Source organism: Paenibacillus sp. NMA1017, assembly GCF_058895805.1.
Genome location: NZ_JBZXYR010000009.1, coordinates 115,343 through 173,013, shown reverse-complemented (window position 1 = coordinate 173,013; position 57,671 = coordinate 115,343). Strand labels below are relative to the sequence as shown.

The 57,671-nt window shown below is 47.9% G+C and carries 47 protein-coding genes and 1 riboswitch (2 of these 48 running past the window's edge); of the genes, 11 read left to right on the top strand and 36 right to left on the bottom strand.

Annotation, left to right across the window (positions count from 1 at the left end; translation table 11 throughout):
• Positions 1-740, bottom strand: the 5' portion of a protein-coding gene (locus AC5ELV_RS20240) for a cytochrome ubiquinol oxidase subunit I (RefSeq protein ID WP_493431601.1). The gene continues 607 nt to the left of window position 1, outside the view; 740 of the gene's 1,347 nt are visible here — the first part of the coding sequence; the start codon lies at positions 738-740; its stop codon lies off the left edge, out of view.
• 351 nt (positions 741-1,091) lie between these two features.
• On the opposite strand from AC5ELV_RS20240, the gene AC5ELV_RS20235 reads away from it, so the two are divergent.
• The 4 genes from AC5ELV_RS20235 (at position 1,092) to AC5ELV_RS20220 (ending at position 6,268) form a co-directional block, all read left to right on the top strand.
• Positions 1,092-1,646, top strand: a complete 555-nt coding sequence (locus tag AC5ELV_RS20235; protein WP_493431600.1) for a MarR family winged helix-turn-helix transcriptional regulator — start codon at positions 1,092-1,094, stop codon at positions 1,644-1,646.
• Positions 1,647-1,736: 90 nt separating this feature from the next.
• Entirely contained in the window at positions 1,737-2,969 is a 1,233-nt protein-coding gene (locus tag AC5ELV_RS20230; protein ID WP_493431599.1) for an MFS transporter, read from the top strand.
• Positions 2,970-3,209: 240 nt separating this feature from the next.
• On the top strand, positions 3,210-4,343 hold the full coding sequence (locus AC5ELV_RS20225; RefSeq protein ID WP_493431598.1) for a virulence factor: 1,134 nt from the start codon (positions 3,210-3,212) through the stop codon (positions 4,341-4,343).
• Positions 4,344-4,464: 121 nt separating this feature from the next.
• A riboswitch (Lysine riboswitch) is annotated at positions 4,465-4,667 on the top strand.
• Positions 4,668-4,801: 134 nt separating this feature from the next.
• A complete protein-coding gene (locus AC5ELV_RS20220) occupies positions 4,802-6,268 on the top strand; it encodes an amino acid permease (RefSeq protein ID WP_348620600.1) in 1,467 nt (488 codons plus the stop codon).
• A gap of 116 nt (positions 6,269-6,384) precedes the next feature.
• Here AC5ELV_RS20220 and AC5ELV_RS20215 read toward each other — a convergent pair whose 3' ends face one another.
• Positions 6,385-7,761, bottom strand: a complete 1,377-nt coding sequence (locus AC5ELV_RS20215; RefSeq protein ID WP_493431597.1) for an MFS transporter — start codon at positions 7,759-7,761, stop codon at positions 6,385-6,387.
• 47 nt (positions 7,762-7,808) lie between these two features.
• A complete protein-coding gene (locus AC5ELV_RS20210) occupies positions 7,809-8,936 on the bottom strand; it encodes a transglutaminase domain-containing protein (RefSeq protein ID WP_493431596.1) in 1,128 nt (375 codons plus the stop codon).
• A gap of 281 nt (positions 8,937-9,217) precedes the next feature.
• On the opposite strand from AC5ELV_RS20210, the gene AC5ELV_RS20205 reads away from it, so the two are divergent.
• From AC5ELV_RS20205 to AC5ELV_RS20195, 3 genes are read left to right on the top strand one after another with little or no spacing between them, the layout of a single operon-like run.
• A complete protein-coding gene (locus AC5ELV_RS20205; protein ID WP_493431595.1) occupies positions 9,218-9,463 on the top strand; it encodes a FeoA family protein in 246 nt (81 codons plus the stop codon).
• Entirely contained in the window at positions 9,454-11,463 is a 2,010-nt protein-coding gene (feoB, locus tag AC5ELV_RS20200) for a ferrous iron transport protein B (protein ID WP_493431594.1), read from the top strand. The genes AC5ELV_RS20205 and feoB overlap by 10 nt, the downstream gene beginning before the upstream one ends.
• A gap of 36 nt (positions 11,464-11,499) precedes the next feature.
• Entirely contained in the window at positions 11,500-11,676 is a 177-nt protein-coding gene (locus tag AC5ELV_RS20195) for a FeoB-associated Cys-rich membrane protein (RefSeq protein ID WP_080658679.1), read from the top strand.
• An 86-nt stretch (positions 11,677-11,762) separates the two neighbouring features.
• Here the strand turns inward: AC5ELV_RS20195 and xylB are convergent, their stop codons facing one another.
• Both xylB and xylA read right to left on the bottom strand, forming a co-directional pair.
• A complete protein-coding gene (xylB, locus tag AC5ELV_RS20190) occupies positions 11,763-13,286 on the bottom strand; it encodes a xylulokinase (protein WP_493431593.1) in 1,524 nt (507 codons plus the stop codon).
• A 55-nt stretch (positions 13,287-13,341) separates the two neighbouring features.
• A complete protein-coding gene (gene xylA / locus AC5ELV_RS20185; protein ID WP_493431592.1) occupies positions 13,342-14,658 on the bottom strand; it encodes a xylose isomerase in 1,317 nt (438 codons plus the stop codon).
• A 134-nt stretch (positions 14,659-14,792) separates the two neighbouring features.
• Here xylA and AC5ELV_RS20180 point away from each other — a divergent pair, with 134 nt between their 5' ends.
• Positions 14,793-15,965 carry an ROK family protein gene (locus AC5ELV_RS20180; RefSeq protein ID WP_493431591.1) on the top strand — a complete coding sequence of 391 codons (1,173 nt, stop codon included), beginning with the start codon at positions 14,793-14,795 and terminating at the stop codon, positions 15,963-15,965.
• A 93-nt stretch (positions 15,966-16,058) separates the two neighbouring features.
• Here the strand turns inward: AC5ELV_RS20180 and AC5ELV_RS20175 are convergent, their stop codons facing one another.
• Positions 16,059-16,289, bottom strand: a complete 231-nt coding sequence (locus tag AC5ELV_RS20175) for a glutaredoxin family protein (RefSeq protein ID WP_007432162.1) — start codon at positions 16,287-16,289, stop codon at positions 16,059-16,061.
• A gap of 58 nt (positions 16,290-16,347) precedes the next feature.
• Positions 16,348-17,289, bottom strand: a complete 942-nt coding sequence (gene trxB, locus AC5ELV_RS20170; RefSeq protein ID WP_023990316.1) for a thioredoxin-disulfide reductase — start codon at positions 17,287-17,289, stop codon at positions 16,348-16,350.
• Positions 17,290-17,571: 282 nt separating this feature from the next.
• Between trxB and AC5ELV_RS20165 the strand changes: the two genes are divergently transcribed.
• The gene (locus tag AC5ELV_RS20165) at positions 17,572-18,303 is read left to right on the top strand and encodes a ZIP family metal transporter (RefSeq protein WP_103050339.1); all 732 of its coding nucleotides are present in this window, start codon (positions 17,572-17,574) and stop codon (positions 18,301-18,303) included.
• An 81-nt stretch (positions 18,304-18,384) separates the two neighbouring features.
• Here AC5ELV_RS20165 and AC5ELV_RS20160 read toward each other — a convergent pair whose 3' ends face one another.
• Complete coding sequence (locus AC5ELV_RS20160) at positions 18,385-18,846, bottom strand: hypothetical protein (protein ID WP_493431590.1); 462 nt, start codon at positions 18,844-18,846, stop codon at positions 18,385-18,387.
• Between the two features lie 10 nt (positions 18,847-18,856).
• Entirely contained in the window at positions 18,857-19,411 is a 555-nt protein-coding gene (locus AC5ELV_RS20155; RefSeq protein WP_430179824.1) for an NAD(P)H-dependent oxidoreductase, read from the bottom strand.
• 133 nt (positions 19,412-19,544) lie between these two features.
• On the opposite strand from AC5ELV_RS20155, the gene AC5ELV_RS20150 reads away from it, so the two are divergent.
• Together AC5ELV_RS20150 and AC5ELV_RS20145 are read left to right on the top strand one after the other, a co-directional pair.
• A complete protein-coding gene (locus AC5ELV_RS20150; RefSeq protein ID WP_025724158.1) occupies positions 19,545-20,180 on the top strand; it encodes an HlyD family secretion protein in 636 nt (211 codons plus the stop codon).
• A gap of 9 nt (positions 20,181-20,189) precedes the next feature.
• The gene (locus AC5ELV_RS20145) at positions 20,190-21,713 is read left to right on the top strand and encodes a DHA2 family efflux MFS transporter permease subunit (protein WP_493431589.1); all 1,524 of its coding nucleotides are present in this window, start codon (positions 20,190-20,192) and stop codon (positions 21,711-21,713) included.
• 100 nt (positions 21,714-21,813) lie between these two features.
• On the opposite strand, the gene AC5ELV_RS20140 is transcribed toward AC5ELV_RS20145, so the two are convergent.
• The 27 genes from AC5ELV_RS20140 to AC5ELV_RS20010 all read right to left on the bottom strand — a co-directional run.
• Positions 21,814-23,796: a heavy metal translocating P-type ATPase gene (locus tag AC5ELV_RS20140; protein WP_493431642.1), complete on the bottom strand. Its 1,983-nt coding sequence runs from the start codon at positions 23,794-23,796 to the stop codon at positions 21,814-21,816.
• A 74-nt stretch (positions 23,797-23,870) separates the two neighbouring features.
• Positions 23,871-24,068 carry a hypothetical protein gene (locus AC5ELV_RS20135; RefSeq protein ID WP_493431588.1) on the bottom strand — a complete coding sequence of 66 codons (198 nt, stop codon included), beginning with the start codon at positions 24,066-24,068 and terminating at the stop codon, positions 23,871-23,873.
• A gap of 35 nt (positions 24,069-24,103) precedes the next feature.
• The gene (locus AC5ELV_RS20130) at positions 24,104-25,555 is read right to left on the bottom strand and encodes a PEP-utilizing protein (RefSeq protein ID WP_493431587.1); all 1,452 of its coding nucleotides are present in this window, start codon (positions 25,553-25,555) and stop codon (positions 24,104-24,106) included.
• 301 nt (positions 25,556-25,856) lie between these two features.
• Entirely contained in the window at positions 25,857-28,247 is a 2,391-nt protein-coding gene (locus AC5ELV_RS20125) for a heavy metal translocating P-type ATPase (protein ID WP_493431586.1), read from the bottom strand.
• Positions 28,248-28,434: 187 nt separating this feature from the next.
• The gene (locus AC5ELV_RS20120; RefSeq protein WP_007432172.1) at positions 28,435-28,803 is read right to left on the bottom strand and encodes an ArsR/SmtB family transcription factor; all 369 of its coding nucleotides are present in this window, start codon (positions 28,801-28,803) and stop codon (positions 28,435-28,437) included.
• Between the two features lie 148 nt (positions 28,804-28,951).
• Entirely contained in the window at positions 28,952-30,076 is a 1,125-nt protein-coding gene (locus tag AC5ELV_RS20115) for an NADH:flavin oxidoreductase (protein ID WP_493431585.1), read from the bottom strand.
• Positions 30,077-30,279: 203 nt separating this feature from the next.
• A complete protein-coding gene (gene cyoD, locus AC5ELV_RS20110; protein WP_023990326.1) occupies positions 30,280-30,615 on the bottom strand; it encodes a cytochrome o ubiquinol oxidase subunit IV in 336 nt (111 codons plus the stop codon).
• Positions 30,616-31,224, bottom strand: coding sequence for a cytochrome o ubiquinol oxidase subunit III (gene cyoC / locus AC5ELV_RS20105; protein ID WP_023990327.1), 609 nt, complete (start codon positions 31,222-31,224; stop codon positions 30,616-30,618).
• Positions 31,224-33,200: a cbb3-type cytochrome c oxidase subunit I gene (locus tag AC5ELV_RS20100; RefSeq protein WP_013311982.1), complete on the bottom strand. Its 1,977-nt coding sequence runs from the start codon at positions 33,198-33,200 to the stop codon at positions 31,224-31,226. The genes cyoC and AC5ELV_RS20100 overlap by 1 nt, the downstream gene beginning before the upstream one ends.
• 25 nt (positions 33,201-33,225) lie before the next feature.
• A complete protein-coding gene (gene cyoA / locus AC5ELV_RS20095; protein ID WP_029519232.1) occupies positions 33,226-34,209 on the bottom strand; it encodes a ubiquinol oxidase subunit II in 984 nt (327 codons plus the stop codon).
• Between the two features lie 345 nt (positions 34,210-34,554).
• Entirely contained in the window at positions 34,555-34,803 is a 249-nt protein-coding gene (locus tag AC5ELV_RS20090; protein ID WP_493431584.1) for a hypothetical protein, read from the bottom strand.
• A gap of 213 nt (positions 34,804-35,016) precedes the next feature.
• On the bottom strand, positions 35,017-36,363 hold the full coding sequence (locus AC5ELV_RS20085) for a GH1 family beta-glucosidase (protein ID WP_493431583.1): 1,347 nt from the start codon (positions 36,361-36,363) through the stop codon (positions 35,017-35,019).
• A 5-nt stretch (positions 36,364-36,368) separates the two neighbouring features.
• Positions 36,369-38,840 (bottom strand): glycoside hydrolase family 95 protein, encoded by a 2,472-nt coding sequence (locus tag AC5ELV_RS20080; RefSeq protein WP_493431582.1) that lies wholly within the window; start codon positions 38,838-38,840, stop codon positions 36,369-36,371.
• Positions 38,841-38,946: 106 nt separating this feature from the next.
• Positions 38,947-40,641, bottom strand: a complete 1,695-nt coding sequence (locus AC5ELV_RS20075) for an ABC transporter substrate-binding protein (RefSeq protein ID WP_493431581.1) — start codon at positions 40,639-40,641, stop codon at positions 38,947-38,949.
• 74 nt (positions 40,642-40,715) lie between these two features.
• Entirely contained in the window at positions 40,716-41,618 is a 903-nt protein-coding gene (locus tag AC5ELV_RS20070) for a carbohydrate ABC transporter permease (RefSeq protein ID WP_023990333.1), read from the bottom strand.
• Between the two features lie 15 nt (positions 41,619-41,633).
• Positions 41,634-42,647 carry an ABC transporter permease gene (locus AC5ELV_RS20065; protein WP_493431580.1) on the bottom strand — a complete coding sequence of 338 codons (1,014 nt, stop codon included), beginning with the start codon at positions 42,645-42,647 and terminating at the stop codon, positions 41,634-41,636.
• Between the two features lie 447 nt (positions 42,648-43,094).
• Complete coding sequence (locus AC5ELV_RS20060) at positions 43,095-43,511, bottom strand: cupredoxin domain-containing protein (RefSeq protein WP_322156455.1); 417 nt, start codon at positions 43,509-43,511, stop codon at positions 43,095-43,097.
• Between the two features lie 91 nt (positions 43,512-43,602).
• Entirely contained in the window at positions 43,603-45,411 is a 1,809-nt protein-coding gene (cydC, locus tag AC5ELV_RS20055) for a thiol reductant ABC exporter subunit CydC (protein WP_493431579.1), read from the bottom strand.
• The gene (gene cydD, locus AC5ELV_RS20050; protein ID WP_493431578.1) at positions 45,392-47,152 is read right to left on the bottom strand and encodes a thiol reductant ABC exporter subunit CydD; all 1,761 of its coding nucleotides are present in this window, start codon (positions 47,150-47,152) and stop codon (positions 45,392-45,394) included. Before cydD ends, cydC begins: the two co-directional genes overlap by 20 nt.
• A complete protein-coding gene (cydB, locus tag AC5ELV_RS20045; RefSeq protein ID WP_493431577.1) occupies positions 47,152-48,165 on the bottom strand; it encodes a cytochrome d ubiquinol oxidase subunit II in 1,014 nt (337 codons plus the stop codon). Before cydB ends, cydD begins: the two co-directional genes overlap by 1 nt.
• Positions 48,152-49,558 (bottom strand): cytochrome ubiquinol oxidase subunit I, encoded by a 1,407-nt coding sequence (locus tag AC5ELV_RS20040; RefSeq protein ID WP_493431576.1) that lies wholly within the window; start codon positions 49,556-49,558, stop codon positions 48,152-48,154. Before AC5ELV_RS20040 ends, cydB begins: the two co-directional genes overlap by 14 nt.
• Before the next feature lie 402 nt (positions 49,559-49,960).
• A complete protein-coding gene (locus AC5ELV_RS20035; RefSeq protein WP_493431575.1) occupies positions 49,961-51,619 on the bottom strand; it encodes a response regulator in 1,659 nt (552 codons plus the stop codon).
• Positions 51,612-53,402: a cache domain-containing sensor histidine kinase gene (locus AC5ELV_RS20030; RefSeq protein WP_493431574.1), complete on the bottom strand. Its 1,791-nt coding sequence runs from the start codon at positions 53,400-53,402 to the stop codon at positions 51,612-51,614. Before AC5ELV_RS20030 ends, AC5ELV_RS20035 begins: the two co-directional genes overlap by 8 nt.
• Positions 53,403-53,566: 164 nt before the next feature.
• A complete protein-coding gene (gene def, locus AC5ELV_RS20025) occupies positions 53,567-54,148 on the bottom strand; it encodes a peptide deformylase (RefSeq protein WP_493431573.1) in 582 nt (193 codons plus the stop codon).
• 301 nt (positions 54,149-54,449) lie between these two features.
• Entirely contained in the window at positions 54,450-55,424 is a 975-nt protein-coding gene (locus AC5ELV_RS20020; RefSeq protein WP_493431572.1) for a polysaccharide pyruvyl transferase family protein, read from the bottom strand.
• The gene (locus AC5ELV_RS20015; RefSeq protein WP_028541812.1) at positions 55,399-56,778 is read right to left on the bottom strand and encodes a lipopolysaccharide biosynthesis protein; all 1,380 of its coding nucleotides are present in this window, start codon (positions 56,776-56,778) and stop codon (positions 55,399-55,401) included. The genes AC5ELV_RS20020 and AC5ELV_RS20015 overlap by 26 nt, the downstream gene beginning before the upstream one ends.
• Before the next feature lie 73 nt (positions 56,779-56,851).
• A protein-coding gene (locus tag AC5ELV_RS20010; protein ID WP_053326118.1) for a glycosyltransferase family 2 protein crosses the window boundary here: on the bottom strand, positions 56,852-57,671 show its 3' portion. The gene runs 134 nt beyond the window's last position; 820 of the gene's 954 nt are visible here — the last part of the coding sequence; the start codon falls outside the window, past its right edge — the gene reads right to left on this strand; it ends in the stop codon at positions 56,852-56,854.

Below are 57,671 nucleotides of genomic sequence, written 5' to 3'. Positions count from 1 at the left end.
TTGGCCAGAAATTTACCGGATGCATCTCCAATCATCACTGTACTGATGGCAAACACAATGGTACAGGTGGCAGTCAGCTTCAGCGCCTTTTTGAAATAAGGGTGATTACGCCCCCGCAGCATACTGTAAGCAGCCAGTCCCATCAGCACCCCAGCGCTCAATGTATACGAAGAAGCCAGTACATGAGAAACTTTGGTCGGGGTGGCCGGATTTAGCATGGCCTGAATGGGATGAATATCAGTCATGACTCCATTTCTGAGTGTAAAGCCTTGAGGTTGGTTCATGAACGAGTTCACAGTCGTAATAAAAACCGCTGATGCAGATGAGGCAATCGCTACCGGGATGAGCAGCATCAGGTGAAAATATTTACTTTTAAACCGATCCCAGGTATACAAATAGATGCCCAGGAATATAGCTTCGATGAAAAAAGCAAACGTCTCCAAAAACAGGGGCAGCGCAATCGCTTGTCCAGCCACCCGCATAAAGGTGGGCCAAAGCAAACTGAGCTGCAAACCAATGGCGGTGCCTGTAACGACACCCACGGCAACGGTAATAACAAAACCTCGCGCCCACCGTCGGGCCAGCAGGGTATAATGCGGATCACCGGTTCGCAGTCCTCGCCATTCTGCTAGTGCAATCATTAAGGGGACGCCAACGCCGATAGATGCAAATACGATATGAACAAACAGGGTAATTCCGGTCAGCATCCGGCTTAGCAATACAGGGTCCAGTGAAGACAAATGGGTTTCACTCCTTCATTTCACATTTTAAACTTCGTGGATCACTCTGGATTACCAACTAAGGAGTCAAGCGAGCTATGCTTTTAATTACGGCATATAGCATAATGGCCGCAATTACTATACATACAATAATGAGCGTTCTTTCCTGCTTGCGGAACATAGGAACGCCTCCTTCACTTATCTATTGGCGCATTTTGGTAACCTATTCACAGTTTGGTTCATTCTACCGAGTTTTAACCCTGCTTCTACATTGAATGTAGCAGTATTTCTTTTTAGATATTGTTTTATGCATTTCAATACGCTATATTGATATATAGTTAGATAACCTAATTATATGAAAAGAGTGAACGTATGCCGCCAAAACAAAGTAAGCGGGACACCGTCCAGCAACCTCTTCCCCGTCTGGGTCCAGAACCTTATCTGGAGTTAATGGATCAAACCGCCCTTGCAGGAACGGACCGACAACTTGCCCGCATGGGTCTCTTCTTGCTATGGACGAGCGATAACGTGCTCGACGCGATCGATCTAGATCTATCTGCTTACGGCCTCACAGAGAGTAAGCTAGATCTGTTGTTGCTGTTGACACTGCACCAATCTCAGGCTCAGATGAGCCCCTCTATGATTGCCGACCGTCTAGGAATCCGGCGTGCATCTGTTACATCCCTCCTGGACTGGACAGAGCAACGAGGATGGATTATCAGAGAACATAATTCTACAGATCGACGCAAAATTCATGTACGCATTACAGAAGCGGGTTCTCATCTTGTACAGCAGGTGCTCCCTGTTTTTTGGTCTTCCTGTGCTTCCCTAGCGAGTATTTTGGAGCCTGAGGAGCAGGTCGTTTTTTCGCGGATTATAGAAAAAATCCATCATCATATGGAAGGCAGACTGGGGGTGGGTAGATAATTTTTTTTAAGCATATAATTAGGTTATCTAATATATTTAATTGTTTGTATTAACAAGTTGCTTACTTTATGATTAAGGAGTGTTTAATTGATGAGTAAATTACGAACCCGTCATACCGTTATACAGAAAGGAAATGTGGCTCTCCCTTATGCATGGATGACTGTAATCCTATGCTGGTCAGCGGTTGCCATTATGTCCAGCCTGTATGTAACGATCCCTTTGGTCCCTCTTTTTGCTAAAGTGTTTGGAAAAACGCTTGCTGAAGCAGCCCTACCGGGCAGTATCTTTTCCTTAGGCTTTGCGGCGGGATGTCTTGTTTATGGCGGATTGTCTGACCGCTTTGGACGAAAGCAGGTTATCGTCATCGGACTGCTCGCATTAACGATTATTTCGTTATCCATCAGCTTAACCAGTCAATATTCTGTATTAGTTATACTACGCTTGCTTCAAGGCTTTGCGGCAGCCACCTTTTCCCCCGTTGCTCTCGCATACGCCGTCGATATGTTTCCGGCCGAAAAACGGGTAACAGCTATCGGCTTTATCAGCACCGGTTTTCTAGTAGCGGGTATTGCTGGACAGGTATTTAGTATTGTCATCAGCGAACAAATGGGATGGAATATGGTATTTCGGATGCTAGGCGTTTTGTATGCAATTACCTTCCTAATCGTCCTTTTTTTCCTACCTAAAACCCCTTCCCCTCAACGAGGTGTTCGCATTTGGGCAGCTTTCAGTCAATTAGGGACCGTCCTGCGCTCGTATCCTTTATGGTTAACCTACACGGTCGCTTTTGTTCTCCTGATGTCCTTTGTGAGCATGTATACGGTTTTGGGTAGCTATCTTGGCGGCCCTGAATTTGGCCTAAATAGCCGACAGATGCTTTATGTCAGATCCGCTGGTATCATCGGCATGCTCCTTTCACCATTCGCCGGAAAGCTAGCCCAGAAATACGGTGTGCACCTTATATTACGTACAGCTCTTATTCTTTCCATTCTGAGTTTGGCGCTGATGGGAATGACGCATTCTCTGATAGCTATCGTAGTATGGAGTGTATGTTTTGTCAGCGGCATTGCCCTGAGTGTTCCTTCACTTATAGCAATCGTCGGCCAGCTCGGCGGTGCAGCCAGGGCTATAGCCGTCTCACTGTATACCTTCGTCCTGTTTGCCGGTACGAGTCTAGCCCCTACGCTTTCCATTCGTTTGATGGGAAATGGCGGCAATCAGACAACTACATTTATGCTGCTGGCAGCTGTTCTGTCTCTAGGCTTTATCGCCTCCCTGCTCATTCGCCGACAGCAGAACGATCCGCTAAAGCGGAATGCATAGTACAGCACCATTCTGCCTACTCCGTTTTCATGTTAATTTTTCGATTTCGGCTTATATAGCATCCTTTTTTTAATAAAAAAACCTCCATATTCATCAGACATGTTTACATGAATTAGTGTGAGATATGTCATTGTGTTTTTCTCACAAATGCGAACTTCTCTTTGGAGACATTCGCAGAATGAGTTACAATACAGATAAGCTATATATGGAGAACTTTTGAACAGGAGGCTGTACTGAGCTATGAAAATAACATCTATCGAGCCTACTCCCAGTCCGAACACCATGATGCTACATCTGGATGAGCAACTGGAAGCGGGTATCCGCAGAACATATACACGAGACAATGAGCGTTCCGCTCCCCCATTTATCCGGCGCATGCTGGGCATTGAAGGGGTCAAAAGCGTGTTTCACACGACCGACTTTGTAGCCCTTGACCGCAAAGGGAATGCAGATTGGTCCACCATTCTGGGTCAAGTCCGTGATCGGCTAGGCGAGGAAGGTGCTGACGCCAATTGGGATTTGCCAGAGGAAACCTCTGGAGAAGCATTTGGCGAAGCACAGGTTTTTGTGCAATTTTTTCGCGGCCTTCCTATGCAAATTCGAGTCAAGGCGGGGCAGCAGGAGGAACGAATTTCCTTGTCCGATCGCTTTGTGCAAGCCGTTACCCGTGTAGCGAGTGCAACGCTGATTAAGGAACGCAAGCTGAGTGATTACGGCGTCCGCTACGGTGAGCTGCCGGACATTGCGCGCGAGGTTGAGCAGGAACTGGAGGCAGCCTTTCCGCAAGAGCGGCTGGAGCAGATTATCCAACAGGCGATTGCCCATGGCGCAAACAACAGCGAATTCGTGGAGGAACGCCGCGAGTGGAGCGATGCCGAGCTGGAGCAGGCCCTGCAGCACGAGGATTGGCGCACACGCTACGCTGCGCTGGATCGGCTGGAGCCGACGCCTGAGCATTTGCCGCTTATCCGGCAAGCGCTGCATGACGACAAAATGCAGCTGCGGCGGCTGGGCGTCGTCTATCTGGGCGATATTCGCTCACCAGAGGCGATGGATCTACTTGCCGAGGCGCTGCGCGATCCTTCAGCGGCAGTACGCCGCACTGCAGGCGACACGTTGTCGGACATCGGCGACCCGGTCGCTACCAGCGCAATGATCGGAGCCCTGTCGGATAGCAGCAAGTTAGTGCGCTGGCGGGCGGCACGTTTTTTATACGAGGTAGGGACCGAGGATGCTCGTGATGCGCTGGAGAAGGCGGTCGATGATCCCGAATTCGAGGTCAGTCTGCAGGCTAAAATGGCGCTGGAACGCATCGAATCAGGCGAACAAGCCGCGGGCACAGTTTGGCAGCAGATGGCCAAGCGGAACTCTTAATTTAAGATTCTACGAGTGATTTTCAAAAAATTGTCGATTGTCATAAGATGTACAGGTACGATATACTGTAGTTCGCTATACAATAAAATATCATGTCATACACCTCATCAACCCTGTTTTATGATGAGGTAGAGGTCGCGGATGTAATCAGTACACCGGAGGAGACGCCAAGAGCCGTCTGAGATTCCAGTAGAAAGGTACACCCGCCGAAGTATGCGGAGCTGACTCTTTGTAAATACTCCGAATGCTGGGGCTGCTAACCGAAAGGAGCAGAACTGTCACACGCTGTCCTAACACAGACACGTGTGTTGAGCTATCTTGTTATAGAAGAAGGTATGGTGCGGAATGCATAGACAAAACCGCAGGCGTATTCCCTGCGGTTTTTTGATTTATATACTCCCCCTCCTTCTGGCTCTTGCCCTGACATGAAATACAATTTCATGAAGGAGTGTTTGAACGTGCAACACAAAGCAACACCTGACGCAACCTTGCGTAAAAGTCTCAAAGCCCGCCATATGACGATGATCGCCCTCGGCGGCTCTATCGGAACAGGCCTGTTCCTCGCCAGTGGAGGCGCGGTTGCCGAAGCTGGACCCGGTGGTGCCCTGCTGGCTTATGCAGCAGTTGGCCTCATGGTCTACTTCCTTATGACCAGCCTCGGTGAGTTGGCTACATTTATGCCTGAATCCGGCTCTTTTAACACCTATGCAGGTCGCTTCGTCGATCCAGCTTTTGGTTTCGCCATGGGCTGGAACTTCTGGTACAACTGGGCGGTGACGATTGCTGCCGAATTAGCAGCAGCGACCGTGCTCATCAAATATTGGTTCCCGGAAAGCCACTCTGCCTGGTGGAGTCTGTTATTCCTAGCCGTAATCTTCGCGCTGAACGCGTTGACAGTCAAAGGCTACGGTGAGTCTGAATACTGGTTCGCCATGATTAAAATTGTGACCGTGGTCATCTTTTTGACCGTAGGTGTGCTGATGATCTTCGGCATTATGGGTGGCCCTGCGGTCGGCTTTGCCAACTTCACGGTAGGAGACGCCCCGTTCCATGGCGGATTCTTTGCTGTATTGGGCGTATTCATGGCAGCGGGCTTTTCCTTTCAGGGAACGGAGCTGATTGGGGTAGCCGCTGGTGAGAGCGAAAATCCGCGTGAAAATGTGCCGCGCGCCATCCGTCAAATCTTTTGGCGCATCCTGTTCTTTTATATTCTCGCGATTCTCGTGATTGGATTGATCATTCCGTACACCAATCCGAATCTGCTGCGGGGAGATATCAGTGACATCGGGGTCAGCCCGTTCACGCTCGTATTTGAAAAAGCAGGGCTTGCGATTGCTGCTTCTGTTATGAACGCCGTTATTTTGACTTCCGTATTGTCGGCAGGTAACTCAGGTATGTACGCGGCCACTCGGGTACTGTACGCTTTGGCACGCGAAGGTAAAGCCCCACGTTTCCTCGGACGTATCAATAGACGTGGCATTCCTATGAACGCGCTGCTGATCACGACCGCTGTCGGTATGCTAGCCTTTCTCGCCTCCCTGTATGGAGACGGTGTAGTCTATAACTGGCTGCTGAATGCTTCTGGAATGTGCGGATTTATTACGTGGGTCGGGATTGCAGTCAGCCATTATCGTTTCCGCCGTGCCTTTACTGCACAGGGTCACAGTCTGAGTGAGCTTCCATACAAAGCCCGTTGGTTCCCATTTGGCCCGTTGTTCGCCTTCGCTCTGTGTATCATTGTCATTATCGGGCAAGGGGCGGATGCCTTCACCGGACAGGAGATTGACTGGAAAACGATGATCGCTACGTACATGAGTGTGCCGCTGTTCCTTCTGCTGTGGCTCGGCTACAAATGGACCAAACGTACTAAAATCGTTCCATTAAAAGAATGTGATTTGAGCCCGGATGCTTCTTCGGATAAATAATAGAAAACAGTAAAAAAGCCCGTCGCCACATATCAGGGAAAACACGCTGGTAAACCTGGTTCAAGACCGTTTATCCGCATTTCACCTGTATATGCCCGGAGACGGGCTTTTTCTGTTTATTTGGAGGAAGGTTCCAATGAAGCTGACAAAGACATGGATAAGGCACGACGACTAAAAATGCCGTATATAACAGCAATCAGCGTCAGCACTGCAGAAAACAAGTACAAATTAACGATGCCCAGATGATCTGCAATCCAGCCCATTAACAGGAGTGAAATACAAAAGGTCAAACTTGTCAGTGTGGCCTGGGCAGACAGCACCTTAGGCAAATCATGTACGGACACACTCATTTGCATCATCGTGCGGCGGGATACGACGGACATTTCCGCAGGTAGTCCCATCAACAACACGATAAGCAGCGTCAGCGGCGGTAATGTGTTCAGTGCATACCATGCTGTCAGCAGCCCATAACCTGCCATCCCCGCCAACATGGCGGGCAGCAGTCTGCGCTGCAAATGCTTGACGCAGGCGAGGACAACGATGCCGCCGCCAATCGCTCCTGCAAAATACGCTGCATTGATGTATCCCCACCATGCCTCGCTCTTGTGCAAGACCTGCTGAGCGAAAGCAAGCGTGAACGCGCCTACCCAAACCGAACCCCCTAGAAGGTCAATCATATCCATAAAAATAAGAGCTTTCAGTCTGCGACTGGCTCCGATGAGGCTCCAGCCTTCACGGAGTATTTCCTTTTTACGTTTGGGAGGTAGTGCGGGGCTCTCTGATTCCGGGCCATAGAGTGGATCTTCCAACTGTGCAGGAGGCAAGTCATGATGCCCTTGCCCGGGCTCAGTACCAGCTTCGGAAACCGAAACATCTCCACCTCGCACCCTTGTTCCAGGTTGCAGCAAATAATGGGCTTTGCCCTCTAGTGGATCTCGAATCAAGCTGGTGAAGATCATTGCTACCATATAGAGTCCGCCAGCCACCAGCAGTGTTTTTTCCGAGCCTAGCATGGCTACGAGCACACCACTAAGCCCCCACCCTGCTAATTGCACCGTCTGATCGCTGACCGATACCAGACTGTTTGCCCGCATGAGTCCTTCCCCGGACGCAAGGCGGGGAATCAGCGCATTACGCGCAGGCGTGGTCCATCCGTCCAGAAAGGACATGGCTGCCACCAACGTAAACACAATCACCCATGTCGGCTCCGAGCCCGCTGACCACAAGTGGCCCAGCAGAACAGCGAAGAAAGCCAGTTGTCCGAACTGGGAAACGAATAAAATAAAAGGAAGCTGGAATCGGGCCAAAATGAGCGGTGCTAAAAAGCCGCTGATCATCTGTGCTCCCATTCGCAGCAACGGAACGAGCACCGAAGAGAAAATGGAGTCCGTTTCATGAAAAACCAGAGACACAAGTGCCATAATGTAAAGAATGTCGGCCGCATTAGACATAGTCTGCGTGCCAAGCAAATAGGTAAAGGAACGCTTGTGCATATAAATAAAATACTCCTTTGTTAATGTAGCTTTTTACAGCAAGATGATTAGGTCCATTTCAGGGTTACACGAAGATTACCGGTACTTCCCAGATCCGTAATCTGATAGGAAATGGATTTCAAACCGAGTTGATATAAGGATTGTAAATCCTCCTTGAGACTTCGCTCCGTTCCCTGATAGGCAAAGGTAAGTGTCGTCCCTCCCTTATTTACAATCTTACGCACCTGTTCCTTAATGTCGGCGGATGTTTTAACCAGACCCTTGCCGTCTTGCAGCGGATATTCGAGGATATTGTACAGTTTTTGATACACAGTAGCCTTGGATCCTCCGGCAGCTACCAGTGCTGATAAGGTTTCCCGATACGATGTATTCGCCTGAGGATACGGCTTAACCCATGAGTGATCCCGCCGCATTTCGGTATCCGTCAGCAGATAATATGAAGTGCTTACCTCGTTCGCGCGATCCGGGGTTGGATCATCCCATGTCGTATCCATGTGATACCATCGACCATCTAATAAAACCAGATTCCATGCATGCAGCTGGCCCCCTGCTCTTCCTTCCACAATCCGGTTCGTAATGCCTGCACGTTCCAGCATTTTATAGGCCAGCAGTGAATAACCCTGACAGACCGTGCTTCCCGTTTTCAGACCATCATAGGCTGTGTACTTTTGCTGTGTTTCATCATACTTCAGGCGAACGACGATCCAATCATGAATGGCCTTTACCTTCTCATGATCCGTCATTCCCTTCGTAATAATATCCCCCAGCACCGCTTTAACTGTGCTATCCACATATGCTGTCTGTTCCTTCGTCTCCCGGTAGCTTAAACGAATCGTAACCTGAGCGGAGGTCGTTGTGCCTGTATAGCTGAATGCGTAGCTTTTGATCGTATAATTCACATACGGATCGCTCTCCATAGCCTGTTGGATGGCCGTCTGTAATTGCTGCTTGAGACCGTTCACTCGCCCTTGATATGTAAAGGTCAGCGTTTCACTCCGCGTAGCCATTGCCTGTAAAAGCTTGTTCTGAAGCTGCTGCGATGATACGGATGAAGCCGGCTTGATCGACGCCGCATACACATTGCTGCCCCACTCCACAGCTTGCGGCAGCAACACAGCCAGCGCTGCACCCGCAACCAGACATTTTACAAGCCTAACCCCGATTTTTCTGTTCATACAGAGCGTTCCTGCCCTTCTTAGCATAGTTGTAAACAGCTATATCTTACCATAAAAACAGTTGCCCCAAACGCTCTAGTTTTGTCGGTTGCAGACGATTAAGGGGACAGTTCAAGACAGGTTGTGACACCATACTCGGCTATATAACAGATGGGAGCAAGAGGTAAACATGTCGTTCACAGAGAATTTTATCACAGCAATCTAAGTATCCTCATGATATGGTACTGGCATCGGAAGTAAATGATATTGATTCTCATTCTAGATCAGAAAGGCTGAACACCATGCCAGAATGTATCTCACTCCTTCGTACGCCACTAGGTCAGACTGTGCGTTTGCAATCCCTTGACTCTCTTCATCCCTCATTGCGCCGCCGCTTAACAGACATGGGCATCCACGAAGGTTCCATCATACGGTTAAAGAAAATTAGTTTATTGGGCGGTCCTATCGTCATTGAATGCAACGGCCAGCTGGTCGGCCTCCGCCAAAATCAGGTGAAACAACTGGAGGTTGTTCCGACATGGACATGATCGCTCTATTTGGCAATCCCAATACAGGAAAAACCTCATTATTCAACAAGCTGACTCGTACGTATGCAGAAGTAGGAAACTGGTCCGGCGTCACAGTGGAAAAGAAAACAGGAATCCTGCGTGACAAGTCTGCCGTATTGGTGGATTTGCCGGGCGCCTATTCTTTACTCCCTCTTTCGCTGGATGAAGGTGTCGCAACCCGATATTTGCTGGAAGAACCTCCTGCGGCCCTGATCAATATCGTGGATGCCTCCCAGCTCCAGCGTAATCTCTATCTGACCATACAACTACTGGAATATGGCCGTCCCCTTGTACTTGGCTTAAATATGACTGACGTAGCTGATGCCACAGGTCTTCGCGTAAACAAGGAATTGTTGGCTGATCAATTGAACGTTCCCATCATTCCTATGGTGGCGCGCACAGGTAGTGGAAGTAAGCAAATGCTCGCTTCTCTTCGAGAAGTAAGACATGCATCCAATACTTTTCAACTGGATTACGGCCCTGCCGTCGAAGCGGCTATTCATGATATTTGCAACTTACTGCCGAATGCATCTGTACCGCAACTCCGGTGGGCCGCACTGCAATGTCTGGAAAACAATCCTGTCGTCATGAAATGGATGACGAATGAGGTACAGCGTGAACAAGTAACTGCACGCATCCACCGTTGCGAGGAAGAACTTCTAGGTGAAGGCCATGCCGTCACCCCTGCTCAGCATATTCGTTCTGTACGAACAACATGGATTGCTGATCTGTGCACCAAGGCACTCGACACCTCCAAACTCAGACCGCACAGCCTGACGGATAGGCTGGATGCCCTATTAACTCACCGGTATCTTGGGATTCCGATCTTTTTGCTGCTGATGTACGCTACCTTCAAGTTCACCTTCGATTGGGCGGGTACGATCCTTTCAGATATGCTGGATGGATTTTTTTCAGGGACACTCAGCAGTTGGATTTCTGAGTTGCTCGTTCACTTGAACGCGTCCGCTTTTACGCAAAGTCTAGTCGTAGACGGCATCGTGGCTGGAGTCGGGGGTGTGCTTGTTTTTCTGCCTCAAATTGCTATTTTATTTCTGATTATTTCAGTGATTGAAGACTCCGGGTATATGGCACGGGTCACGATACTAATGGATCGCCTGATGCAAGCCGTGGGCTTGAACGGGAAAAGCTTCATTCCCTTCATCATCGGATTTGGCTGCAATGTCCCTGCGATTATGGCGGCACGCACCATTGAACAGCCCAGAGAACGTCTCATTACAACATTGCTGGTACCCTTCATGTCGTGTTCGGCCCGCCTGCCGGTATATGCGTTGTTTGCGGGTGTGTTTTTCCCAACACATGCGGCAAGCATCATCATGCTGATGTATGTGTTAGGAATCGTCGTTTCACTTATACTTGCCAAAATTTTTTCCAAAGTATCCATTTTGTCGGGTGAGCCCTCCCTCTTTATCGTGGAACTTCCTCCTTATCGAGTGCCGCAGGCTCTTACACTATTCCGCAGCACATGGGAGAAGGTCAAAGGCTTCGTCCGTAAAGCCGGAACCATTATTCTTGCAGGTTCCGTTGGCATCTGGCTCTTGTCCAATTTCGGTCCGCAGGGCTTCGGGGCAGAAATGGATGACAGCCTGCTTGCAACCGTTGGAGGTTGGTTCGCTCCATTACTGGCCCCTCTCGGCTTTGGCACCTGGCAAGCAGGTGCTTCCCTGCTCACAGGCTTTATGGCCAAGGAAGTTGTTGTATCAACGATGAATATTATTTACCACGTTCCTGATATGCAGGGACTTGAACTACAAGTCAGACAGGCCTTTACACCGCTTGCCTCTTTTAGCTTTATGGTGTTCATTCTGTTGTATGTTCCGTGTCTGGCTACGGTGGCGGTCATTCGTAAAGAAACTCTTTCGTGGCGTTGGACCGCATTTTCTGTGATCTATCCTTTGACCGTTGCATATATCATTGCCGTCTTGATCTATCAATGTGGCAGATTATTAGGTTGGGGTTAAGTCAGGCCCTATAGTAAATAAAAGGAAGTGAATTCCATGATCAATATCATCATTTTATTGGCGATCCTCGGTTATAGTGCATGGGTGCTGGTACGATTTTTGCGAAAAAGCCGTCAAGGCGCCTGTGCCGGGTGTTCGTCGAGCAAGTCATGTCCGGGTTGTGCGGCGAGCTCTATGCATGAAGATTATGCGAAAATCAAGAAAAGTATTTAATTCCAACTCATCATCACATAAAAAGCGGCTTCGGGGGTTTCTTACACCCGAAGCCGCTTCTTATTTACGCTTAAGGCTCACCGTGTTCAGCGATATACTGCCAAATGCTCATTTAGCTCTCGCGTGTGCAAGTAAACTTCACGATACAGCTCATATAGGCCTTCATACTGTGCCACACGTTCCGGGCTCGGCGAATATCTCGCTGCTTCACGCAGAAAAGCTTCAGCACACGCTTGCAGAGATTCGAACCAGCCACTACCATAAGCAGCCAACATGGCCGCCCCCAAAGCAGGTCCCTGCTCGCTTTCCAGCTTGATGATATCCGCGTTAAAAATATCTGCCTGCATTTGCAGCCATGCCTCATTACGTGCACCGCCGCCGATAGAAATGACTTCATTCACCGTTTTGCCCGTTCCTCTGAGAATATCAATGGATTCCTTGAGCGAAAACGTTATTCCTTCCAGCACCGCTCGTGTAAAATGCACAAGCTTATGCCCCGCATCCATTCCGATAAAGCTGCCTCGAATGGTTGCATCCGGATGAGGTGTACGTTCGCCAACGATATAAGGCGTGAACAGCAGCCCTTGGCTGCCCGGCTCAATAGAGTTCACATCTGCCAACAATGCATCAAAAGAATGCTCTGGTGCAAAGGTATCCTTAAACCAGGTCAAGCTGTATCCGGCCGCGAGCGTAACCCCCATAATATAATAAGCATCCTGCTCACTATGATTAAAAAAATGCGCCCGCCCCTGCACATCAATATCCTTGCGTTCCTCATAGGAAAGGACGACCCCTGAGGTGCCGATGCTGCACAGGGTGCGGCCTTCACTCAAAATGCCGGCACCAATCGCGCCACATGCGTTGTCCGCACCACCTGCAAAGACCTTCGTTTCAGGCGAAAGCCCACTCTGCTCCGCAATCTCCGGCAATAGCGTACCCGTCTGATCAAAGGATTCCACCAGCGGCGGGAACAGCGACAACGGTAGATCAAACGCGGCAGCGATCTCTTCGCTCCACTGCTTGTTCGCAATATCCAGCAGCAGCGTGCCCGCCGCATCCGAATACTCCGTCGCCAGCTCTCCTGTCAGACAGTAGCGCACATAATCCTTGGGTAGCATAAAATGTGCCGCACGTGCCAGCACGTCTGGCTCATGCTCCTGCACCCATAGCAGCTTGGGCAGCGTGAAGCCTTCCAGCGCGCGATTACGTGCGATGTTCAGCAGCTCCGACCCGAGCTGTTCTTCAATACGACGGCATTGTGCTGTTGTGCGCGTGTCATTCCACAGAATAGCCGGACGCAGCACTTGGCCTTCCTTGTCAGTCAGCACAAGCCCGTGCATCTGTCCCGAAAAGCTAATACCGTCTACGGCATCTGTGCCGCCGATTCCGGCCTTCTCCATAAGCTGTTTCAGTGATGCTAACGTGCCACTGACCCAGTCCTCAGGGTGCTGTTCGCTGTACCCTGCCTTCGGCTGATGTAGCGGATAAGACTGAGAGGTTTCATAAGCCACCTGCCCTTTGCGGTTAACCAGCACCGTTTTGACCGCGCTGGTACCCAAGTCTACGCCGATGACATAGCGCTCCTGCTCCTGATTTAGCTTCTCCTGCATTGGAATTCCTCCTTCCCTGTTATCGTGTATCCCTTATTTTTTATATAAGCTGCTATTAGTCAGCCAAAATGTATTGATTTAATGTTGCTTTCAGATATTCCTGGCGACCGGATATGTTTTTGCGTGGTGTTTCGTTCGCCAGAGCATATTCAGCCAGAGAAGCAAGCGTTGCTTTTCCGGATACGATGTCTGCTCCAATACCCTCTTTAAAGCTGCTGTAGCGCTTCTCAATAAAGTCCTCAAACACACGATCCTCGATCAGTTTGGCCGCTACCTTCAGCCCCTTCGCATACGTATCCATACCTGCGATGTGCGCAAGGAACAAGTCTTCTGGCTCAAACGATGCTCTGCGTACCTTGGCATCAAAGTTGATACCGCCACGACCCAAGCCTTCATTTTGCAGCACTTCATACATGGTCAGTGTGGCATCATACAGATCAACCGGGAATTCGTCCGTATCCCAGCCCAGCAGTAAATCTCCCTGATTTGCATCCAGTGATCCCAGCATGCCGTTAATCCGTGCTACACGTACTTCATGGTCAAAAGTATGTCCCGCCAAAGTTGCATGATTAGCTTCCAGATTAAGCTTGAAATGCTGATCCAGATCATATTTTTGCAGGAAGGCAATCGTCGTTGCCGCATCAAAATCATACTGATGCTTAGTTGGCTCCTTCGGTTTTGGCTCAATCAGGAACTGAGCGTCAAAGCCAATTTCACGCGCATAGTCTACGGCCATATGGAACATACGTCCCAAATTGTCCTGCTCCAGCTTCAAATCCGTGTTCAGCAGTGTTTCGTAGCCTTCACGGCCTCCCCAGAAAACATAGTTATCTGCGCCCAGACGTTTGCCCACTTCCAGTCCTTTTTTAATCTGAGCAGCTGCGTGTGCGTATACATCTGCATTGCAAGTCGAGGCAGCTCCATGCAAATAACGTGGATGGCTAAACATGTTCGCCGTGTTCCACAGCAGTTTTTTCCCTGTAGCTTTCATATGTTCCTCAATCAGATCCACGATGGTATCCAGATTGCTGTAAAATTCCTTCAATGACGCGCCTTCTGGTGCAATATCCACATCGTGGAAAGCAAAATAAGGTAAATTCAGCTTATCCAGCAGTTCAAAGGCAGCTTCCACCCGTGCCTTCGCCAAATCCAGCCCGGTAAACTTGGACCATGGACGTTCCGCTGTTTCTACACCAAAAGGATCAGAGCCGCCTGCAACCAGTGTATGCCAATAGGCCATGCTAAAACGCAAATGCTCCTCCATCGTTTTTCCCGCTACAATTTCCTGTGGATTATAAAATTTGAACGCAAAAGGATTGTCGGATTGCTTGCCCTCAAAGTTAATTTTAGATACCTGTTCGAAATAAGCCATTATAAGTTCCTCCTTTATAGTAAACGTTTACAAAAACGATTCTAGCACAGCCAAAAGACTTTGTCTATTGCTTAAACTAAGTTTACTTTTATGATATAATATTAGGAATTACACCAACAGGAAGTGAATTAACCATGAATGTCACTGGCGATCAGGCGCTTGTCAAAAAGCTGAATAAATCCATTGTGCTGGAGCGTATTCGCCTTCATGCTCCGCTATCCCGGGCACAGTTATCCAGTCAAACTGGATTAAACAAGGCTACCGTTTCCAATCTGGTGGCAGAGCTCATTACCGATGGATTGGTGTATGAGACAGGATTAGGAGAATCCAGCGGTGGGCGTAAGCCTTTAATGCTGCTGTTCAACAGCCGTGCAGGCTTTGTACTCGGTATCGAGGTGAGTGTACAGTACATCAAGGGCGCTCTGACCGATCTGGCAGGTACCATTGAAACTGAGCTTACCTTTTCTCTAACCCAGCATGATCCTGCCTTTATCATGGAACAGATTCGAAAGCTCGTTCAGAAACTCATGCAGGTCACTCCTCCCTCCCCTCATGGTATCGTCGGCATTGGGCTGGGGGTACCAGGTATGGTGGATGAAACCGGAACCGTTTTGTTCGCACCCAATCTGGGCTGGGAAGAGGTCCCGCTGCGGCAGCAGCTTGAGGCTGAGCTAGGTTTGCCCGTTGTAGTGGATAACGAAGCCAACGTCGGCGCGCAGGGCGAATTGTACTATGGTATGGACGGCGATCACCGACAGCAGGTGCGAGATCTGGTCTACATCAGTGCAGGGTCCGGGATCGGGGCCGGGATTATCATTGACGGCAAACCGTATCAAGGAGCTTGGGGGTACGCCGGAGAGACGGGTCATATGACCATTGACTGGAACGGACGGCTCTGCTCCTGCGGTAGTCGCGGTTGCTGGGAGCTGTATGCTTCGGAGAAGGCGTATGTAGCATCCACATTGAAACTTCCTGCACATAATACAGCGGAATTACTGCCGTTTGCTCAGCAAGGTGAGGCGAGTACATTAAGCGTCCTTGATGATATTGGGCGATATTTGGGTGTGGGTATTACCAACATTGTGAATAGCCTCAACCCCGGAATGCTTATCATTGGCGGTCCACTGGCGGAAGCCAGACCGTGGTTGGAGCAAAGTATGCGTGATGTGATTGACGAACGTGCCCTGCCCTATCACCGTCGGCAACTACAGATTCGTTTCTCCACGCTTGGCAGCCGTTCGACGATGCTAGGCGCCGCCTATGCAGCAACCGCTCCTTTTCTCGGGCGTGTACGCGTGTCCTTATAAGTAAAAAGGCCCCCATTGCAGTATGTAGCTGCGATAGGAGCCTTTTCTTAACCATATAACGATCATAGGACCGTCGTCTGCTGTTAGGTTGGATTAAGCGTTCAACACTTTTTCAAACTTGGTTTTGTTCATACCGGAAATACGTTCTTCCCCGATCAAAGTCAATGGAACGGCACGAATGCCCATATCCCAAACCTCTTGAGCAAAAGCTTCATTGGTTTCAATGTTGCGTTCTTCGTACTCCACGCCTTTTTCACTCAAATAGCTTTTTACTTGACGGCAATGCGGGCAGTTTGTAGATGTGTAAACTATTGCTTTTTCCATGAATATCACCTCATCATTTATTTTGTTACATCATATTTATTCATGTTTCCAAGGATCATTACAGGGCCAGTGCGCTGTGCTCCAGGCTTTCGATGTATTTCTCGCTGTCCATAGCGGCCATGCAGCCACTACCTGCTGCGGTAATTGCTTGTCTGTAGCGTGTATCCTGTACGTCGCCACAAGCGAATACGCCAGGCACGTTTGTTTCGGAAGTACCCGGATTTACGACGATATAACCGTTCGCATCCGTTGTAATTTGTCCTTCGAGGAAGCCCGTATTCGGATGATGACCAATCGCCACGAATACGCCGCTAACTGTAATGATCTCCTCTTCGCCTGTTGCATTATTCAGTACTTTCAAGCCAGTTACTCCGTTCTCGTCCGCAATCACTTCTACAGGAGTACGATTAAGCGCCCATTCAATTTTGTTGTTCGCACGAGCACGATCCTGCATAATTTTGGAGGCGCGCATTTCTTCACGACGATGCACCAACGTTACTTTGGAAGCAAAACGAGTCAGGAAATTTGCTTCTTCCAAGGCAGAGTCTCCACCGCCGATGACAACAATTTCTTTGCCACGGAAAAAGAAGCCGTCGCATGTTGCGCAAGTGCTTACGCCACGTCCGATATTATCCTGTTCACCGGGAATACCCAGATATTTGGCAGTCGCCCCTGTGGAAATAATAAGTGTATCGGTAACCAGTTCACCCAAACCTTCTACATCCAATGTAAATGGACGAGCAGTTGTGTCTACCTTGTTTACCCAGCCTGTGCGGAATTCAGCGCCAAAACGCTCCGCTTGCTTACGCATATTATCCATCAAATCGGGTCCCATGATTCCTTCAGGAAAACCTGGGAAATTTTCGACTTCCGTAGTCGTAGTTAATTGTCCGCCTGGCTGTGGTCCTTCGATCACCAGTGGGCTCATGTTAGCGCGTGCCAGATAAATTGCAGCGGTCAAACCGGCAGGACCGGTACCTATAATAATGGACTTGTACATATCTTGATTCCTCCTAAAATAACATAAGTATTATATAACGAGTTTTCGGAACCGGGCGCTGGGCAGCTGCATATACTTCTAAAAGTAATTCTGCCAGAAGCTTATCCCAAAATGTGGACACCCGGATATTACAAAAACGAATCACTTGTTTTGTAGCTTCTTATGACTTAGACTGATTCTAAATCCTAATTTCATTATGCGGAAAGAGCTGTAAACAGTCAAATGAAGTTTTCATGAAGCGAAGCTTAAAGATAAATCAGGTATGGAGGGATTATCCCGATTATGAATGACGTTTTTGTAGGTAGCTTTATTTCTGCCCTGTCCACTGGACTCGGTGCCGTGCCCATACTGTTTATGCGCAATATCACGCATCGGCTTCGCGATGTTCTGTTGGCTTATGCTGCAGGAATTATGACCTCTGCATCCGTGTATAACCTCATTCCCGAAGCAATCCAGCATTCCAATTGGTTCGTGCTGACTGCCGGAATCCTGCTCGGCTGTCTCGTATTACTGGTGATGGAAATGTACATTCCCCATGCGGATTTGGAGGACCCGGATTCCAAGACTTTTCAACTGGAGTCCAAATCTTTTCTCATTATCGCAGCTATTACATTGCACAATTTGCCGGAAGGACTCTCTGTTGGAGTCAGCTATGCAAGTGAAACTCAAAATCTCGGCAATCTGATCGCCTTCTCTATCGGCCTGCAAAATGCCCCAGAAGGCTTTATCGTAGCGTTGTTCCTTGTGAATCAAAATATCGGCCGTTTCAAGGCCTTGGGCATTGCCACCCTCACCGGAGCTGTAGAAATCATTACGAGTCTGATCGGCTTTTATTTGAGTAGCTGGGTGAACGGACTGGTACCTTACGGCCTTGCTTTTGCCGCCGGAGCCATGATGTTTATCGTCTACAAGGAACTGATTCCCGAGAGTCACGGGGATGGCAACCAGCGGATCGCCACATTCTCCTTTATTCTCGGCTTGATTACCATGATTGGCCTAACCGAATGGCTATAGCCGTGCAACACAAAAAGGCTGCCTTCTGCCTGTAATCCAGACAGATAAGCAGCCTTTTTGGCATGTTCACATAGAGATACCTCATTTTTTTTGGTTCATGGAGCGCAGTGCTTCACGGTACTGCTCGTCCTCACTTTTGTGAGTCTCCTTCTCTCCATTGGATATTTGGGACCGTCCATCCATTTCTTCGTCCTTTTTGGCAAAACCACGTAAAGCCGCACGATAATCCTGATCTCCATAAGCATCTTTGATATTCTCGTGATCCTTTTCCACCTTCTTATCCGTCTGGATATCAGACGCCTTATGTTGTTCCTCCGCATGATGTTCTTTGACGTCGATATCCTTAGGAGGCATCTCTTGCGTAGGATCTTTCCATTCACGCGCCTCGGGCTCCACCTGCACAGGATAAGGACGTTTGCTTCTTTGCCGTGAGTCCTCTTCGGTAGAGCGAGTCTTGGGAGAGGATTTGCGCGTCATCTTCGTATTAAATACGAGCAAAAAAATAAAGGCAACCGCAGCTACTACGATAAAAGCAATGGTCATCGGCGGCCTCCTATTCTCTTTCAGCGCTACGGTACCGTCCCGCTATCTCAGCGACTCGTTTGCCCAAAGAGCGACCTAGTGCAAGATCATCACCCGTTGGAAGATTAGGTGGTCCATTGGGGTCTGTCTCCACCGGACATGTTATCCCTACGCCGTAATAGGAGCCGTATAGCGCATTTTCCGTAATATTGGCGGGCAGTCCTACAATAATCATGCCTTGATGAAGCATCGGAGTAATCAAATTCAGAAGCGTGGATTCCAATCCACCATGAACGGTAGCGGTTGTGCAAAACACAGCGCCGATTTTATCCACTAGTTTGCCCTGCGCCCACAGATATCCCAACTTATCAATCCAGCTTTTCAGACCGCTGCTGATCGTACCAAAATGCCCCGGGCAACCCCATATGATCGCGTCCACACTTACTAGCTCATTCACATCGGCCTCATTCACATGCTTTAACAACACTTCCGTGTGCTCAAGGTGTGCTCCTTCTGCAATCGAGCGTGCGAGACGTTCGGTATGCCCATTTTCACTGTCATATACAATCATGATTCTGGTCGTCATTATGCGCATCATCCTTTGTCAGCAAAATCATCCTTTTCGCATGCGCTCTTAACCTTGCCCAAAATCCATCTGAATATTATGAATCGTTTGACGCATACTTTGAAAATCCAAGAACTAGGGAGGCATGTTACACATGAATTCACGCGCCATATTAGTCAACCTGCTAGTTATTATCATTATTCTGGCAGGAGGTGGAGCCGCCGCCTACTACTACAATCAATCCGCTAACTACATAAAAACCGATAACGCCCAAGTGAGTGGACAAGCGGTTACCGTTGCCTCTCCAGGCGCTGGCAAGCTCACAGGCTGGAATGCTGAAGTTGGTAAAACCTACACCGCTGGAAGCACGCTTGGTAATGTAGAAGGAGGCGGAAGCCGAATTAGCGTTACGATTCCAACCGATGGTACCATCGTGCAGCAATCTGCGGTCAACAACTCAATTGTTGGGGCAGGCACGCCTTTAGCGAAGGCTTTTGATCTAAACAATTTATGGATTACCGCTAATATAGACGAAACGGCTGTACAGGATCTTCAAGTAGGACAGACCGTAGATGTATATATTGATGCTTACCCGGATACGTCCCTGAGCGGTAAACTCGAAAAGATCGGCCTGGCGACCGCATCGACTTTTTCACTACTGCCCACTTCCAATACCACTGCCAACTATACCAAGGTGACGCAGGTCGTGCCTGTCAATATTTCCATTCAAGGTTACAAGGGGCTGGGCATTATTCCGGGAATGAGTGCGACTATCAGAGTTCACAAGTAGGAGGCTGTCATGGATCAAAAAATGTCCGTCGGACGTATTCTGTCCGTGCTGCTGCTAGGCGCCTTCATTTCGATTTTGAATCAAACGCTGCTTAACGTGGCCATTCCACACTTGATGAATGATTTCAATGTGTCTGCAACGACCGTTCAATGGCTATCTACCGGATATATGCTAACCAACGGGATTTTGATTCCTATCACCGCTTTTCTGATTGAGTCCTTCGGAACACGTGCGCTGTTCATCTCCGCGATGGGGTTATTTACTGCCGGGTCTGTCGTCTGTGCTGCCAGTACCGGCTTTGCGCCTATGCTGGTTGGACGCGTTATCCAGGCCAGCGGAGCGGGCATCATCATGCCTGTGGTCATGAACGTGTTCCTGACTGTGTTTCCTCCGGAAAAACGGGGCGCTGCCATGGGTACTATGGGAATCGCCATGATGTTTGCCCCGGCGATTGGACCGACTTTATCCGGCTATATTGTGGAGCATTACAGCTGGCGGCTGCTATTTTTACTCGTTATTCCGCTGGCGATCATTGATATTCTGTTTGCCATACGCTGGCTCAAAAATGTATCTAAGCTAACAAAACCGAACTTTGACCTGTTGGGAACCATCTTTTCCACCCTTGGTTTTGGCTTCCTGCTGTATGGCTTTAGTTCAGCTGGAGACAAAGGCTGGAGTAGCAATACGGTAATCCTTACACTCGCTGCCGGGGTGGTGTTTATTGTATTGTTTATCGTGCGCGAGCTAAACATGATACAGCCGATGCTGGAGTTCCGTGTGTTTAAATATGATATTTTCACCGTATCGACCTTAGTCGGGGCTACCGTCAACATGACGATGTTCGGCGGGATGCTGCTGCTGCCGATCTATTTGCAAAATATACGCGGCTTTACACCGCTGCAATCCGGTCTGCTGCTGTTGCCGGGTGCACTGCTGATGGGTGTGATGTCACCGATATCAGGGGCAGTATTTGACCGTATAGGCGCAAGGCCGTTGGCGATCATTGGGCTGATCATTACGGCAGTCACGACCTGGGAATTCAGTCTGCTGACCGACGCCACCACCTACGGACATATTATGATCATCTATACGATTCGCAGCTTCGGAATGTCATTGCTGATGATGTCCGTTCAGACGGAAGGGCTAAACCAGCTGCCTCCCCATCTCGGTAGCCATGGTACAGCCATGTCCAATACAGTACGGCAAATTGCTGGGTCTATCGGTACCGCTTGGCTCATTACTGTAATGAGCAGCCGAACCACGATTCATGTAGCGGATTATGCGAATGTCGCTACCACCGCCAATGTTCCTTTAACCGAAGGGGTAGCACAGTTGGGACAAACCCTCACGCAAACGGCGGGTATTTCAACAGAAAGTGGTTCATCGTTGGCGCTACAACAGGTGTACCGAAATGCTGTTACGGAATCGACGATCCATGGCATTAATGATGCCTTCATCATTGCTACAGGGATTGCACTGGCAGGGCTATTGTTTTCCTTGTTCTTACGACGGTCTACGCCACGCCGAAGATAGACGTACAGCGTTGTGAGGCCGCAAAAGAAGGAGCATTCATCCCTTGGATTTTAAGAGGTATGAATGCTCCTTCCTGTTTGTCATCTTGTAATTATTAGCCCTATGACCGCAATAAGCGCAGGCCATTCAAAATAACCAGTAATGTGCTGCCTTCATGCCCAATAACCCCAAATGGTAGGGCTATATCTTGCACAAAGTTGCTGATCACAAGCAGCAAAATGACACTTACCGCAAAGATCATATTTTGTTTGACCACCCGCTGCGCCTTGCGCGCCAGTGCTATCGTCGGAGCAATCTCCTCGATTCCATCGTTCATCAGTACCACGTCTGCGACCTCTAGCGCTGCTCCGCTACCATGCATCCCCATGCCTAGTCCTACGGTTGCTGCTGTCAACGCAGGAGCGTCGTTCACGCCGTCGCCGACCATGACGACATGCCCGTACTGCTCCCGCAGCATGCGAATATGGCCGACTTTGTCCTCCGGCATTAAGCCAGCATATACGGCGTCGACTCCTGCCTGCTCCGCGATCACAGCGGCCGTTTCTGGACGATCTCCGGTCAGCATGACGACGCGGATACCCTGTGCTTGCAGGCGTTTCACGGACTCTTGGGCCTGCGGACGCAGTTCGTCGCGTAGTGCCAGCATTCCGGCAATCCGATCATCCGCGAGGATGATGGATACGGTTTTGCCCTCAGCTTCCAGCCGGGCCCGACTCTCCATCCACTCTGGCTCTGCCAGAGGACCAGGCCCATCCAGTACATTGGTACGTCCAATTTTCCACTTCACCCCACCTATAATGCCTTCCATCCCCCAGCCGGTGAGTGCCTGCACTTGCTCGGCTGTGAGAAGCTCTCTCTGTCCCAATTCAGCTTCGGCTTTGGCTACAATCGCTCGCGCCAGCGGATGCAAAGAATAACTTTCAATTGTGGCGACCATGTGCAATAGCTCATCGGCATCGTATTCTGCGGCGGTAATCCAATCCGTGACGATAGGTGACCCCATCGTTAACGTACCTGTTTTGTCAAAAGCAACAACAGAAGTCAATGCCATATTCTCCACATGTGCACCACCTTTGAACAGGATGCCCCGTCGGGCACGGTTGGAAATGGCCGATAGCATCACTGGCATAATGGACGACACGAGCGCACAGGGTGAGGCCACGACGAGGAACACCATAGCCTTGTAAAACGCTGCTGCCCACGTCCAGCCTAATACTATGGGTGCACCGGCAATGACGATCAGCGTGACAGCAACAACAATTCGAGCATACACCGATTCGAACGTTTTAATAAACCGCTGGGAATCAGGAACTTCGATCTGAGCCTCTTCCACCATACGAATGATTTTTGAAAATAAAGTGTCCTCTGAGGACTGACTAACCTCTACATATAGCACGCCTTCTCCATTAATGGTGCCCGCATATACTTCGTCACCTTCCACCTTATTTACCGGAACAGATTCACCGGTAATAGATGCCTGATTCACTGCTGAAACGCCCTTGGAGATTCGGCCGTCTGCCGGAATCAGTTCACCCGGCTTCACCAGCAGCAGATCGCCTGGCAATAGCTGCTCAATGCCGACCGTTTCCGTCCCCTCGCGAGACAAGCGCAAAGCCGTTTCTGGCTTCAACGCCATAAGCTCAGAAATATCCTTACTACTACGCTCGGTGGTATAACTCTCCAGCGCACCGCTGAGTGCAAAAATAAAGATCAGCATGGCTCCTTCATTCCAATAGCCAATGGCCGCAGCTCCTAGGGAGGCAGCAATCATGAGCAGGTTAACATCCAGATCATGTTCTCGGACCAGTGTTTCGATCCCTTCTCTGGCTTTGGACCAGCCCCCAAGGGCATAGGACACCACATACAAAATGACCGATAGCCACTGCCACCAATGTGAGACTCCCCATGCCATCAGCATCAATAATCCACTACCTAGAGCAGCTTGCATCTCCTTGTTTTTCAGCATGCTTTTAAGCTGAAATTGCGGCTTGCGATTCGGACCGGGCCGTCCGCTGCCACTGTTTTTTGAAAGGGTTCGGTTAGAGGGAGACAATGTATCTTGTAATCGTTGAACAGCTTGCATCATGTCACGTTCCTTTCCATATTTCGTTCCTTGTACTAGCATCTCATTGAGAATGATATCCATTGTTAAGTGCCCTAAAATAGCACATGCTGCTTCGGGAAGCCCGAAGCAGCATGTTTGGCAATGAGAATGATAATCATTTTTGCATCTATACAATTATTTTGGTTTAGTGAAACTTTTGTTTTATTATATACCTTTTCTTTTACACTTGTAAACCACCAATGGCCTAAATAAAAAAAGATACCCGCGCAAACAACACAGGTATCCTCCATATTTAAAGCATCCTATTCATGCATCCCGGTTATCTTCAGGCTAAAGGAAACTTCCACGCATGGTTGTGTACAGTTCCTGAAGTGTGCTGACGATCTGCGGGCTGTTGCAGTCCCAGACGCGCAGCCGCAAGGCGTGCAACGGGAACTACTGTGTCCGGGCAAATGACCCCCGTCAGCTCGTTCTCCCAGATCAAAATCTCATTCAGAGACTGGTTAATTTCATCTACTGCTACCCATAAAGGAAGCTCGGGCTTTACACGCCGAACAGCTTCCATTATGCATTTTATCGTATCCCTAGTATTCTCATGACCATTGACACCGGGTGGAATCAACTGATCTTCAGTCCTAATATCATCGGATGGAGTTGGTATGACTTCTAAAATGACCGTATCGGCAAAACGTGCCAGATCTGCAGCTTGAACCACCTGCTTGATCTGTCGTACATCCACTTCGGACATGTTATTGGAGTTGGCTGACTCCCCCGACCGTGCGGCTTGCCTGTTCCATGTTGGGCTTACGTTAGGCACCAAAGACGGGTCAACTGTCAAAAGCACGCCTACCCGATATGGAATGCACCGAAGACGTCCGCATAAGGTCTGCTCCGCAACGCCGTCAATCCAGTCTCGGGTTGCCCGAAATTCGTCCACGTCAGCCGGATTGCGTACCATAATCTCCAGCTTGGGTTCTCCCCCCTGCCGCACGCTCCGCAACGCCGCACGCAGTAATGCCTCCAACTGCATATCTTGCAAGCTGCCAATACCCACTGCATTGTTCTGCTCAATTAGGGCTATAGTGAGTGGCGATCCGTTCAGAGACTCGAATAAGCCTTCATATTCCGTTTCCAGCAAACTGATAATCCGGCGGGACAAATGCTCACACAATCCAGGCAGGCCAGATGCCTGGTTAAAGGTTTTGTACGTGTCAGATGCACGAGAGCCGGGAATAAGGATAGGATCGGGCTCCCCGTCAGAGGCATGAATCGTCTGTCCAGACTCAGCTACGTCCAGATAGGCATAGCATAATTCCCCCACGCGGCCAGAGGCCTGTGACAAGGGGCCATGCAGAAGACTATAACCGTCATAACTGCCTATTTCTGATGCTGTCTCTGTACTTAAACGACTCATACTTGCAGGAGCATCGGCATAAATCCGTATGAAGGTACGTCTGTATTCATCGCTCCATTTTAGGAGTGTACCCATTGCTTGCCCAATATCGTTGCCGCTATTCAGCATCGTTTCCCCCAGTAATTCGGGATTCGCAGCCATCAAAGCCTCCGCTCGACTGATTACGCCCTGCTCAGCTAAACCAACCAGCCAGCCCAACGGATCTTCCTCCTGCGTAGCAGATACTTCATGGCTGCCTGCCCTTAGCGTCTCCATAGCCAACCTCTGTGCAGCAGTCTCCATACCCGACTCTGGATCTTTGAGATCCCGGCTGTTTTTGCCGCCCAACAGCTCTGCGAATACATGCATCAGTTTAGCCTCCATGCTATTAATCCATCCTTTCTTCCGTCAGCAAGTTGGCACACACGAATTCGAGTACCCCTCCAAATAAAGAAAACGCTTACTCATCATGAGCAACCGAATCTTACATGGGTCTTACTTCTAAAGCCCCTACCTTAACGTATTAGGTACGCCTCACATTTATACATCTCAGCACAACTACCATACAACGCAAAATAAATCTCTATAATGATGCATGACCTCATTGCAAAAGGAATCTAATAAGAAACACCCCCGGTTTCCACTGGATGCCTACATCCAATGTTAACCCGGGGGTGTTCACTTTTTACTCGTAAGAACGAACCTTCAATACACGCATCACATTCAATACAGCTAGCAATGTTACACCTACATCGGAAAATACAGCCTCCCACATCGTAGCAATACCGAATGCTCCCAGCGTAAGAAACACAGCTTTGACACCTAGTGCAAATATGATGTTTTGCCATACGATACGACGTGTGCGCTTGGCGATATGGATGGCCGTAACCAGCCTTGAAGGCTCGTCGTTCATGATTACGATATCTGCCGCCTCAATCGCAGCGTCCGATCCCAAGCCGCCCATCGCTACACCGACATCTGCCAGCGCCAGTACGGGTGTATCATTGATTCCATCGCCTACGAACAAAATTTTGTCGCTCGTTTTTTTACTTGCAGACAACTGCTCGATGGCTTCGGCTTTGTGCTGAGGTAGCAGCTCTGCCCGTACTTCATCTAAACCTAGCTGTCGTCCTACAGCCTCAGCAACTGTCCGATTGTCACCCGTCAGCATGATGGTTTTCACCACACCCAACTTTTTCAGTGAAGCAACCGTTTTGGCTGCGTCTTCCTTAACCTCATCTGAAATCAGAATGCACCCGGCATACGTTCCGTCTACAGCCACATGTACAACCGTTCCTTCATCCAGCGTCCCTGCTTGCTGCGCCATGTTAGGAGCAACATGCTCCCGCTCCATCAGCTTGGCGTTCCCGGCCGATACCAGACGACCATCTATTTGTGCCTGAATCCCGTGACCGGATATTTCACTATACTGTTGTACCCGTTCTGCTCTGAGTTCTTTACCGTAGGATTCACGCAGAGACGCAGCAATAGGATGTGTGGAATGCAGCTCCGCCAAAGCGGCGGTTTCGAGCAGGGTTTCGTTTGTAAAATCTCCGGCAGGATAAATCCCTGTTACACGGAAAACACCTTTGGTGAGTGTGCCTGTTTTATCAAAAACAGCGTATTTTACATGATTCAGAGCTTCAAGATAGTTCCCGCCCTTGATCAGAACGCCTGAACGGGAGGCTGCCCCGATTCCGCCAAAGAAGCCCAGTGGAATGGATACTACCAGCGCACATGGACAAGAAATAACGAGGAAAACAAGCGCACGGTATACCCAATCTGCAAATTGTGCATCCGGCACAACAAGCGGTGGAACAACCGCCAACAATAGCGCTACAATAACCACTACCGGAGTATAGTATCTGGAAAATTTCGTAATAAACTTTTCAGTCGGCGCTTTTTTGGCACTCGCATTCTGCACTAATTCCAAAATTTTAGAGACCGCAGATTCACTAAATTCTTTGCTAACCTCTACGGTTAGAAGTCCGTTCGTATTGATAAATCCACTCAACACACTACTTCCCGGCTCTACGGTACGTGGCACCGATTCACCAGTCAACGCAGAGGTATCCACATGCGATTTACCATCTACAACCTTACCGTCCAGCGGGATCTTCTCGCCCGGCTTAATCACAATCAAATCCCCAATGCGAACGTCTTCTGGGGATACCCTCCGTACAGACTCAGCCGTCTTCAGGTTGGCATAATCCGGTCTAATATCCATCAGATCACTGATGGACTTACGTGAACGGTTAACTGCAATGCCTTGAAACAGCTCTCCGATTTGATAAAAGAACATGACAGCTACGCCTTCCGGGTATTCCCCAATCGCAAATGCACCAACAGTAGCCAGCGTCATCAGGAAGTATTCGTCAAAGGCCATTCCACGCACCAAACTGCGTGCAGCCTGCAAGACAACATCACCGCCAACGATGATATATGCCAGTAAAAATAAGGCCAGCTTGCTTACACCTTCGACAGGTAACCACCAGGCAAGAGCCGCAACGACCGCACCAATAGCCAAACGTGCAATCATGCGGCGCATACCGTCAGTACCGTGATCATGCGTATGCCCAGCGTGGCTATCATCTCCATGCGAATGTGAATGAGCATGGGTGGCTTCACCATGTTCGTGCTCTGCATGGTGGTTGTGATGCTCGTGTGTATGATCGCCGTGATCGTGTCCGACGTGGCTGTTAGCCGCATGTTGTCCAGCCTCGTGTGTATGTCCTTCAGCATCATGCTCATGACCGCATGCACAATCATCTGTGCAGTTTGACTGTACTGTACCAACATTGCTTCGACTGTCTTCATGCAGGCGGCCACGGGCACCTTTTACCACCATCCGAACATGTGGCTCAAGTCTGTGAACCTTCCGTTCCGTTTGGCGAAAAACCTCTTCTTTTTGATCCGAACTTGTGGTCATCGTCAACGTTTTCGTAACAAAATTGACTGAGCAATCCATGACCCCTTCTATTTTACTGACTCCATTTTCAATCTTGAGAGCACAGTTGGCGCAATCCAAACCTTCCAAAATCCATTCATGCCGTTCCGTTCTTTTTAGAGCATCCATAATCTTTGGCCTCCAATTAACTATATATGAGCAACTGTTCATATATTATTTGTTAAGGCCATTATATTCAGGATCAGGGTCAAAAGTCAATGACTCTAGCCCTTTTTTGCCAAAAAAATCGACTTCAACAGACAAATGCCAAAAGAGCGCCAATCGCTTGGCGCCCTCTGTTGTTTTATCCCAAAAATTATTGATGTGATATGTGCTGATGGGTTTGCAAAAAGATCTGCTCCACATGATTATCATCCAGTGAATAAAACACCGTTTTGCCTTCCTTGCGTCGTTTGACAATACGCAGGTTGCGCAAATAACGAAGCTGGTGGGATACCGCAGATTGTCCCATGTTCAACACCTGGGTCAGATCATGAACACACAGTTCTTTTTGTGCCAGGGCATAAATCAGCTTGATCCGTGTCGGGTCACCCAATGCTTTAAACAACTCCGACATTTTGTATGCGATGGAATCCTCAACAAGGGAAGATTTTATGCGCTCGATTTCCTGATCTGAACCGTGACAAGCCGGCTCGCAATCCAAAGCTTCCGTTTCAGAATTCATCCTTTTCACCCCGTGTATTTCGACTTGATGCTCCTATTATAGCAAATTCGTAGAGTTTACGAATAGCTTATATTACAGCTTGCCCTGCAACAGAAAACTTCCAAGTCTCAATGCTTGCCTAACGTTATAGCTTTACACTACATAAAGCTTAATTCAACGTTTTTAATACTTCATCACTGTAAGGAATAATTTCTTCTATTTGTTGATCACGTAACTTCACCGCAAACGCTGGATCAACCAACAAAGCACGCCCAACCGCAACCAGATCAGCTTCCTCTCGTTCTACTTGCCCCATGAGTTGCTCTAATCTTGCCTCTACATTACTGGATTCATCGGTTTGACGATTATTATTTTTTTCAAAATCACTCAAAAAGGCCTTCTCCAAACCAATCGAGCCCACAGTAATCACTGGCTTGCCTGTTATCTTTTTAGTCCAAGCTGCCAGGTTTAGATCAGACCCTTCAAATTCCGGTTCCCAAAAACGGCGGCTTGAGCAATGGAATACATCCAACCCGGCCTTCACTAATGGAGTGAGAAACTGTTCAAGTTCCTGTGGTGTTTGTGCCAGCTTTTCTTCATAATGGTACATCTTCCACTGGGAGAATCGGAATACAATTGGGAAATTCGGCCCTACTGCACGACGACAAGCCTCAATGACCTCCACCGCAAACCGAGTACGCTGGACCAAGTTGCCACCGTATTGATCGGTACGCTTATTGGTTTTGTCCCAGAAAAATTGATCGATTAAATAGCCATGTGCTCCATGAAGCTCAATGCCGTCAAAGCCCACTCGCTGGGCATCGGCAGCGGCCTGAGCATAAGCAGAGATAATATCCGCAATCTCCGCCTCCGTCAATGGCTCGACCACCTTTTCACCGGCGGGAGAAATACCGGACGGACCGACAGGCAATGCCTCGGGATTCGGTTGATTATCTGCACCTATTTTACGGGCCGTACCCACATGCCAGAGCTGCGGTATAATCTTGCCACCTACCGCATGAACCTCCTCAACTACCTTAGCCCACCCCTTTAATCCCTCACCATAAAAATTAGGAATGCTTGTGTGCTCCACAGCTGCGGGATGATTAATAGCGGTGCCCTCTGTAATAATCAATCCAACCGCATTTTCGGCACGGCGACGATAATACGCGGCCACGTCAGGCCCTGGAATACCTTGAGGAGAAAAATTCCGTGTCATTGGCGCCATAACAATCCGATTGGGAAGAGATAAATTACCTGACTTAAAAGGTTTAAACAGTAATTCTGTATTCATTACTTTTTCCTCCGCTCTCCACTAGTATTATCGTTTTCACTCTACTGTTATACAATTCCATTTTACACATATGTAAACTTGAGTTCAAGAAGCCACAGTTTTAATTTTAATAAGCTACACAAAAAAAGAAGAAGCGGTTCTAAGTCCGCTTCTTCTTTCCTAATTCGTTTGTACTTGTGTGATTTTGCAAAAATCCTGACTTATTAGTGTGCTACCATGTTGTATTCCATAATCCATACAGAACCACCAACAATGGTCAACAGGATAACTACCCCGAAAATCAAAGTCATGACATTCCAGCGTGGTCCATTGCTTTCACGAATGTGCATGAAGAAGAAAAGCTGAACCAGAAATTGCAGCACTGCCGCGGCTAAAATAACAACCATGGTCGAAGTGCGGCTCAACATATGATTCATAACCACACCGAGAGGAATGATGGTCAGTACGATGGACAGAATAAACCCGATAACATAGGATTTCACTGAACCGTGAGAATCATCATGACCATGCGAACCCGCTCCTGTTTGATGCTGTGCCATCTACATCACCCCCATCAAATAGACGACTGTCAGCAAGAAGATCCAGACAGCGTCCAAAAAGTGCCAGTACAAGCTCAATGCCGAAACTTTCCCCTTCGTCTCTGGTGTAAGTCCGCGTTTTTTCAACTGGAACATGAGTCCAATCATCCAAACCAGACCTAACGAAACGTGAAGTCCGTGCGTTCCGACTAAAGTGAAGAATGCCGACAAGAACGCACTGGTTCCAAAATTGGCTCCTTCGTGTACCAACTCAACAAACTCGTAAACCTCAAAACCGATAAAACCAAGACCCAGGATCGCCGTCACGATTAACCAGTTGATTAATCCCTTCATGCTTCCTTTGTTCATGGCTAACACAGCCAGACCACTTGTGAAGCTGCTCGTGAGCAAGAGGAACGTTTCAATAATAACGCCCGTCATGTTAAACAGCTCTGCGCCCCCCGGTCCTCCGGCTGTGTTGTTCCGAAGGACGACGAAGGTTGCGAACAAGGTACTAAACAGGATTACGTCCGTTACAAGGAAGATCCAAAAACCAAGCATCTTCAATTCTTGCGGATCGTGATGCCCGTGGTCATGATCATGGCTTTGGTGTGCTGCAGCTTGTGCCATTATACAGACCCCCTTATTGCCGCTTCCGTGCGTTTTACTTCATCCGCAGGGATATAGTAGTCGCCATCATAGGAGAAGAACGAACGGCAAATCATACAAATTGCCACACCGATCAACCCTGGAATATAGAAGAACGACCATCCGAATACGAACCCGAAACCTGCAATGAAAAAGAATACCGACATAATGAATGGAATCGCCGAGTTCTTCGGCATATGAATCGCTTCAATTGGCGGTTGCTTTCTGAAGATACCTTTTGCACGTTTATCTTTTTCTGCCCACCAGTCATCACGTTCTTCTACTTGTGGAATGGTAGCAAAATTGTATTCCGGTGCAGGTGAAGGAATCGACCATTCCAACGTATGGCCACCCCAAGGATCGCCTGTTGTATCCTTCAGCTTGCGGTAATTCTTGATGCCCAGAAGAATTTGAAGAACCTGGAACAAGAAACCAATCCCCATCAGGAATGCCCCAACGGTCGAAACGAGGTTAAGCGGCTGCCAGCCGGTATCCCAGCCATATGTGCTCAGACGACGCGTCATACCCATCAGACCGAGGGAATATTGCGGAATAAAACATACATAGAAACCAATGTTCCAGAACCAGAAAGCCCATTTACCAGGCGTTTCAGGCAATGTGAAACCGAACATTTTAGGCCACCAATAGTACAAACCTGCCAAGTAACCGAACACTACACCACCAATCAGAGCGGAGTGAAAGTGAGCGATCAGGAAGTAACTGTTATGGAACTGGAAGTCAGCAGGCGCTACAGACAACATGACGCCCGTCAAACCAGCAATCAAGAAGTTCGGAATAAAAGCAATTGACCACATCATTGGAGTCTTGAATGTAATCTTCCCCCGATACATGGTGAACAGCCAGTTAAATACTTTAACCCCTGTCGGTATTGCGATAACCATCGTCGAAATCGCAAAGAATGCATTAACATCTGCCCCTGATCCCATCGTGAAGAAGTGATGCGCCCAGGTGAAGAAGGACAAGATCGCAATAATGAACATGGCGTAAACCATGGACTTGTATCCAAACAATTTCTTTTTGGAGAATACGCTGATGACCTCGGAATAAATACCGAAGGCAGGCAAAACTACAATGTATACCTCAGGGTGACCCCACATCCAGATCAAGTTGATATACATCATCGGGTTACCGCCGAAATCAAGTGTAAAGAAGTGTCCTCCTCCAAAGCGGTCAAGGAACAGCAATGCCAAAGTAACCGTCAGAATCGGGAATGCGAAAATGATAATAACACATGACGAAAATACGGACCACGTAAAGACAGGCATTTTCATCCAAGTCATACCAGGTGCACGCATTTTAATAATGGTCACAATAAAGTTGATCCCCGTAGCCAATGAACCTATACCAGAAATCTGAATACCCCAGATATAGAAATTCTGACCGACGCCTGGACTAAATTGCAGTTCTGAAAGCGGTGGATAACTCAACCACCCTGCATCTGGCGAACCACCGATAACGAAGGACAGGTTGAACAACATCGCTCCCATAAAGAAAAGCCAAAAGCTCAGTGCGTTCAAGAAAGGGAACGCAACGTCGCGCGCACCAATTTGAAGGGGTACGGCGATATTAAACAAACCAAACATCAACGGCATCGCCATAAACAGGATCATGATCGTGCCGTGAGTTGTGAAAATCTGGTTGTAATGCTCAGGATGCAGAAGTGTCACATCCGGTGTAGCCAGTTGAACACGCATCAATAATGCATCCACGCCTCCGCGGAATAACATCAAGATGGCCGCAAGAATATACATAATACCGACTTTTTTATGGTCAACAGTAGTCAACCAGTTTTTCCAAAGCCAGCCCCATTTTTTGAAATAAGTGAGCACAAACACGATCCCGATCGTCGCCAATGCGATGGAGACGTCCGCTCCATAGATCATTGGGTCTCCAGTAACGAAGAAAGTGGATGCAAACTCTTTTATTTTGTCAAGCATTGGGGGCCTCCTTCCTTATAATCATTTAATTGTGTCCGCTCATATTCATATGACTCATGTCCATTCCAGCATGATCTTCTGTGCCGGATTTGGTTGAATCTTCTGTGGATGTAGCTCCGCCATGTCCAGCATGGGGGTTAGGAGCCCCTTCCACTACATACTTGTTGACAATCTCTTTGAACAAGCCATCTGGAATCGAAGAATACTCATCAGGCTGGGACAAACCTGGTTTTGCAAGCGCCAAATAGCCGTCTTTCGTCAGCGGCTTAGACTGCTTCTTGATGTCAGCGACCCAGTTTTTATACTCTTCATCCGACTGGACCTCTACATCAAAACGCATTTGTCCAAAATGCTCACCGCTAAAGTTTGCACCCGAACCAAAGTAAGTTCCTTCGTGATCGGCCTGCAAATGCAGTTTCATAGCCATGCCTGACATGGTGTAGATTTGTCCGCCCAATTGCGGAATCCAGAACGAGTTCATCGGTGCGTCAGCAGTCAGTTCAAAACGGACTGGAACACCTTTAGGAATGTGAACTTGGTTAACTGTAGCTATACCTTCCTCTGGGTACATAAAGAGCCATTTCCAGTCCAGTGAAGTCACTTGAATGGTTACTGGCTTTTGCGTACTTGCCAACGGCTTGGAAGGCTCCAGCAAGTAGGTATATCTTGCAGTAATGACCGCAATAATACAGATAACGATAATTGGAATAGCCCACCATGTGGTCTCCAGCTTTTTGCTGTCATCCCAGTGGGGTTGGTACTTCACCTTGTTTGTCGGTGTATCACGATACCGCCAAATGATGAAGAAAGTCAAAATCATGACCGGTACAATTATTAGCGCAGACAATGCCGTTGTAAGAATGATCAGCTCTTTTTGTGCTTGCCCAATGGGTCCTTTCGGATCGAAAACAACGTATTTTCCGCCAGCATAAAAACACGTCCAAATGAGCAATGCTACCGTGAGCACGGTCAAAACCAACGCAATAATCGCTTTTGGTTTTTTGTTCATGTTGTTCCCCTCTCCTTAAATAATAAATTACTCAAAACTTTACGAACTCCTGTAATGTTGCCCCTATATAAGATAGCAGAAAAGCGGCCACTTTTTTTATTGTTAACAGAATTGTCGATTATTTGTCCGATTTTTGTGAAAAATATCTCTAAAAATAAAATTTCTCTTGCAAATTCAAAATATATTATAATTCAAAGATGACATATTAAAAACGTTATTTGTGTATCTTAAAGAAGTTATATTAAAGAAAAAAGCGGGACTCCCTACAGTTATCATCCTACACTGCTCGAAGCCCCACGTTGTTGTTTTCAGTATATTATTTGCTTTAAATCATTTTTAAATTTATTAACTACGACCGTTTTCCTGGTCTTCCTTCTTGCGTGCAATGACAAATGATTTCCCAACGAGAAAAATGAAAATTCCGGCAACAACGCAGCCAATACCTGTCATTAAATATATATTTCGATCAGTCAAATTTCCTATATCAAGTAAAATAAGGATAATACCTGCAATACAGGTGATCAAAGCGATAACAGATACCGTACGGCTCATTTGCCCGTCAGTTGATCCTGATTTCCTAAAATTTGCAGCCATCTCCTCCACTCCCTTCGGTCCAAAATAATTTTAACGCCCTCGTTCGGTATTTTTGTCAGTATGCACACATCTTGCTTCTTTATTCCCTTTGGTCTCTACATACCTGAAACAACCCTCTGCATATCCTGACTATTATTACCCCGGAAGACCCAGTATTCAAACAAAAGGGAATGAAGACAGATCCGTCTTTGCTTTAAAAAGATCGCTCTTCGTTTAACGTCTGGTCTCTAACCAGTTATTACTTACTATATTTCGATACCAATAGTAACTTTCCTTCGGGGTGCGGACCTGTGTGCGAAAATCGACATGAATCATGCCAAATCTCATATTATATCCCTCTGCCCACTCAAAATTGTCCATAAGTGACCATGCCATATATCCTTTGACATGAAGGCCGTCATGAATCGCCCGGTGTACCTGCACCAAATGCTGCTGCATATACGAAATGCGACGGTCATCCTGAACCTTGCCATTCACGACATCATCGTTGATACAAGCCCCATTCTCTGTGATATAAATGTCGAGGTTACCGTATTTTTGCAAATAATGAAGTACCTCGTACAGCCCACGCGACTCCACTGGCCAGCCGATATCTGTTACAGGTAGCCCCATATTGATTTCTTCAGATTGAAGAAACCCGGCTTCAGGATTAAAGCGATTAACCGACATACTATAGTAATTGATACCGATCATATCAATAGGCTCGCCAATAATGTCCATATCCCCATCCTGAATAGGCACGGTGGCTCCCTGCTCCGCAAACCAGTCTACCAAAAACTGAGGATACGAGCCTTGATAAATAGGTTGAAGAAACCAGTCACTGTGCAGGGAAATGGTGCGCGCACAAGCGGCTTTATCTTCCTCAGATGTGCTGTAAGGAACAGCCCAGGAGACATTGGGAGCGATACCGATCTGGCCACTAGTGCCTAACTCGCGGAAGCGGCGCACAGAAAGACCATGCGCAACTAGTAGATGATGTCCTACATCAATAGCTGTCTGAAGATTTGTCAGGCCCGGGGCATGAACACCCAGCATATTGGATAAAAAGGCGATGCACCACGGTTCATTGAATGTTAGCCAATGGTGTATTTTACCGTGGAACTCGCGGAACATCGTTTCTGCAAACTGGACAAATGCTTGAATCGTGCGACGATTCTCCCATCCTCCAGCATCCTGCAGCGCTTGAGGCAGATCCCAATGGTACAGTGTACAAAACGGTTCAATCCCATTTTCGTTCAACAAATCGACTACGCGATGATAATAGTCCAATCCTTCTTGATTGACTTCACCGTCACCATTGGGAAATATACGCGGCCAGGACACGGAAAAACGGTATGTACGAATGCCCAGCTCCTTCATTAGGCGGATATCTTCCTCGTAGCGATGATAGCTGTCACAAGCTACATTGCCGTTATCACCGTTGAATACTTTGCCAGGCGTATGGGCAAAGGTATCCCAGATCGACAAACCTCTCCCATCCTCCTCATAAGCTCCCTCGATTTGATAGGCTGCCGTCGCGGTCCCCCACATAAAGTCCTGCGGAAATTGAAAAATGGTCATATTGTCTATTCCTCTCCTTCAATTATAATCGTATGTCCGTTCGTTATTTCCTGCTCTTTGGTAAAAATCCATGACAAAATAAATCCTCCATGCTCAGGATCAGGCAGAGCCTGACGAGCATCTGCGCTAAATGGATGTGCACTGCGAATCGTGCAGCTTCCTGCTGAGATGGATGTAGCCAGTTCTGCACGGATAAGCCGGGAACCGGACCATTCCATGCCAACCGTCATCCCGCCATGTCCCTTCAATCCACTGACCCGGCCCTCCGGCCATGCCATTGGGAGGGCAGGCAGTAACGTCAGCTCTCCCGGACGGCTTTGTAGCAGCATTTCTGCGATCCCCGCCGTCGCACCAAAATTACCGTCGATCTGAAAAGGGGGATGAGCGTCAAATAAATTAGGATAGGTCGATCGCGACAGCAACGTGCGAACATACTGATGTGCGGCGTCGCCATCTTCCAGTCGGGCGTACAGATTAATCAACCAGGCACAGCTCCATCCGGTATGCCCACCACCGTGATCCAGCCGTCGACGCAACGATATGCGGGCCGCCTCAGCCAGCTCCGGGGTATCACGGATGTGAATTTGTCGACCAGGATATAACCCATATAGATGCGAAACATGTCGATGCCCAGGCTCCGCCTCTTCAAAATCGACAAACCATTCCTGTAACTGACCGTGACGGCCAATTTGATAGGGCATTAACCTGTCCCGTGTCTCCTCACAGCGATTGCGGAACTCATCGTCTAATTCCAGCAGATCCGCAGCTTGAATGCAGTTACCCAACAGCTCCCGAATCAGCGTCAAATCCATGGTGGAGCCCATAGATATACTGCAATCCTCGCCGTCCGACGTTTTGAATTTATTTTCAGGTGATGTGGATGGGGATGTCACAAGCCGACCCTCCGAGCCTTCCACGAGCCAGTCCATGCAAAAGGCTGCCGCCCCCTTCATAAGCGGATAAGCTTGTTCTGCCAAATAGGCTGTATCCAGCGTAAACAGATAGCGTTCCCATAGGTGAGTAGTTAGCCATACACCCCCAAGCGGCCAAAATGCCCAACTGGCATGGCCTCCTGAAGGTCCGGCGTATCTCCACACATCTACATTGTGATGAGCTGCCCACCCTTGAGCACCATAGTGGATGGAGGCTACCCTCCGTCCCGTACGAGCCACTTCTCCAATCATGTGCAGCAATGGCTCATGGCACTCGGCAAGATTGCATACCTCTGCGGGCCAATAGTTCATCTGAGTATTAATATTGGTTGTATAATTACTGTTCCACGGCGGCTGCACCCGGTCATTCCAGATGCCCTGAAGATTGGCAGGCTGACTCCCAGGACGTGAGCTGCCCATCAACAAATAGCGGCCATACTGAAATAACAGCACTTCCAGCCCCGGGTCAGCCTGACCTTTCTGATAACGTTCTAATCGCAGATCGGTCGGTAGAACGGACTCGTCGGCTAGAGTATCACCTCCCAGTTCTAATGCAACGCGGTCAAACAGCTTTCGATGATCCTGTTCATGGCGTTGCCGCACCTGCTCACTACCCAGAGAAATCGCTCCGTCTAAAGTGAATTGGCATGCTTCTACTGACTCTGTTGCATCACTATTCGGCATAACGTGGAATCCCTGAAATCCGGTAGCTGCTGCCAAATACACCGTGATTTTATCCGCGCCCGATATCACTAGGGCTCCATCAGCACCCTTCGTCAAGGTTCCTCCCTCAGGAATAACCCTCGCCTGAACTGCAAAAGCCATCCCCAAATCATTTTCATAAACGACAGACTGTGGATGATCGCCGTGATAATTAGATTCCACATGACTGGGCGCTCGTCCAGTCAACGTAATAAAGTCCCTGATCGGCTCATCGGATGAATCGTCCTCTTTATCGCTATCCCATTTGGATGAATCACCAAAATGAGCTTCCTCTCCAACCTCGTCTTCACAAGGATGGGGGGAAGTGATGCGCACAGATGCATGGATCTTCCCAAGCTTATTCGCAGTCAGTGACACCATCATGATTCCATCTGGTGCACTGGCGATAACTTCACGGGTATAGCGGACTCCATCACTCTGAAAAGTGACCGCTGCCGTTCCAGTCAGCAAATCCAGTTTCCGTTCATAATGCACTATTTCCCCTAGGCCCTCCTGCGTAATCCACAAATCTCCCAAAGGCTGATAGGCTTCCGTATCGCGACCTAGCATCTTCGCATTAATCAGTTGTTCCGCTTCCTTGTATTTTCCATCTGCAATCAGCTTTCTAACAGGCTCCAAATATCGCAATGCATCATACTGAACGCCATCTCTGGGAAATCCAGACCAGAGCGTATCCTCGTTTAATTGCAAATGCTCCTCTCTGATTCCGCCGAATACCATAGCTCCCAGTCTTCCATTGCCGACTGGCAATGCTTCCTCCCATACCTCAGCAGGCTGGCGATACCATAAACGCAGGGACTGTGGCCTTTCGCCTTTCGTCACATCAAACCCTCCCCTATCAAGATCAAACAGAGCGCTAATCCCGTATGGACCCCAAGGACAAGCGCTCTGTCATTCCGGCATTCAAAATCTCGTTAAAAGCAGTCAGCTATTTAGCAGCCTTGCCACTCCATAACTCCACTCTATCCCTCACCAGTTGCGTGTATTGCTGTTCCATTTGGACAGCTCCGGCGGCATCCAGTTCTTTAATCATATTGTCGTATACCGTATCAAAATTGGAAGCCGGTGCTAAAATAGCTTCCGGTATACGTTTGCGAATAATGTCTGTCGTTTTTTTGAATGTAACGTTATAGTTGGACTCATTGTCTGTTGTCAGGTTATAGGCTGCGCCCCAAGGCTTTACATCAAATTCTTTCTTGTCCGGGAACAGATCTTTCCACGTTTTTACGCCATATGCTTTAAGGGATTCTTTCTCTGGCTCCGAATAAGCCGCGATAATTTGCTCCGGGAATTTGGCAGTATAGTAGTTACCCGTAGGGTCCTTCACACCGTCACCATAGTGTCCGCTGATGAGCGTGTACAAATCTATACCCGTGGATTTGCTGAAGTTGGTTGCATTGTTCGTTTTTTGCTCCAGCACATCAGCCGGAATGACACGTTTGCCATCTTTGATCTCATAATGCTTGCCCTCGATCCCCCAGTTCACTAGCACCTGTCCTTCATCAGAAGCTAAATAATCAAGGAATTTTATGGCCCGCACCGGGTCCTTGCAATTTTCCGTAATACCTACACCATAGCCAGACGCGAAGCCCGTATCCTGAAAGGAGCTATCCTTGTACTCCTCCGAAAGTGTAACTGGAAAATGCGCGTAGCTGGAATCGGCCTTGCCTGAAGCTTTTAACGCATTTTCGGCATCCTGATACCCCCACTCCTGATCAATCAGACCGAGGACACGGCCGCTGGCAATTTTGGATTTGTATTGATCACTTTTTTGCACAAACGAATCTTTATCGAGCAGCCCTTCATTGTACATGTGGTTCAACCAACGGAAATATTCCTTTTCTTCCGGACGTTTGTAATGAAGCTTCGCTTCAAATGTTTTGGGATCAATAAAATATTCACCATCATCCGGCGCTCCAGTCGTCTGGAAGGCAGGATTCGTTACGGTAATCATAATTCTCCAGTCGTCTGCATCCAGCGTGAGTGGGATTGTTTTTTTGCCATTGATCGTCGGATGCTTGGCAGTATAGGTTTTGAGTACGTTTTCATAATCCCGTAGCGTTCTTACCTTTGGATAACCTAACTCCTTGAGCACCTTATGCTGAATTTCAAATCCGCCCGTCGCATCAAAATTCTCCTGTCCCACACCTGCATACGTAGGAAGGACATAGATGGATTGATCTTTATTACTGTATTTCAACCGATCCATATAGGGTCCATATAGCTTTTTGAGGTTGGGTGCGTGATCGTTGATCAGATCTGTCAGATCAATCATGGCCCCCGCATCCACAAGCTTACTAATATTCGCTTTAGGAGAAACCAAGTCCGGGTACTCTCCACTTGCTGCCATCAGAGCAATTCGATCATCTCCACCCCCACCGCTGACATCAAACTCCGCATTCAAGGTTACACCTGTTTTCTTGGTGATTTCCTTGCCTATTTCATCCTTCATTCCATTCCATTGCGGGCTTGTATCTGCTCCAAAAAAGCTAAACGTAATCGGGTCTGTGCTGCTGGATGTGCCTTCCTTTGCTGCTTTATCGCTTCCTCCACAACCTGCGAGTGCGGTAAGAGACACCGCGAGCAAGGGAATCAGTGCAAATCTGGACCAGTGTTTTTTCATGTATAAATCCTCCTATATTCCTATGATGGCTTCTCCTGCAAATAACTACTATTTTACTACCGGAATCCCAGCTTTTATGATTTCACTGCCCCCAGCGTCATACCGCCTACAAAATATTTTTGCAAGAACGGATACACCATCAGGATGGGGAGCGTAACCGTAATCGTGATTGCCATTTTGATCGACTCTGGTGAAATTTGAGCCATTTGCTTAGCCATATCGTTACTATTCGTCATACTGGAGCCGCCTTGCTGCGTACTTTGCAGTATCTTCATCAGCTCATACTGTAGCGTCGTCCATTGCGGCGCCCCACCATTATACAAATACGTATCAAACCAAGCATTCCACTGACCTACTGCCAGAAAAAGAGCAATCGTTGCCAATACTGGTTTGCATAGCGGCAAAATAATTCTCCAGTAAATCGTAAAATCATTCGCCCCATCGAGTTTGGCAGACTCCTGCAACGCATACGGCAAACCGTCCATAAAGGAACGAATGACAAACACGTTAAATGCGCTAATTAAGCCTGGAAAAATGTACACCCAAAACGAACCCAGCAGATGCAGATCACGCATCAAAATAAACACGGGCACCATCCCGCCGGAAAAATACATCGTCAACGCCAAAAACGTAGAAATAAACTTACGAGCGCGAAACTCGACCCGACTCAATGTAAAAGCTAGCATAGACGCGCAGATCAATCCGAGTACCGTCCCGACCAAAGTACGAAGAATAGATATTTGCAGTCCCTGAAGAAGGCCATCGTACTGGAAAATCGTTTTGTAATTTTCGAGCGTAAATTGGCGGGGCCATATATAAATACCGCCGCGAACCGTGTCCGTTGAATTGTTCAGGGAAATCGCAAGTACGTTCAGAAACGGGTACAGCGTCAACACCACGATCAGAGCCATGAGGATGTAGTTAAATAGGTCAAACAGTTTCTCAGACCGGGTAGCATTAAATGCCTTATTCGTCATTTCGCCTCTCCCTCCCTACATGATGCTTTCTTTGGTCAGTTTTTTGAATATACCGTTCGCCGTAAACAACAGCAGAATGCTAACCAGTGAGTTGAAAATACCAATTGCCGTCCCGTAAGAGAAGCGACCCAAATTAATCCCGTAATTGAGCGCATACAGATCCAGCACCTCGGAATAATCCGTCACGAGACTATTGCCAAGCAAGAACTGCTTTTCAAAACCGTTGCTCACCAGATGTCCAATCGCCATAATAAACAGAACGGCAATCGTCGAGCGGATACCCGGCAGTGTAATATGCCACATCTGTCTCCAACGACTCGCTCCATCCACGCGCGATGCTTCATACTGTTCCTGATCAATTCCCGTGATTGCAGCTAAATAAATAATCGTATTCCAACCTGTCTCTTTCCATATGTCGGAAGCGGTTACAATGTACCAGAACCAGCTCCCCTTTGCCATGAACTGAATCGGTTCATCCACAATATGAAGCGCTACCAATACATCGTTGACAATGCCTCCGTCAATGGACAGCATCTTGGTGACCAAGCCGGCCACAACTACCCAGGATACAAAATGCGGGAGGTAGGATATTGTCTGCACAAACCGTTTGAACAGCATTCCCCGCAGCTCATTTAACAGAATTGCAAAGAAGATCGGTACGACAAAACCAAATACAATCCCCATCAGGCTCATCGCTAGCGTATTGCGTAATACCAGATAAAATCGTTCATCCTGAAATAGCTCAATAAAGTTATCCAGCCCTACCCATTTCTGGTCCGTAAAAGATTTGGCTGGCTTATAATTTTGAAACGCCATCGTCCAGCCCCAAAGTGGAAGATAGCTGAAAACAAACACCCATATGACGAAAGGAATGGACATAAAATAAAGATACTTTTGCTGCTTTACACTGTCCCACAAGCCTTTTTTACCACGATCAGGCTTCGGGCCGCGAGCCTTGCGTGGTCTTCCCCGATTGGATTCAGGAATCACAGCACCATTGTTGGAAGCGGTTTCAGTTGAAGATCCCATAACAAGCTCCTCCTCATCTCCAGATACTATTATCATACTTTGCTGGCTTGGAAGCGGATACCCGACGAATTAGGAGAAAAATCAGTTCAAAATTAGATATATGGGATGAAAAAAATTACATTCGTGCCACTACGCATGCGGATGGTGCTTCCCATCGCTGTTGTCCCCGGATTTCTTGAATAAGCACACAAAGGTAGAAATCCGGGGACAAAGGCGACCGCTTCGCTTGTCCAGCACCATTCCGCCTGCTCCGTTTTCATTTAATTTTTCTGAGAGAAGTCTTGTAAAAAACAAAAGATCAGCAATGTAAGCTGATTAGAGGTAAAGGATAGTGCATTGCACCACAGGTGGATGATGATATATATACACATACTGTCGCAATTAACCTAATTGATTAAAGGAAAAAAATAGCTTTCTAGCATCAATGTGCTAGAAAGCTATTTTGATTTATTTTACTGTGATCGTCCCAAAGTACATGTACATGCCACAATTATACTCATATACCCCCGGCTTCAAGTCCTTGACGGTAAAATAATTATTTTCGTGATCCAGGTAAACGTCCATTCCGATCTTCAACGACTGCACTTCATCAATGCAAGTAAAGGATGTCATTTTCTTGAAATTGATTTTGGTTGGAACGCCAGCTTTCACTTCAATATTTTTAGGATAGAAGCCGTCCCCTTTTACACCCACTGTAACAATCTCATATTTGGTCTTGTCTGGCTCTTCCTGAGCTTGTTTAGGTTGAATGGCCGGAAACGACGACACGCTCCCTTGAAAATAAAACAAGACAAACCCGCCCATGCTCAGGGCTACAAAACCAATCAGCATCAAATGCCAATGCTTAGAGATAAGTGTTTTCATTAATATCAGCCCCCTCCAGTTGAATGTCTACATGTGACACATCAACTCTAACCAGTATATAAAAGTTAATCAAAATTTTAAATACCTCATTTCACAGGCTCGGATGATCCAGCTCATACAGGTTGCGGTATCGGGGCTGCTCCTGCCACAGCTGTTCATGGCTTCCTCGCATGGAAATAACCCCTTTTTCCATAAAGATCACCTCGTCCATATGCTCCATCCCCGTCAGATGATGCGTGATCCAGATCAATGTTTTGCCTTCCAGCACACGAAACATCGTCTGCATGAGCTCATGCTCCGTCAGCGGGTCAAGCCCCACTGTCGGCTCATCCAGTAAAACAATTGGGTGATTTTGCAGCAAAATCCGAGCCAGTGCAATCCGCTGTTTTTCTCCACCGGAAAAACGAAGACCTGTCTCCTGCATTCGGGTATCGTAGCCCGCCGGCAAAGAATCAATCAGGGCTCCAAGCCCTACCTGCTCTGTTACTGCACGAACCTCATCCAGCGTAGCATCGGGTCGTCCCAGCCGAATATTGTTCGCTACCGTTGTATCGAATAAATACGGCTGTTGGTTTAGCACCGCAAATAGACTGGAGTATGCTCCACCCGTATATACGGGAATCCCTGCGACAGTGACGCTCCCTTCATCAGGCCGCAATGCACCCTGAATCAGGTTCAGCAGCGTAGACTTGCCCGCACCACTGCGACCAAGCAATGCAAGCTTGCCCCCCTGCGGTACGTGCAGGGAGATATCACGCACGCTCCATTCCTGCGTTGCCGCATAGCGGTAGCTTACGTTGTTCAGCAGCAGGTCTCCTCCGTGGCCCAATCCCAGAGCGGTAGCCTGCTCATCTATAGTGTCTGCTGTGCCGCCTGCTGATGGGTGTCCTGCATCCACAGTAACCGGAAGCGATGATGACACAGGTGTATGTGTATCTTTCTCCGAATCCTTTAACCGTCGAAGTGAATCCTGATACTCCGGCGCATGAACCACCGCTTCTCCAGCGCGAACGAAGGCATCCAGCAATGGAAAAGCCACAAGGGCAAAGGATGCCAACCACGTGGCTTCTATACGATTCTGTGCCACTAGCCCTCCGGCCCACACAGTCATAATCACAATCCCGCCGCCTACAACGCATTGTGCCATCCAATGAGAACGCCACTCGCTCCGGCGAAGTGAATTTTCCATCACGGCAGCCCTATTGTGCCGTTGTGTAAAGGTACTCAGGAAATACCCAGTCCGTCCGCTCAGCACCAGATCACTCATGCCGAACAGAGCATCCGTCAGCTCCTGATAGGCTTTATTCCGTTCCTGCTTGAACATTCGCCGTTTGGCGAGTGAGGTCCATAGTGAGATAGCTGGAGCAATAAAAAGCAAAAATCCGCCATATAGCGCCATGAGCAAGGCAAAGGTTCCGTCCATCCGTCCGAGCGCCGAGATGCCTGCTGCATAAATCAGCAAAGCCGATAGCGCAGGCAGAACTAGCTTCAGATAGATGTTTTGAAGCTGTTCAATATCCTCTGCCAGCAATCCTAATAAATCCCCTGTACGGAATTTGCTGCGAATCATCAGCGCCTGCGGTTCTACTGCCCGATATAAGCGTACCCGCATACGGGACACCAGGCGCAGTGCGGCATCATGTCCTACCAAGCGCTCCAGGTACTGAATAACCGCTTTACTAAAGCCAAATGTTCGCACAAGCACAATTGGCACGTACACCATTAATATATTTTCCGGTTTTAAGGCCGAACGGGTAATCAGATGACCGGACGTAAAGAGCAACGCGCCCGCACATCCAATAGCCAGCGCGCCCAAAAGAGCAGCTACCAGAAAGGCCAAAAAATATTGTCTCAGATACGTCCCAAACCAGCCTTGTCTGCTATTGTCCATTACTCTCATATCGCCCGTTCCCTCCTTCCGATATCCCCGTCAGCAATCGGTAATATGCCCCCTTACGGGCAATCAATTGCTGATGGGAGCCTACTTCTTCCAGACGACCTTGATCCATCATCCAGACACAGTCCATATCTGACATCCAGTGAAGCCGATGGGTGGCAAGAAACATTCTCTTATGTTTCAAAACCGATAAAATCGTCTGTTTTAGCTCCCACTCTGTCTCAATATCCAGATGCGCCGTAGGCTCATCCAATAAAATAACCGGACGATTACTGAGCAATGCCCGCGCCAATGCAATCCGCTGCGTCTGCCCTCCGCTCAGTGTCCGACCTGCTTCACCAATGGGCTCATTCAATCCACCCGGAAGACCGTCTACCAGTTCACGCAGTCCAACCGCGTCAATCGCCCACTCTACCTGCTGATTGGATGCCTCTGGTTCATAAAAGCGGATATTATCTGCCAGTGAAGCGCTAAACAGGTATGGATGCTGTGGAATATAAGCAATATGTCGTTGCCATTCAGCTTTGGCATCCCCAGCCAATCCACATCCATTCAGGAGCAGCTCGCCCGAAGTGGGATCAGCAAAGCCGCCAAGCAGACTAAGCAGCGTCGTTTTACCTGCACCACTAGCTCCAACGATGCCGATCATGTTCATGTGCGGTTCAACAGTGGCAGACACATGTTCAAGCCGAGCCGAACCATCTTCATTAAGGAGACACACATCAGACAGCTCAAGAATGTCCTGTCCCGTGATGTCCAATCCTTTATCGTTAGCTGCCTGTTTATTCGGCTCGGTCGCATCATCTTCTGTACTGAGAATAGAGCGTATTGCTCCCCAAGCCTCCTTACCATCCAGTGAAGCATGATAGTCTGATCCCAACTGGCGTATGGGCATAAAATATTCTGGTGCCAAAATAAGCACCGCAAGCGCTGCCTCCAAACCCACCGAGCCACTAATCAGGCGCAAACCTAAGCCTACCGCGACAAAAGCGACCGATAGCATACTAAAAAAATCGAGGGCAAATGAGGAAAGAAACGCTACCCGCAGCGTGCGCATCGTTGCCGTGCGGTATTGATCGCTGACCTTCCCAACCGTTTCCCCATGCTCTTGGCTACGACCCAAAAACCTTAGTGTCTGAAGTCCACGCAGCGAATCCGTGAAATGGTGAGATAACAGACGATAGGAACGCCACTGTTTGTCTGCCTGCTTCCGCGCCGCCAAGCCCAGCAAAATAAAGAAGCCTACCAGGATCGGCATCGTAGTCGTCAAAATCACACCTGAAATGACATCCAATGTGAAAACATACACAAGTACAAGTATAGTTACAGCCATCATGTCAATCATTCGAGGAATGGACAGTTCCAAATACGTGCGAAAACGATCCATGCCGTCCAGCGCTAGCGTCACCAATTTGCCGCTGCCTTCCTGCGCAGCAAAACCCGGCCCCCGTTCGAACAAACGTGCAAGCAGACGCTCCCGTAAGGAAGCGCCTGAAGCTTCAGCAAAACGGCCTGCTGTCCGGCGTTGTAGCCAGATCGCCGTATGCCTCGTTGCAAAAGCAGCGAAAAACAACGCCAGCGAAGGCCAAGCCATCACCAGCGGATTTTGTTCAAATAAAATCGTAACAGCCTTTGCCAAGAAGACTGCTTGTGCAATCACTGCGGCCCCCTGGAGCAGGGAAAGGGCAGCCAGTAGCAGCATCACTGGCCGAATGCCCTTTAATTCAAACCATGCCTTATCCATTAGTATTCCAAATGATCCTTCTCACTGAGACGCTTATGGAAAACAAAATAACTCCACGCCTGATAAGCCAGCACAAAGGGTAAAAGCGTTGCTGCAACAATCGTCATGGCTTTCAGTGTGTAATGACTGGAGCTTGCATTATAAATCGTCAAATCAAAAGCACTGTTAATCGAGCTCACCATAAATCTTGGGAACAAACCGACGAATAATGAAACGAAGGTCAGCAAAATCATTGCCCCTGTCATTCCGAAGGCCCATCCTTCACGGCGCTGCTTCAGGAAATACCATGTCAGCACATAGGCGACAATTCCCACCGCAACCGCAACATACATAAAGGGACCGCGACGTGCGAATAAATCCGTTGCAAAATAAGTCCATACCACCATACCAGCCAATAAAATCCCCAATACCGGAAGAAACTTGGACGCGATCACACGAGCGCGATCCCGTACTTCTCCAATCGTCCGTAGGGAAATAAACGTCAGCCCGTGCATTAGGCACATTCCGACCACTGTCAGTCCAATCCATACGGTGTACCCATTGAATACATCGGAAAATCCAGCTTTCAAATCCATGTTTTGCTGAATAGGTACACCTTTCACCAAAGCCGCAAAAGCCATACCGAACAGCATCGGCGGTAGAAAGCTGCCAATCAGAATGCAAGCATCCCACGTTCCTGTCCACCATTTCCCTTCAGCCTTGCCGCGGAACTCAAAAGAAACTCCACGCAAGATCAAACCTAGCAAAATAAAGACAAATACCAGATAATATCCGCTGAACATAGTTGCATAAAAATGCGGGAAAGCGGCAAACATCGCACCTGCTGCTGTAATCAGCCACACTTCGTTCGCATCCCAGAATGGACCAATCGTATTGATCATCAAACGTTTTTGTTGGTCATTACGCGGCACCAATCCTGTGGCCATTCCTACGCCAAAATCAAAGCCTTCCAGAAAAAAGAAGCCAGTAAACAGCACAGCGATCAATAAGAACCATAAATCATTTAGCGACAATGGTGTCACCCCCTTGGGCAAATGGATCATGAATTACGGTTTGCTGTTGTGAATCAATATCCGGACCTTTGCGAGCCGTACGGTAAAACAGAAACGCCAGCACACCTGTTAAAATTAAATACAATGTGGTAAATGAGATGAACGAGAACAGCACTTCTCCAGCCACAACAGTAGGTGAAACAGAATCTTTTGTTTGAAGCAGACCAAATACCGTCCACGGTTGGCGACCTATTTCGGTCATGATCCATCCTGCAGTATTACCAATGAATGGAAGGGATATCCCCCATATCATAAGGCGGTAGAACCAGCGATGTGAACCTTCCAACTTTTTACGGAACGTCAGGTAAGCTCCATATAAAGCGAGTGCAATCATGCCACACCCGGCTGCAATCATAATGCGAAAGCTCCAGAACGTGGTTCGTACTGGCGGGATATAATCGCCCGGACCATAGGTTTTCTCATATTCAGCCTGAAGCTCATTCATACCAGGCACAGAGCCGGTAAATTTACTATAGGATAGAAAACTCAGAGCAAAAGGAACTTTAATCTCGAAGGTATTTTCCTTGTTTCCAGGATCAATCCATGCGATAACTGTCCAAGGAGCGGGGTCACCGCTGTTCTCCCATAAGCCCTCACTGGCAGCCATCTTCATCGGTTGTGTTTTCACTAAATATTGAGCCTGACCATGACCAAACAAAGGAATAGCTATGGCGCTGATTAAGGCAACAATAATGCTCAATTTGAAAGAAGGTTTAAAAAAGTCCATATTCTTTTTGTGCATCAGCTTCCATGCACTGATACCCGCGATCAGAAATGCTCCTGTCGCAAAAGCAGCAAACAGCGTATGCGGAAATTCCCATAGCAGTTGTTCGTTCGTTAACAGAGCGGCAAAATCTTTCATTTCTGCACGTCCATTTTGAATCTCATATCCTACTGGACGCTGCATGAATGAATTAGCAGCTAGAATCCACAATGCCGATAACATCGTACCGATAGATACCAACCACATACAAATTAAATGGACCGTTTTGGACAATCTTTCCCAACCGAATACCCATAATCCGATAAAGGTCGATTCTAGGAAAAATGCAAGCAATGCTTCAATCGCCAGCGGCGTACCAAATACATCACCCACAAAACGGGAAAAGTCCGACCAGTTCATCCCGAACTGGAATTCTTGCAAAATCCCGGTGACTACGCCCAGTGCAAAGTTAATCAGCAGAAACGTTCCCCAAAATTGAGCCATTTTTTTGTACAAGTCATTTTTCTTGATAACATACATCGTCTCCATAATTGCCACCAATAACGACAATCCGATGGAGATCGGCACATAAACAAAGTGAAGAATCGTTGTGGTTGCAAACTGCAACCGTGCCAAATCCAATACGTCCATGATGTTGCCCCCCCTGCACTTCTCTTAACAATGATTTATAGTGTCTTTAATCTGAAACTTTCTACATTTGTGATAGTATTCACATTCTTACATATGCAGCGGTCACTTTTTTAGAAAATGACTCACTCAACTACCTTTACCATGGCTGTCATGATCCGGCTTCAGATTATCCCCATTATATAGAATAAATTTAAATGAAATAGAATCGAAAATGTGAACATCGTGTCAAAGCTGTGTCATAATGGTGGCGATTTGATGAAAACACCCTAAACTCCATAATAAATGTGACATTTTCGATTGATCTATCCAATTTTTCACCATAAAAAAGAGCCTCTCTTCGTTCGGAGTTCGTACCTCCGACATCTGCAAGAGAGACTTCATAGCATTAAACCTAGGAATCTATCAACAGCCATCTGTTCCTCCGTTCTTTTGAACCCGATTACGGTAAGAGGAAGGTGACATTCCAGCATACTTTTTAAATTTACTATGAAAATAGTCTGCGTTCGCATACCCTACGCGTTCCGCCACCTGGTGCACCTTAATTCCTTGTGCAAGCAACTCCCTTGCCCGCTCAATCCTCACCTTATCCAAGTAGGCATTAAAGGCCTCGCCAGTATGACTTTTGAACAGTTTGCCCAAATAGCCACTATTGTAATTGAACATATCTGCCAGTAACTCCAGTCGCAAATTTTCATCATAATGACTATGTATAAAGTCAATCATTTGTTTCATGATGATGCCCTTGCCACCAGGATCAGTTTGGCCAATCCATTGCAACACATGCTCCAGCGAGTGATCCACCAGCTCGCCCAATGTGGAATAAGCATATACATCGGTTATAAAGCTGGAGTGCTCCTCCAGCACGGTTCGGCTGTGATCCTGTCCGGCTGCATACTTGTTCAACGCCAGTGTGAATGTTTGGGCGAACGCTGCCTTGATTGCAGATTCTGTGCGATAAATCCGTGGAAATTGGCCTTCCATTTCCTTAATGACACGGGTTGCAGCTTCACTATTAGCCATATCTAGCGCATAGTACAGCTTTTCTGCATAACGTAGGGGATCATTTGTGGCACTATCAGATGCTCCACTCATATCAGTCTCAACTGTCTCCAATTCGTGTAGTTCTCCGGAAAGCATGACTCTTTCTGCCCGGAACAAAAACGTACGTTCTAACAATCGTAGTGCCTGCTCAAAAGATCTGGGAATGTCGCTAAGAATGGATACAGGATCACCGGCAGCCGCATAAATTTCCGTTGCCCACGGCTCTAGCTCCTGTCGCCAAGTAGCCAGTAACTGAACAGCATCTTTCTCCGTTTGTAATGTGGCGGGAAGCAAAAGACCCATATATATTCCAGCCTCAAACACGATACCTCTACCCTGCTCATGGCACAATTCTGTTAGCCGTTGCTTTGCTGCCGACTGCCGAGCTTGCCGATCCCAGTCGGGAATACGTAAATCCAGCAGAATAACCTGATAGCTACTCCAGTCCAACGCTGGTAACGCGGGCTGTTGTCCATGTTTTCCGTTACCGCTGTGATGTTCAGCTTGCTCGGATGCTTTGTGCAGAGAATCGCTGCTTTCCACGGCATTACGAGCATGCTCTCGATGAACCGGAAACAATAGTGCTTCGATCCAATTACGCTCATGGGAAGGCGGACTTCCCCATTTGCCGTCTTCTTTCTCGTCCTCAATGTTTTGCCGTACCCGCTTCAACTCTGTCGTCATTTCTTCCTCATCAACTGGCTTCAGTAGATAGCCATCCACCCCGAAGCCCATGGCTTGCCGTGCATAATCAAAGTCTGCATATCCGCTTAATATGAGAAAATGATACGGCTCCCCGTTCTTTTCACGTATACTACGTATAACCTCCAGTCCACTCATCCCGGGCATACGAATATCTACAATGACCAGCTCCGGTCGATGCTCTCCGAACTTATCCAGAGCCTCGCGTCCATTCCCTGCCGTATCGACAATACGGAAGCCACAATCCCCCCAGTCAATAATGGAGGACAATCCTTCACGAATCGCAGGCTCATCATCTACGATCATTGCTTTATACATTCTCCTCTTCCTCCCTCGGTATGGAAAAGTATACGGTTGTTCCTACTTGTAATGCGCTTTCAATATGCAATCCATAGCGTTCACCATACATCAATGTCAGACGTTGATGTACATTACGCAGGCCAATACTGCTCCCTTCCGGCTCATCCGTCCCCCTGATCCGAGCTAGCAGACGGGTCAGTTGCCCAACTTCCATGCCGATCCCGTCATCTTCTACTTTAATTTTCAGCTCTCTTTCTTCTATTGCAATATCTACCTTCACGGTAACTGGCTCTTCCTTATTTTCCAGACCATGAATGACTGCATTTTCCACCAGCGGTTGTATGATTAAGGGAGGAATCGACATGTTCGTCGCGCCTTCTTCCAAATTCACTTCATAGATCAAACGATTTCCAAATCTGAATTGCTGAATTTGCAAATAGGAACGCACCATATCCAGCTCCTGTAGTACCGTCGTTTTACCACTGCCAATCTCCAGATTCCGGCGCATTAGTCTGCCAAGCAAACGCACCGTCGTTGCAATCTCCGCTTCCCCATTCAGATGTGCTTTCATTCGAATGGATTCTAACGCATTAAACAGAAAGTGCGGATTAATTTGGCTGGCCATCATTTTTAGCTTGATATCCTTTTGCGCCAATTCCAGCCTGTTGTTGTGCTCACTCGTCTCATAGACCTGCGCCATGAGTTGGCGAATACTACTCACCATATAGTTGAAACGGCGGGATAAATCCCCGATCTCGTCCCTTCCCTCCACACTTGATACCACATGAAAATCGCCCGCGGCTACCTTACCCAGCTCATAGCTCAACCGCTGTAGGCGTTTGGTAATCAGCCAGGAAATGATCGTAATCAGAATCAGTGCCATGACCAGCACTGCAAGGACACATAAAGCACCAATCAGACTGATTCGATTGGCTCCCTGTACAATATGCTCCGTCGAAAACACTGAAATAATCGTAAATCCGCTCACACTGGAGGCGGGCATCAACTCATCCACAATGATGTTGGAGGACTTTCCGTTGATTTTCGCTTCATATATCCCCTTACCCGCACGCTGGACATCAAAGCCCAAATGTAAATCTCCCAACGTCTGGCCCACTGACTGCGGACGAGTAGCTGCGACCACAATCCCGTTACGATCCGCAATCAATGTTTCAAAAGGCTCCTTGCTCAGCATATGATTCAACTCGGTCTGGCTCAGCGATATCATCAGAACTCCCTTGGTATTGTATTCGGGAAATGGAATTTGCCGTACTAGGCTTAGGCGATTAACCGGGTTATCCTCCTTATCCTGAATGTAAAACCAGTTAATCGCCGTCCCCTTCAAAGCCGTCTGGAACCACTGCTGCCGCTCAATGTTAGAATCCACTGGAATAAACTCCAGATTATTGACAAGCGTCGGATTGTACGAATAGAACCGGATGGTAGCAACCTCTCTATATTGCTGCGTATACTCATTAAAATCCTTGTATTGATGATACGCATTCATCAGTTCTACCATACCCGGATACCGTCGGTTCGCCATCTCCCTCAGCCTTTTATCGAACATGAGCCCATTTGAAATATCCGTTGGCACACGCAGTAAATTTGCCGTCTGGCTCTTGATCTTTTCCACATTGTTTACCGTCTGGGCAATTGCGCTATTCAATGCCTGTTCTCGCAAATAAAAAGTAACGCAGCCGCCAACCACCAGCACCGGGATCATGACAATCAGTACATAGGAGAACAGAAGCTTATTCCGCATACGCATATTATTCATTAGAAGCCGTACTCCACGATTCATGCCATCCCTCCCATAAAATAAGCGCTTACATTTTTATGTATTTTCACATCTTCCATCTCGACCTACATGTATTCAGTTTAATTCTTCGTAACCTCTATATCTATATTTTTTGCAAAATTTAAAAAATGTGGCGAACAGAGTCACCACACTTTACGGATCATGAACTATTTACGTACAAAAGGTTCGATATGCACTCCCTGCGGCAGCTTGTGCGGATCTTCCGGATTGATACGGTCATAGAACATAATGCCGTCCAAATGGTCCATTTCATGCTGTACTACAATCGCTGCATAACCTTTGAAAGTCAATAGCTCCTGTGTTCCGTCCGGTAAAGTGGCCTTAATACGAATTTTTTCGTAACGCGGTACATATCCAGCTACGTACCGATCTACCGACAAGCACCCCTCTCCCTGTTCCAAATAAATCATGGACGTGGAGTGGCTGACCAACTTCGGATTAAACAACGCATACTCTATCGTTTTGTCCCCATCTTCATAATAAATAGCGCACATTCTTTTGTTCAAACCCACCTGGTTTGCAGATAACCCCACACCCGGGCGCAGTTCATAGCGGGTAGCCAGCTCTTCATTTTGGCTATTTTTCAGATAATTCAGCATCCATTGCATCTGTTGAAGATCCTCTTCAGACAGCGGCAAGCATACCGGATCAACCTTCGTACGCAAAATAGACTCCCCTTCACGCACGATATCCTTCGTGAGAAGCATGTCCATCGATTGATTACTCATTCGTCAGCCTCGATTCATTAAAATAAATATACTTTCATGTTATTCTGTAAAAGTTAGGGGAGTTCCCAATATTCCTACAAGTTTTATCCCATAAATTATATCTATTCATGAAATGAATTGTCAAAATGAAGCGGTATTTAAGTCATTAAATATTCATTGCCTTAATGGTTTATCTAATTAACAATTATAATTATGCTCTATATAGCCTTAAACGAAAAACCTCCTTAACCAATGAAATGGTCAGGAGATTTTTTGCCGTTATCATACTTTTGAAATTAATCATACGTAACTTTTCTTACTATTAAGATGGCTGCTCCAACGCACTTGGAGCTTCACTAAACAGCTGCGCCTTTGGATTCGGCTGTGTCCAGGTATTATAATATTGCGAGTTCTTGCCGTAGGAATTATCAATGACCACATGCGGCATGTCAAGCAGGCAGGCCAGAATGTGACCGTGCAGCCGTGAAGTGCGAACCTCGCGGTAAGAGCTGAACAGCGTAACCGCCTTGTTCATAAGATGGTCTGTGTACTTGTACCAGAATGTACGCGTAGGCAACGGGCCACCGATTTTCTTATCCAGTCGGTAAAACTTCTGGAAATAGACAATTCCCTTCACTTCCAGCGGAGTGAACAAAGTATCCCAGTCCAGACGGTGAGCGGCATCTGCCTCGTCATCGAACTTCTTTTGTTCACCCACCGTTTCAATGTCAGTCCGTAGGAAATACAATACATCCTTTACTGTTTCCGTAGTTGGCTTCAATGGCCAGAGCTGGTGCGCCATATCAGGACATAGTGTGATACTGCACTGGTTCAGCTTGTCCTTAGCCCACTGATAAGAGCGTGTATCCCGCACAAACATATGTAGATCCGGGTGAGCATTAAACAGGGCAGCGACCTCATTAGCCTTCTGTTCAGATTGAAAGTGGATCGTTTGCGGCATAATCACAATTCGGTGGTTAGGGAAATCACGAACGATGCGTTCCCGCAAATTTTGGTGATTTGAATAGAGATCGCCGAAATTGCCGCCGCCGTGGCACACGATAATCCAGTCACCCGGAATTTGGAGCTGATCGGGAATATCCATGGCGCTATAACGGGCACGGACACGGATGCCATTATCCTTGAAGAACGCCTCGGTACCTTTCATGATGAGTACATCTCCACCGTTATTATAGACGGGATAGTCGACATAAATGATATTCGAACCTTGGGGGACTACGTCGAGAATGACACTCAGCTTATTTTTCAGTTTAGCCATGGGATGCAAATTCGGCATCTTTCAGTTCTCCCTTCCTGCGCTTCTTTTGTATAGTCTGAATGACAAATGTAATATCACTTTTATCAAAAATGATCCGTGATAGCGGAACATTGAAAAACATCGGGAATGAGAACAGTGAGAACGCCAATCGTACACAAGCGCCTACAAGCAAAGCAATTGCAATGCCGTCCAGACCGAAGATCGGTGTACAAATAAAAAATAGACCGACGGTGATCGCATAGGCTACAATTTGCCGGAACAATACCAGTCCCGGACGTCCCAGCGCGTTAAAGGCCGAAGCCAGAATCCATGAGCCGCCGCCAATGATACATTCCAGTGACAGCAGGTAGAACGTTAGCGATGCTTCCAGAAAAGCGGGGCCGTACAGCAACCCCAGCATGTATCGTCCAATGAATAGAGCAGGCACAATGACGATGAGCATCGCAGCCATAGAGATGCGAAAAGCACGACCTACCGTTTCGACAATCTTGCTGTGCTCCATTCCCGTCACCTTTGGAAAGGTAACGTTAGTGACGGCATTTTGCACCACATTGAACACACGAGACAAGGCGTAGACGACAGAGTACAGACCGAACGCTTTGGGTGATAGCAGCGCCACAATAACGATTTTGTCCGTTTGTGTGGATAGCGTCCCCATCAGCTCCATCCCGTAAACCCTCGCTCCATAGCTATAATAAGGACGAAGCACTTGGCGGCTGGTAAATGGGCGGAAAGCACGCAAATTCATATACTTGCGCAAACGGAGGAACGCCCACACTAGCGCAAGGAAACTCGCGGCAAAATTCACTGCTCCTGCCAGCTGCACATTGAGCAGGCCCATCAGCCACAGTGTCACCAGACCGATGAAATTTAGTAACGGGTAGTAAAACAACAGACCGTTATATACGCTAAACCGATCCAGCCCTTGCGACAATGCTGTCGTCAGCGCTGTAAGCACTGCCAGCGGTATGGCTGCCGCACAATAAAGCTGGGACAGCTGGATGATGTCCGCACCATAACCATTCAGCCACAGCGGCATGCATATCCAGGCCACCGCTCCCGCCAACAAGCTGGCAGGCAACTGAATCCACAGTGACAACGCCAGCAATTCTTCCGTCGTGCCTGTTTTCTTCTTAATGTTATAAATTAACGACGTTGGCAAACCGAAGCTCAACACACTGCCGATCAACGTAGGCCAGAACAGAACTGCCGCCAGTTCTCCTTTCCCCTCTACTCCGAGCATACGTGCGGTCAGGATGGAAGTCAGGGTCGTAACGATTAGCACAAAAAAATTGTTAAAGCTCGTGCGCATGATCGTTTTGGCGAGACTGTCACCCGTGAATACTTTCCTTGCTGCTGTCCATGTGCTCATGTTACGTCCAACTCCTGTTCCTTATTAAGCCTCTCGTCTCTATGCTCACATTGCGTCTTTTGACGCACCTCCATCATCCTACCGTTTTTTTGGAATTGCGTTCAGGCAACTGCCCCCCGCCAACAGGCTCCTTTGGACTTGAAAAGATCGCTTTCAACGCTCTTCTATAGCCTTGAATGGCAGTATGATTTTTCTTGGGCTTTTCTCTCAAAATCTGATACAACGTCGTCCAGTATAGTGCTGCATAACCGATCGGCCCAGATCCCTCGTCACGCAGCAAATGAATATGATTCATCACCCGCATATAAGTAACCTGCTCCATATTGTCGCGCGAGGACGGCGATTCGTGATGAAGCAGCGTAAGCGCCGGGTTAATGTATAACGGACCGCTTTTCATCGCGATGCGCGAAAGTAATAAATCCTCGCCTACGCTATAGCTTTGCAACCAAGGTACCGGCTCCAGACTGCGAATCGCCTCACGGCGAAATGACATATTGCAGCCATGGAAAAACTGGGTTCTAAACGTCTTCTTGGCCTTATGCCAGTTATACATCGAGCCGGACTGACCGCTGAGGGACAACCTCCCTTTGGACAAAGACTGCTGGAATGACAGCAAGCATCGAATCGTTCCCATGAAGCTGTTACTCATTCCTTGTGCAATACCACCGACACCAGCGGCCTGCGGGTAAGCCTCATAGGTACGCATCAACTCATTCAAATAGTTGCTCGGCAGCTCAACATCATCGTCAAGGAACAAAATGATGTCACCCTGCGCAAGCTCAGCTGTCTTTACACGAGATAACCATAATCCCGGCTGCTCCTTGCGATGATATCGGTAGGTAATTCCCGCTCTGCCTAACTGACGCTCATAACGTTCCAGCACATGCTTCGGC

What these genes read in the sequence shown, in the direction of transcription:
- AC5ELV_RS20235 (WP_493431600.1), top strand. Translation starts at nt 1,092, where the DNA reads ATGCCGCCAAAACAAAGTAAGCGGGACACCGTCCAGCAACCTCTTCCC.
- AC5ELV_RS20230 (WP_493431599.1), top strand. Translation starts at nt 1,737, where the DNA reads ATGAGTAAATTACGAACCCGTCATACCGTTATACAGAAAGGAAATGTG.
- AC5ELV_RS20225 (WP_493431598.1), top strand. Translation starts at nt 3,210, where the DNA reads ATGAAAATAACATCTATCGAGCCTACTCCCAGTCCGAACACCATGATG.
- AC5ELV_RS20215 (WP_493431597.1), bottom strand. Translation starts at nt 7,761, where the DNA reads ATGCACAAGCGTTCCTTTACCTATTTGCTTGGCACGCAGACTATGTCT.
- AC5ELV_RS20210 (WP_493431596.1), bottom strand. Translation starts at nt 8,936, where the DNA reads ATGAACAGAAAAATCGGGGTTAGGCTTGTAAAATGTCTGGTTGCGGGT.
- AC5ELV_RS20205 (WP_493431595.1), top strand. Translation starts at nt 9,218, where the DNA reads ATGCCAGAATGTATCTCACTCCTTCGTACGCCACTAGGTCAGACTGTG.
- feoB (WP_493431594.1), top strand. Translation starts at nt 9,454, where the DNA reads ATGGACATGATCGCTCTATTTGGCAATCCCAATACAGGAAAAACCTCA.
- AC5ELV_RS20195 (WP_080658679.1), top strand. Translation starts at nt 11,500, where the DNA reads ATGATCAATATCATCATTTTATTGGCGATCCTCGGTTATAGTGCATGG.
- xylB (WP_493431593.1), bottom strand. Translation starts at nt 13,286, where the DNA reads ATGCAGGAGAAGCTAAATCAGGAGCAGGAGCGCTATGTCATCGGCGTA.
- xylA (WP_493431592.1), bottom strand. Translation starts at nt 14,658, where the DNA reads ATGGCTTATTTCGAACAGGTATCTAAAATTAACTTTGAGGGCAAGCAA.
- AC5ELV_RS20180 (WP_493431591.1), top strand. Translation starts at nt 14,793, where the DNA reads ATGAATGTCACTGGCGATCAGGCGCTTGTCAAAAAGCTGAATAAATCC.
- AC5ELV_RS20175 (WP_007432162.1), bottom strand. Translation starts at nt 16,289, where the DNA reads ATGGAAAAAGCAATAGTTTACACATCTACAAACTGCCCGCATTGCCGT.
- trxB (WP_023990316.1), bottom strand. Translation starts at nt 17,289, where the DNA reads ATGTACAAGTCCATTATTATAGGTACCGGTCCTGCCGGTTTGACCGCT.
- AC5ELV_RS20165 (WP_103050339.1), top strand. Translation starts at nt 17,572, where the DNA reads ATGAATGACGTTTTTGTAGGTAGCTTTATTTCTGCCCTGTCCACTGGA.
- AC5ELV_RS20160 (WP_493431590.1), bottom strand. Translation starts at nt 18,846, where the DNA reads ATGACCATTGCTTTTATCGTAGTAGCTGCGGTTGCCTTTATTTTTTTG.
- AC5ELV_RS20155 (WP_430179824.1), bottom strand. Translation starts at nt 19,411, where the DNA reads ATGACGACCAGAATCATGATTGTATATGACAGTGAAAATGGGCATACC.
- AC5ELV_RS20150 (WP_025724158.1), top strand. Translation starts at nt 19,545, where the DNA reads ATGAATTCACGCGCCATATTAGTCAACCTGCTAGTTATTATCATTATT.
- AC5ELV_RS20145 (WP_493431589.1), top strand. Translation starts at nt 20,190, where the DNA reads ATGGATCAAAAAATGTCCGTCGGACGTATTCTGTCCGTGCTGCTGCTA.
- AC5ELV_RS20140 (WP_493431642.1), bottom strand. Translation starts at nt 23,796, where the DNA reads ATGCAAGCTGTTCAACGATTACAAGATACATTGTCTCCCTCTAACCGA.
- AC5ELV_RS20135 (WP_493431588.1), bottom strand. Translation starts at nt 24,068, where the DNA reads ATGGAGGATACCTGTGTTGTTTGCGCGGGTATCTTTTTTTATTTAGGC.
- AC5ELV_RS20130 (WP_493431587.1), bottom strand. Translation starts at nt 25,555, where the DNA reads ATGGAGGCTAAACTGATGCATGTATTCGCAGAGCTGTTGGGCGGCAAA.
- AC5ELV_RS20125 (WP_493431586.1), bottom strand. Translation starts at nt 28,247, where the DNA reads ATGGATGCTCTAAAAAGAACGGAACGGCATGAATGGATTTTGGAAGGT.
- AC5ELV_RS20120 (WP_007432172.1), bottom strand. Translation starts at nt 28,803, where the DNA reads ATGAATTCTGAAACGGAAGCTTTGGATTGCGAGCCGGCTTGTCACGGT.
- AC5ELV_RS20115 (WP_493431585.1), bottom strand. Translation starts at nt 30,076, where the DNA reads ATGAATACAGAATTACTGTTTAAACCTTTTAAGTCAGGTAATTTATCT.
- cyoD (WP_023990326.1), bottom strand. Translation starts at nt 30,615, where the DNA reads ATGGCACAGCATCAAACAGGAGCGGGTTCGCATGGTCATGATGATTCT.
- cyoC (WP_023990327.1), bottom strand. Translation starts at nt 31,224, where the DNA reads ATGGCACAAGCTGCAGCACACCAAAGCCATGATCATGACCACGGGCAT.
- AC5ELV_RS20100 (WP_013311982.1), bottom strand. Translation starts at nt 33,200, where the DNA reads ATGCTTGACAAAATAAAAGAGTTTGCATCCACTTTCTTCGTTACTGGA.
- cyoA (WP_029519232.1), bottom strand. Translation starts at nt 34,209, where the DNA reads ATGAACAAAAAACCAAAAGCGATTATTGCGTTGGTTTTGACCGTGCTC.
- AC5ELV_RS20090 (WP_493431584.1), bottom strand. Translation starts at nt 34,803, where the DNA reads ATGGCTGCAAATTTTAGGAAATCAGGATCAACTGACGGGCAAATGAGC.
- AC5ELV_RS20085 (WP_493431583.1), bottom strand. Translation starts at nt 36,363, where the DNA reads ATGACCATTTTTCAATTTCCGCAGGACTTTATGTGGGGGACCGCGACG.
- AC5ELV_RS20075 (WP_493431581.1), bottom strand. Translation starts at nt 40,641, where the DNA reads ATGAAAAAACACTGGTCCAGATTTGCACTGATTCCCTTGCTCGCGGTG.
- AC5ELV_RS20070 (WP_023990333.1), bottom strand. Translation starts at nt 41,618, where the DNA reads ATGACGAATAAGGCATTTAATGCTACCCGGTCTGAGAAACTGTTTGAC.
- AC5ELV_RS20065 (WP_493431580.1), bottom strand. Translation starts at nt 42,647, where the DNA reads ATGGGATCTTCAACTGAAACCGCTTCCAACAATGGTGCTGTGATTCCT.
- AC5ELV_RS20060 (WP_322156455.1), bottom strand. Translation starts at nt 43,511, where the DNA reads ATGAAAACACTTATCTCTAAGCATTGGCATTTGATGCTGATTGGTTTT.
- cydC (WP_493431579.1), bottom strand. Translation starts at nt 45,411, where the DNA reads ATGAGAGTAATGGACAATAGCAGACAAGGCTGGTTTGGGACGTATCTG.
- cydD (WP_493431578.1), bottom strand. Translation starts at nt 47,152, where the DNA reads ATGGATAAGGCATGGTTTGAATTAAAGGGCATTCGGCCAGTGATGCTG.
- AC5ELV_RS20040 (WP_493431576.1), bottom strand. Translation starts at nt 49,558, where the DNA reads ATGGACGTATTGGATTTGGCACGGTTGCAGTTTGCAACCACAACGATT.
- AC5ELV_RS20035 (WP_493431575.1), bottom strand. Translation starts at nt 51,619, where the DNA reads ATGTATAAAGCAATGATCGTAGATGATGAGCCTGCGATTCGTGAAGGA.
- AC5ELV_RS20030 (WP_493431574.1), bottom strand. Translation starts at nt 53,402, where the DNA reads ATGAATCGTGGAGTACGGCTTCTAATGAATAATATGCGTATGCGGAAT.
- def (WP_493431573.1), bottom strand. Translation starts at nt 54,148, where the DNA reads ATGAGTAATCAATCGATGGACATGCTTCTCACGAAGGATATCGTGCGT.
- AC5ELV_RS20020 (WP_493431572.1), bottom strand. Translation starts at nt 55,424, where the DNA reads ATGCCGAATTTGCATCCCATGGCTAAACTGAAAAATAAGCTGAGTGTC.
- AC5ELV_RS20015 (WP_028541812.1), bottom strand. Translation starts at nt 56,778, where the DNA reads ATGAGCACATGGACAGCAGCAAGGAAAGTATTCACGGGTGACAGTCTC.